This is a genomic window from Marinobacter sp. G11 (assembly GCF_021282325.1).
GTDB lineage: Bacteria > Pseudomonadota > Gammaproteobacteria > Pseudomonadales > Oleiphilaceae > Marinobacter > Marinobacter vinifirmus.
The window spans coordinates 57,672-115,156 of record NZ_JAJSPB010000007.1 but is presented as its reverse complement, the minus strand read 5'-3'; the positions used below and the strand labels follow the sequence as shown (position 1 = coordinate 115,156).

Annotated in this window: 49 protein-coding genes (2 of these 49 cut by a window edge); 24 read left to right on the top strand and 25 right to left on the bottom strand. The window is 59.3% G+C overall.

Translation table 11 applies throughout. The features are described from left to right. The 8 genes from LWH94_RS06735 to LWH94_RS06700 all read right to left on the bottom strand — a co-directional run. A protein-coding gene (locus LWH94_RS06735; RefSeq protein ID WP_232901636.1) for a fatty acid--CoA ligase crosses the window boundary here: on the bottom strand, window positions 1-1,620 show its 5' portion. Its footprint begins 27 nt before the window's first position; the window shows 1,620 of its 1,647 coding nt (coding positions 1-1,620); it begins with the start codon at window positions 1,618-1,620; its stop codon lies off the left edge, out of view. Window positions 1,621-1,668: 48 nt separating this feature from the next. Then, the gene (locus LWH94_RS06730) at window positions 1,669-2,001 is read right to left on the bottom strand and encodes a Na+/H+ antiporter subunit G (protein ID WP_022987969.1); all 333 of its coding nucleotides are present in this window, start codon (window positions 1,999-2,001) and stop codon (window positions 1,669-1,671) included. A 14-nt stretch (window positions 2,002-2,015) separates the two neighbouring features. Then, window positions 2,016-2,285: a K+/H+ antiporter subunit F gene (locus LWH94_RS06725; protein ID WP_022987970.1), complete on the bottom strand. Its 270-nt coding sequence runs from the start codon at window positions 2,283-2,285 to the stop codon at window positions 2,016-2,018. After that, the gene (locus tag LWH94_RS06720; protein ID WP_094623830.1) at window positions 2,282-2,770 is read right to left on the bottom strand and encodes a Na+/H+ antiporter subunit E; all 489 of its coding nucleotides are present in this window, start codon (window positions 2,768-2,770) and stop codon (window positions 2,282-2,284) included. The genes LWH94_RS06725 and LWH94_RS06720 overlap by 4 nt, the downstream gene beginning before the upstream one ends. Next, window positions 2,770-4,287, bottom strand: coding sequence for a monovalent cation/H+ antiporter subunit D (locus tag LWH94_RS06715; RefSeq protein WP_022987972.1), 1,518 nt, complete (start codon window positions 4,285-4,287; stop codon window positions 2,770-2,772). Before LWH94_RS06715 ends, LWH94_RS06720 begins: the two co-directional genes overlap by 1 nt. Continuing rightward, complete coding sequence (locus LWH94_RS06710; protein WP_022987973.1) at window positions 4,284-4,637, bottom strand: Na+/H+ antiporter subunit C; 354 nt, start codon at window positions 4,635-4,637, stop codon at window positions 4,284-4,286. Before LWH94_RS06710 ends, LWH94_RS06715 begins: the two co-directional genes overlap by 4 nt. Continuing rightward, window positions 4,637-7,438, bottom strand: a complete 2,802-nt coding sequence (locus LWH94_RS06705) for a monovalent cation/H+ antiporter subunit A (RefSeq protein WP_232901635.1) — start codon at window positions 7,436-7,438, stop codon at window positions 4,637-4,639. The genes LWH94_RS06710 and LWH94_RS06705 overlap by 1 nt, the downstream gene beginning before the upstream one ends. A 303-nt stretch (window positions 7,439-7,741) precedes the next feature. Further along, window positions 7,742-8,734, bottom strand: a complete 993-nt coding sequence (locus LWH94_RS06700; protein WP_232901634.1) for a GlxA family transcriptional regulator — start codon at window positions 8,732-8,734, stop codon at window positions 7,742-7,744. Window positions 8,735-9,020: 286 nt separating this feature from the next. Between LWH94_RS06700 and LWH94_RS06695 the strand changes: the two genes are divergently transcribed. Together LWH94_RS06695 and LWH94_RS06690 are read left to right on the top strand one after the other, a co-directional pair. Then, the gene (locus tag LWH94_RS06695; RefSeq protein ID WP_232901633.1) at window positions 9,021-10,823 is read left to right on the top strand and encodes an acyl-CoA dehydrogenase; all 1,803 of its coding nucleotides are present in this window, start codon (window positions 9,021-9,023) and stop codon (window positions 10,821-10,823) included. A 417-nt stretch (window positions 10,824-11,240) separates the two neighbouring features. Beyond that, window positions 11,241-12,020 (top strand): crotonase/enoyl-CoA hydratase family protein, encoded by a 780-nt coding sequence (locus LWH94_RS06690; RefSeq protein WP_232901632.1) that lies wholly within the window; start codon window positions 11,241-11,243, stop codon window positions 12,018-12,020. 226 nt (window positions 12,021-12,246) lie between these two features. Here the strand turns inward: LWH94_RS06690 and LWH94_RS06685 are convergent, their stop codons facing one another. Beyond that, entirely contained in the window at window positions 12,247-13,518 is a 1,272-nt protein-coding gene (locus LWH94_RS06685; protein WP_232901631.1) for an alkane 1-monooxygenase, read from the bottom strand. 179 nt (window positions 13,519-13,697) lie between these two features. On the opposite strand from LWH94_RS06685, the gene LWH94_RS06680 reads away from it, so the two are divergent. From LWH94_RS06680 to LWH94_RS06655, 6 genes are all read left to right on the top strand, one after another. Continuing rightward, window positions 13,698-13,949, top strand: a complete 252-nt coding sequence (locus LWH94_RS06680; protein ID WP_058341393.1) for a hypothetical protein — start codon at window positions 13,698-13,700, stop codon at window positions 13,947-13,949. 78 nt (window positions 13,950-14,027) lie between these two features. Beyond that, window positions 14,028-14,354, top strand: coding sequence for a hypothetical protein (locus tag LWH94_RS06675; protein ID WP_058341392.1), 327 nt, complete (start codon window positions 14,028-14,030; stop codon window positions 14,352-14,354). A gap of 205 nt (window positions 14,355-14,559) precedes the next feature. Continuing rightward, window positions 14,560-16,587 (top strand): PhoX family protein, encoded by a 2,028-nt coding sequence (locus tag LWH94_RS06670; protein WP_199457992.1) that lies wholly within the window; start codon window positions 14,560-14,562, stop codon window positions 16,585-16,587. Window positions 16,588-16,754: 167 nt separating this feature from the next. Further along, entirely contained in the window at window positions 16,755-17,117 is a 363-nt protein-coding gene (locus LWH94_RS06665; RefSeq protein WP_199457993.1) for a DUF4870 family protein, read from the top strand. Window positions 17,118-17,496: 379 nt separating this feature from the next. Further along, window positions 17,497-18,555: an OmpA family protein gene (locus tag LWH94_RS06660; protein ID WP_199457994.1), complete on the top strand. Its 1,059-nt coding sequence runs from the start codon at window positions 17,497-17,499 to the stop codon at window positions 18,553-18,555. Between the two features lie 20 nt (window positions 18,556-18,575). Beyond that, on the top strand, window positions 18,576-20,048 hold the full coding sequence (locus LWH94_RS06655) for a thrombospondin type 3 repeat-containing protein (protein WP_199457995.1): 1,473 nt from the start codon (window positions 18,576-18,578) through the stop codon (window positions 20,046-20,048). 70 nt (window positions 20,049-20,118) lie between these two features. On the opposite strand, the gene LWH94_RS06650 is transcribed toward LWH94_RS06655, so the two are convergent. Beyond that, the gene (locus LWH94_RS06650; protein ID WP_227508296.1) at window positions 20,119-21,432 is read right to left on the bottom strand and encodes an MFS transporter; all 1,314 of its coding nucleotides are present in this window, start codon (window positions 21,430-21,432) and stop codon (window positions 20,119-20,121) included. A gap of 124 nt (window positions 21,433-21,556) precedes the next feature. On the opposite strand from LWH94_RS06650, the gene LWH94_RS06645 reads away from it, so the two are divergent. The 3 genes from LWH94_RS06645 to LWH94_RS06635 are packed head-to-tail and all read left to right on the top strand — an operon-like array spanning window position 21,557 to window position 24,446. Next, window positions 21,557-22,396 (top strand): 23S rRNA (adenine(2030)-N(6))-methyltransferase RlmJ, encoded by an 840-nt coding sequence (locus LWH94_RS06645; protein WP_199457996.1) that lies wholly within the window; start codon window positions 21,557-21,559, stop codon window positions 22,394-22,396. Between the two features lie 19 nt (window positions 22,397-22,415). Beyond that, complete coding sequence (locus tag LWH94_RS06640) at window positions 22,416-23,636, top strand: MarR family transcriptional regulator (protein ID WP_232901630.1); 1,221 nt, start codon at window positions 22,416-22,418, stop codon at window positions 23,634-23,636. Between the two features lie 6 nt (window positions 23,637-23,642). Then, window positions 23,643-24,446, top strand: a complete 804-nt coding sequence (locus tag LWH94_RS06635; protein WP_232901629.1) for a mechanosensitive ion channel family protein — start codon at window positions 23,643-23,645, stop codon at window positions 24,444-24,446. 53 nt (window positions 24,447-24,499) lie between these two features. Here LWH94_RS06635 and LWH94_RS06630 read toward each other — a convergent pair whose 3' ends face one another. After that, on the bottom strand, window positions 24,500-24,901 hold the full coding sequence (locus LWH94_RS06630; RefSeq protein WP_232901628.1) for a DUF4168 domain-containing protein: 402 nt from the start codon (window positions 24,899-24,901) through the stop codon (window positions 24,500-24,502). Between the two features lie 232 nt (window positions 24,902-25,133). Between LWH94_RS06630 and LWH94_RS06625 the strand changes: the two genes are divergently transcribed. From LWH94_RS06625 to LWH94_RS06610, 4 genes are read left to right on the top strand one after another with little or no spacing between them, the layout of a single operon-like run. Beyond that, complete coding sequence (locus LWH94_RS06625; protein WP_232901627.1) at window positions 25,134-26,603, top strand: ATP-binding protein; 1,470 nt, start codon at window positions 25,134-25,136, stop codon at window positions 26,601-26,603. Further along, window positions 26,600-27,985, top strand: coding sequence for a sigma-54-dependent transcriptional regulator (locus LWH94_RS06620; protein WP_442914969.1), 1,386 nt, complete (start codon window positions 26,600-26,602; stop codon window positions 27,983-27,985). Before LWH94_RS06625 ends, LWH94_RS06620 begins: the two co-directional genes overlap by 4 nt. Further along, window positions 27,982-28,887, top strand: a complete 906-nt coding sequence (locus tag LWH94_RS06615; RefSeq protein WP_058341382.1) for a DMT family transporter — start codon at window positions 27,982-27,984, stop codon at window positions 28,885-28,887. Before LWH94_RS06620 ends, LWH94_RS06615 begins: the two co-directional genes overlap by 4 nt. Continuing rightward, window positions 28,880-29,158: a GIY-YIG nuclease family protein gene (locus LWH94_RS06610; protein ID WP_232901626.1), complete on the top strand. Its 279-nt coding sequence runs from the start codon at window positions 28,880-28,882 to the stop codon at window positions 29,156-29,158. The genes LWH94_RS06615 and LWH94_RS06610 overlap by 8 nt, the downstream gene beginning before the upstream one ends. Here the strand turns inward: LWH94_RS06610 and LWH94_RS06605 are convergent. Further along, the gene (locus LWH94_RS06605; RefSeq protein ID WP_232901625.1) at window positions 29,136-30,029 is read right to left on the bottom strand and encodes an alpha/beta hydrolase; all 894 of its coding nucleotides are present in this window, start codon (window positions 30,027-30,029) and stop codon (window positions 29,136-29,138) included. The genes LWH94_RS06610 and LWH94_RS06605 overlap by 23 nt on opposite strands. A gap of 70 nt (window positions 30,030-30,099) precedes the next feature. On the opposite strand from LWH94_RS06605, the gene LWH94_RS06600 reads away from it, so the two are divergent. Together LWH94_RS06600 and LWH94_RS06595 are read left to right on the top strand one after the other, a co-directional pair. Further along, the gene (locus tag LWH94_RS06600) at window positions 30,100-31,089 is read left to right on the top strand and encodes an alpha/beta hydrolase (RefSeq protein ID WP_199458003.1); all 990 of its coding nucleotides are present in this window, start codon (window positions 30,100-30,102) and stop codon (window positions 31,087-31,089) included. Between the two features lie 56 nt (window positions 31,090-31,145). Next, window positions 31,146-31,805 (top strand): OmpA family protein, encoded by a 660-nt coding sequence (locus tag LWH94_RS06595; RefSeq protein ID WP_036219953.1) that lies wholly within the window; start codon window positions 31,146-31,148, stop codon window positions 31,803-31,805. Between the two features lie 76 nt (window positions 31,806-31,881). On the opposite strand, the gene serA is transcribed toward LWH94_RS06595, so the two are convergent. Continuing rightward, the gene (gene serA / locus LWH94_RS06590; RefSeq protein ID WP_232901624.1) at window positions 31,882-33,111 is read right to left on the bottom strand and encodes a phosphoglycerate dehydrogenase; all 1,230 of its coding nucleotides are present in this window, start codon (window positions 33,109-33,111) and stop codon (window positions 31,882-31,884) included. 185 nt (window positions 33,112-33,296) lie between these two features. On the opposite strand from serA, the gene LWH94_RS06585 reads away from it, so the two are divergent. Continuing rightward, the gene (locus tag LWH94_RS06585) at window positions 33,297-34,700 is read left to right on the top strand and encodes an FAD-binding oxidoreductase (RefSeq protein WP_058341378.1); all 1,404 of its coding nucleotides are present in this window, start codon (window positions 33,297-33,299) and stop codon (window positions 34,698-34,700) included. Next, the gene (locus LWH94_RS06580) at window positions 34,700-35,377 is read left to right on the top strand and encodes an SIR2 family NAD-dependent protein deacylase (protein WP_232901623.1); all 678 of its coding nucleotides are present in this window, start codon (window positions 34,700-34,702) and stop codon (window positions 35,375-35,377) included. The genes LWH94_RS06585 and LWH94_RS06580 overlap by 1 nt, the downstream gene beginning before the upstream one ends. Before the next feature lie 160 nt (window positions 35,378-35,537). On the opposite strand, the gene LWH94_RS06575 is transcribed toward LWH94_RS06580, so the two are convergent. The 5 genes from LWH94_RS06575 to LWH94_RS06555 form a co-directional block, all read right to left on the bottom strand. Then, window positions 35,538-36,842 carry an ABC1 kinase family protein gene (locus LWH94_RS06575; RefSeq protein WP_232901622.1) on the bottom strand — a complete coding sequence of 435 codons (1,305 nt, stop codon included), beginning with the start codon at window positions 36,840-36,842 and terminating at the stop codon, window positions 35,538-35,540. Window positions 36,843-36,900: 58 nt separating this feature from the next. Beyond that, on the bottom strand, window positions 36,901-37,563 hold the full coding sequence (locus tag LWH94_RS06570; RefSeq protein ID WP_094623855.1) for a fumarylacetoacetate hydrolase family protein: 663 nt from the start codon (window positions 37,561-37,563) through the stop codon (window positions 36,901-36,903). A gap of 21 nt (window positions 37,564-37,584) precedes the next feature. Further along, window positions 37,585-38,127, bottom strand: coding sequence for an adenine phosphoribosyltransferase (locus LWH94_RS06565; protein ID WP_022989975.1), 543 nt, complete (start codon window positions 38,125-38,127; stop codon window positions 37,585-37,587). A gap of 22 nt (window positions 38,128-38,149) precedes the next feature. Continuing rightward, on the bottom strand, window positions 38,150-39,448 hold the full coding sequence (locus LWH94_RS06560) for an NCS2 family permease (RefSeq protein WP_058341373.1): 1,299 nt from the start codon (window positions 39,446-39,448) through the stop codon (window positions 38,150-38,152). 130 nt (window positions 39,449-39,578) lie between these two features. Further along, entirely contained in the window at window positions 39,579-40,196 is a 618-nt protein-coding gene (locus LWH94_RS06555; RefSeq protein ID WP_022989973.1) for a trimeric intracellular cation channel family protein, read from the bottom strand. Between the two features lie 267 nt (window positions 40,197-40,463). Between LWH94_RS06555 and LWH94_RS06550 the strand changes: the two genes are divergently transcribed. Then, window positions 40,464-41,444 carry an NADPH:quinone oxidoreductase family protein gene (locus tag LWH94_RS06550; RefSeq protein ID WP_232901621.1) on the top strand — a complete coding sequence of 327 codons (981 nt, stop codon included), beginning with the start codon at window positions 40,464-40,466 and terminating at the stop codon, window positions 41,442-41,444. A 405-nt stretch (window positions 41,445-41,849) separates the two neighbouring features. Here LWH94_RS06550 and LWH94_RS06545 read toward each other — a convergent pair whose 3' ends face one another. From LWH94_RS06545 to LWH94_RS06515, 7 genes are all read right to left on the bottom strand, one after another. Further along, entirely contained in the window at window positions 41,850-43,679 is a 1,830-nt protein-coding gene (locus LWH94_RS06545) for a long-chain-acyl-CoA synthetase (RefSeq protein ID WP_232901620.1), read from the bottom strand. A gap of 49 nt (window positions 43,680-43,728) precedes the next feature. Beyond that, window positions 43,729-45,693 carry an acetyl/propionyl/methylcrotonyl-CoA carboxylase subunit alpha gene (locus tag LWH94_RS06540; RefSeq protein ID WP_232901619.1) on the bottom strand — a complete coding sequence of 655 codons (1,965 nt, stop codon included), beginning with the start codon at window positions 45,691-45,693 and terminating at the stop codon, window positions 43,729-43,731. Window positions 45,694-45,920: 227 nt separating this feature from the next. Continuing rightward, window positions 45,921-46,736 (bottom strand): enoyl-CoA hydratase/isomerase family protein, encoded by an 816-nt coding sequence (locus LWH94_RS06535; protein ID WP_232901618.1) that lies wholly within the window; start codon window positions 46,734-46,736, stop codon window positions 45,921-45,923. A 159-nt stretch (window positions 46,737-46,895) separates the two neighbouring features. Further along, window positions 46,896-48,056 (bottom strand): acyl-CoA dehydrogenase family protein, encoded by a 1,161-nt coding sequence (locus LWH94_RS06530; protein ID WP_232901617.1) that lies wholly within the window; start codon window positions 48,054-48,056, stop codon window positions 46,896-46,898. Window positions 48,057-48,555: 499 nt separating this feature from the next. Further along, window positions 48,556-50,172: an acyl-CoA carboxylase subunit beta gene (locus tag LWH94_RS06525; RefSeq protein WP_232901616.1), complete on the bottom strand. Its 1,617-nt coding sequence runs from the start codon at window positions 50,170-50,172 to the stop codon at window positions 48,556-48,558. A 9-nt stretch (window positions 50,173-50,181) separates the two neighbouring features. Beyond that, complete coding sequence (locus LWH94_RS06520; protein WP_232901615.1) at window positions 50,182-51,048, bottom strand: SDR family oxidoreductase; 867 nt, start codon at window positions 51,046-51,048, stop codon at window positions 50,182-50,184. A gap of 226 nt (window positions 51,049-51,274) precedes the next feature. Further along, the gene (locus LWH94_RS06515; protein WP_232901614.1) at window positions 51,275-53,071 is read right to left on the bottom strand and encodes an acyclic terpene utilization AtuA family protein; all 1,797 of its coding nucleotides are present in this window, start codon (window positions 53,069-53,071) and stop codon (window positions 51,275-51,277) included. Window positions 53,072-53,203: 132 nt separating this feature from the next. On the opposite strand from LWH94_RS06515, the gene LWH94_RS06510 reads away from it, so the two are divergent. From LWH94_RS06510 to LWH94_RS06495, 4 genes are all read left to right on the top strand, one after another. Continuing rightward, window positions 53,204-53,824: a TetR/AcrR family transcriptional regulator gene (locus LWH94_RS06510; protein ID WP_232901613.1), complete on the top strand. Its 621-nt coding sequence runs from the start codon at window positions 53,204-53,206 to the stop codon at window positions 53,822-53,824. Window positions 53,825-54,041: 217 nt separating this feature from the next. After that, on the top strand, window positions 54,042-55,106 hold the full coding sequence (locus LWH94_RS06505) for a hypothetical protein (RefSeq protein ID WP_232901612.1): 1,065 nt from the start codon (window positions 54,042-54,044) through the stop codon (window positions 55,104-55,106). Window positions 55,107-55,164: 58 nt separating this feature from the next. Beyond that, complete coding sequence (locus LWH94_RS06500; protein ID WP_058341361.1) at window positions 55,165-56,175, top strand: putative solute-binding protein; 1,011 nt, start codon at window positions 55,165-55,167, stop codon at window positions 56,173-56,175. A 15-nt stretch (window positions 56,176-56,190) separates the two neighbouring features. Next, a protein-coding gene (locus tag LWH94_RS06495) for a TRAP transporter large permease subunit (RefSeq protein WP_232901611.1) crosses the window boundary here: on the top strand, window positions 56,191-57,485 show its 5' portion. The gene runs 757 nt beyond the window's last position; only the first 1,295 of its 2,052 coding nucleotides appear in the window; the start codon lies at window positions 56,191-56,193; the stop codon falls past the right edge of the window.

Here is a 57,485-nt window from a genome sequence, read left to right as displayed (position 1 = left end):
CTTCTTGTTGATTTTGCCAACGCTGGTTTTCGGAATGTCTTCCACGAAGTCGATCTGCCCGGGAATGGCCCACTTGTTGATGTCGCCACTGTCCACAAACTGCTGCAGGTGCTTCTGGATGTCTTCCAGCCCGATGTTCTCGCCGGGTTTCAGGGTAACCAGGGCATAGGGCCGTTCGCCCCATTTCTCATCCGGCACACCCACCACGGCGGCACCGGCAACGGCCGGATGCTGGCTGATCAGGTTTTCCAGGTCCAGGGAGGACAGCCACTCGCCACCCGTCTTGATCACATCCTTGATGCGGTCTTTGATGGTCAGGGTGTTATCCGGCTCCATGGACGCCACGTCGCCAGTGTGCAGCCAGCCACCTTGCCACAGCTCTTCACCCTTCTCAGGTTCCTTGAAGTAGCTCTGGGTGAGCCAGGGCGCACGGGTAACCACCTCGCCCTTGGCTTCGCCGTCGTGGGGTACCGGGTTGCCATCCGGATCAACAATTTCCAGTTCGACCATGGGCACGGCGATACCGGTTTTCACCCGGATGGCGGTTTGCTGTTCCAGCGGCAGGTCCAGGTCTTCCGGCTTCAGGTGCGTGGTGCTCAGCAGCGGGCAGGTTTCCGACATGCCGTAACCGGTGTACATGTGAATGCCGAGCCTCGCCGCCGCGTCGCACAGGCCTTTGGTCAGTGCGCTGCCACCAATGAGGACGTGCCAGTTGCTGAGGTCGGCAGTTTTGATGGACTCGGTGGCCATCATCATCTGCATGACGGTTGGCACGCAGTGCGACATGCTTACCCGGTGAGTCTTGATCAGGTCGACCAGCAGCTCCGGCTCGTAGCGGCCCGGATAAACCTGTTTGACCCCCAGCATGGTGGCAGCATAGGGCACACCCCAGGCGTGAACGTGGAACATGGGGGTAACCGGCATATACACGGAAGACGAGCGCAGCAGGGGCATTTCATCATAGGCGGAAATGCTGCCGGTCATGGCCAGGGTGTGGAGCACCAGCTGGCGGTGGCTGAAGTAAACGCCTTTGGGATTACCGGTGGTGCCGGTGGTGTAGAACGTAGTGGCTACGCTGTTTTCGTCAAAGTCAGGGAAGTCGAACTGGTTGTCGGCCTTTGCCAGCAGCTCTTCATATTCGCCCAGCGTGTCGATAGAGGTGGCCTTGGCGCTGGCTTCGTCGGTGACCTGAATCCAGGTTTTGACGGTTTTGATTTCATCTTTCACGCTTTCGATGATCGGCATGAAGTCATCATGCACCAGCACCACATCGTCTTCTGCGTGGTTCATGGTATACACGATCTGCTCCGGCGACAGCCGCACGTTTACCGTGTGCAGGATGGCACCGATCATCGGGATGGCAAAGAAGCATTCCAGGTAGCGTGGGGTATCCCAGTCCATGACCGCCACGGTGTCGCCCGGCTTCACGCCGGCATCGGTCAGGGCGTTGGCCAGCCGGTGAATGCGGTCAACCAAATCCTTGTAGGTGTACTTGCTGCGGTTGGCATAGACGATTTCCTGGTCCGGGTTGTAACGCGGGCCGGACATCAGCAACCGTTTGATCAGCAGCGGATACTGGTAGGCATTGTCGGCAGGTTTAAGAATCCGTGTCTGTGCCATCTATGAATACCTCTTGTCGTTGTAATGGGTGTTCGGGGTATTACGTTGTTATTGATCCCAGGGTTTACCCCGGGTGTTATCCATGGTTTTCACACCAATGTGCATGGCCGCCTTGGCCAGCATGTTGGCGCTGACCGGGGCGGTCAGGAACAGGAATACGGTGATCAGTATTTCAGAGATGCCGATGCCCTGGCCAGTACTCGAAAAGTAAACCACGGAACTGAGCATCACGGCGCCCACGCCCAGTGTGGTGGCCTTGGTAGGGCCGTGCAACCGGGTAAAGAAATCCGGTAACCGGGCCAGGCCGATGGCGCCGATCAGGGTGAAGGCCCCCCCGATGATCAGCAGCGCCGAGATGGTGTATTCAGCTAACGGGCTCATGGTTGTCCTCCGGGTTATTCAATCACGCTGCCGCGCTTGAGGTACTTGGCGGTGGCCACTGTGCTGACGAAGCCCATTACGGCGATCAGCAGGGCAGATTCCAGGTACATGCGGGTGCCGAGTGTAATGCCCAGCAGAATGATCAGGGCAATGGCGTTGATATACAGGGTATCCAGTGCCAGTACACGGTCCGGTGCATCCGGGCCCTGTATCAGGCGGTAGACGTTCAGCAGGGCAGCCAGGGTAACCATGGCAATGCTGGCGTACAGCGCGATGGTGATCATTTGAACATCTCCATCAGGGGTTTCTCGTAACGCGTGTGGATGGCATCGATCACTTCGTCGTCGCTTCGGGCGTCCAGCGCGTGGATCAGCAACATCTTTTCATCATCGCTGATATCGGCACTGACGGTGCCCGGGGTCAGTGAAATGGTGCTGGCCAGAATGGAAATAGCCAGCGGATGCTCCAGTTGCAGCGGGTAGCAAACGAACACCGGTTCTGGTTTGCGTGGGCTCAGGATCAGCTTGGCGACCGAGAAGCTGGCAATCACGATGTCCCAGAGCACGACCAGCAGGTAAGCCGGCATGCGCCAGGATTTCATGAAGGCAGGCCGCTCTGGCCAGAAGCCCTGGGTCAGCTGGGGGATACCCCAGGCCAGTACCAGGCCCAGCACCAGGCTGCCGCCGGAAATGCCATCACTCAGGAATTGCCAGGTCAGAAACAGAATCAGGCTGAGCCACGGCTGCGGAAAGCTAAGTCTGTCCAGCATCAGTCATCCTCCCCGACCATGGGGGTCTGCAGTATGTCGATATAGGCCGATGTATCCAGGATCTGGGCGGCAGTGTCTTCGGTGTACCGGTTGATCGGGCCTGCCATGGCCACAATCACCACCGTGAGCGCAATCATGGCGCCCGCCGCTACGGCGGTGGTGCCTTTGAGCGGGCGGGCGGTTTCAACGTGGCCGTCAACTGTACGCCAGAACACGATACTGCCGGCACGGCTGTAGGCCACCAGCGTCAGGAACCCGCCTACCAGGATGGTGCCCCAGAGCCACGCCATCTGGGGGCCGGGCTCAACCGACATCAGGATCAGCAACTTGCCGAAGAAGCCGCTGAATGGCGGAAGTCCAGCCGCGGCAACGGCGCCGATCATGAACAGAACACTCAGGAAGGTGCGATGACGCATCATCGGCGCGGTAATAATCCGGTCTCCGGCGCTGCCGCGCTGGGAGGCCACCAGGTCTGCCACCAGGAACAGGCCGGCAACAATCCAGGTGGTGCTGAGCATATAGAACAAGGCGGCAGACAGGCTTTCCGCTGAGCCCAGGGCAATCGGTGCCAGCAAGGTGCCCACCGAAATAATAACCTGCCAGGCGGTCAGGGATTTCAGGTTGTCAGCACCCAGTGCACCCATCACACCCATGGCGAGGGTAATCAGCGCCAGCGGGAACAGCCAGTCCATGCCGAGGTTGGCCAGTTCGCCGGCATCGTCGCCGAAAACGAGGAAATACACCCGGATAATCGCGTAAATGCCAACCTTGGTCATGATCGCGAACAGCGCGGCGACCGGAGCCGTAGCGCTGGCGTAGGCTTTCGGCAGCCAGAAGCACAGGGGCAACACCGCCGCTTTCAGGGCAAACACCACCAGCAGCATCATGCCACCGGCTTTTACCAGCAGGGCATTTTCACCGGTCACCTGCGGCACTTTCACGGCCAGGTCGGCCATGTTCAGTGTGCCGGTTACGCTGTAGATCATGCCTACGCTGATCAGGAACAGCGATGAGCCCACCAGGTTGAGCACCACGTAATGCAGGCCCGGAACCGTGCGAACCGTGCCGCCACCGTGCATCAGCAGTCCGTAGGAGGCAATCAGCAGCACCTCGAAGGCCACGAACAGGTTGAACAGGTCGCCGGTCAGGAAGGCAATGTTCAGCCCCATCAACTGGAACAGGAACAGGGTGTGGAACTGCCGGTTGCCTTCGTCAGCACCACCCAGCGAGAAAATATGGGCCAGAAGGGCGAGCACTGAAGTCATCACCAGCATGAAAGCTGCCAGTCGGTCCAGCACCAGCACAATGCCGAAGGGTGGCTGCCAGTTGCCGAACGCGTAGGCCCGGTAGCTGCCATCGTCGGCCATGGTCAGGAGCACCAGGCTGGTGGCCACCAGCAGAACGGTGGTGGCCAGTGCCAGGGTGCGGCGCAGCGCAATCGGGGCGTAGCCCATAAACGTCTGCAGTATGCCGCCCAGCAGCGGAATCAGGACGGGTGCGGTCAGCCAATGGTTCATTGCTTGGCCTCCTCGCTGTCTTCATCCTGCTTGCGGTTGCCATCCACGTGGTCGTCCTGGTTGTCGGCCAGGTTTCTCAGTGACAACACCACCACAAAGGCGGTCATGGCAAAGCCGATAACAATGGCCGTCAGCACCAGGGCCTGGGGCAGGGGGTCGGCATAACTGGCCGAACTGCCCAGAATCGGCTGCTGGCCCGTGGCCAGCCGGCCGGAGGCGAACAGGAACAGGTTAACCCCGTAAGACAGGAGCGTAAGCCCCACAACCACCGGGAAAGTTCGTGCCCGAAGCAAAAGGTAAACGCCAGACGCCGTCAGGGCGCCTATAACCAGTGCAAAAACAAGCTCCATTACACATTCTCCCGGGGGCTTCTGATCGCAGAGTGGGGGGACAACCGGCCGATGCTGACCAGGGCCAGCAGGGTCGCGCCAATCACGGCCAGATACACGCCGAGGTCAAACACCAGGGCAGAGGCTACCTCGAACTTGCCCACCACCGGCCAGGTGATGTAGTCAAAGGTTGTAGTGAGGAACGGGTGGCCATACACAAAGCTGCCGGCGCCGGCGATGGTGGCAAACATCAGGCCGAGGCCAATCACGTTGTGATACTTGATGCCGATGCGATCCTGGGTCCAGACCATGCCGCTGGCAATGTACTGGAGGATCAGGGCAACCGAGGTGATTAGGCCGGCAATAAAGCCACCGCCCGGCAGGTTATGCCCGCGCAGGAAGATGTAGGCCGAAATCATCAGCGCCAGCGGCAGCATGGGCCGGGCAATTTGCTTGAGCATCAGCGGGTAGGCGTCACGGGTCCAGGTATGGCCTTCACCATCACCCGGTGGCGGTGTGAGGGCCGTGTCCTTGAGCATGGCATAGATGCCAAGGGCGGCAATGGCCAATACCGTGATTTCACCCAGGGTATCGAAGCCCCGGAAGTCCACCAGGATCACGTTCACCACGTTGGTACCGCCACCACCGGTCTTGCTGTTTTCCAGGAAGAACTCGCTGATGGAGGTGAACGGCTGGGTCAACATGGCCAGCGTCACCAGTGTCATGCCGCCACCTGCCAGCAGGGCCAGCACAATGTCCCGTGCACGGTGAGTGCCGGAGGTTTCCAGCGGCGTCCACGAAGGCATGTAGAACAGGGCCAGCATCAGCAGCACCATGGTCACTACTTCGACCGACAGCTGGGTCATGGCCAGGTCCGGTGCCGAGAAGCGGGCAAAGGCCAGCGCCACCAGCAGTCCCACCACGCTCAGGAACATCAGGGAGGTAAAGCGTCCCCGGTGAAGGAATGCCGAGGCCAGGGCGCAGAGGATCAGAACCGCAGCGGCAATGGCAGTGGGCCAGTCCACCGGCGACAGCCCGTTCTCGCCCACGAAGATGCCCATAGTGGCGAGCGGGACCATCGCCACCACAATCGCACTGGCAACCAGCAGCATGGCATAGCGCTGCAAGGAGCCGTTTTCGATGCGTGCAGTGAAGCGGTTCGCCAGTTCCACAAAGCGGGAGACCACGGCTTCAAAGACCGCTTTCTCATCCACTTCCTTGAACCGGGCGTGGAAATCGAAAAACTTCTGGCGCTGTGAGTACATGATCAGGCCACCGATAAAGGCAGCAAAGCTCATCATCAGGGGCAGGTTGAAGCCGTGCATGACAGCCAGGCGGTAGTCCGGAACCTCGCCACCCAGTGTGGCGGCCGAGGCGGAGTAAAGCAGCGGACCTACCGAGTAGGCCGGGAATACGCCCACCATCACACAGGCAAACACCAGGATCTCCACCGGAATCTTCATGTACCGGGGTGGTTCGTGGGGTGGGTAGATCGGCAGGTTGACCGGTTTGCCGTTAAAGAACACGTCGTGCACGAAACGGGCGGAATAGGCCACTGCAAAAATACCGGCCAGCGTGGCCACAATCGGCGGAATCCAGGCCCAGATACCAGGCAGGTTCAGCTGCAGGGACTCCGCAAAGAACATTTCCTTACTCAGGAAGCCATTCAGCAGTGGCACCCCGGCCATGGACGACGCCGCCACCATCGCCAGGGTTGCGGTATGGGGCATGTAGCGCCAGAGACCGTTGATTCGTCGCATGTCGCGGGTGCCGGTTTCGTGGTCAATAATGCCGGCCGCCATAAACAGGGAGGCTTTGAAGGTGGCGTGGTTGATCACGTGGAACACCGCAGCAACTGCTGCCAGCTCGGTACCCATGCCGAACAGCAGCGTGATCAGGCCCAGGTGACTGACGGTGGAATGAGCCAGCAGGCCTTTCAGGTCGTGCTTGAACATGGCCACATAGGCGCCAACCAACAGCGTAGCCATGCCGGTGAAACTCACCATGTAGAACCATTGCTCGGTGCCGGCCAGGGCCGGGTACAGGCGCGCCATCAGGAATACCCCGGCCTTCACCATGGTGGCCGAGTGCAGGTACGCAGATACCGGCGTGGGTGCCTGCATGGCGTGGGGCAGCCAGAAGTGGAACGGGAACTGGGCAGACTTGGTGAACGCGCCCAACAGAATCAGGGTGAGTGCCACCGGGTACATGGCGTGGTTCTTGATCAGGTCGCCAGCGGCCAGCACGGCATCCAGCTCGAAACTTCCCACGATGTTACCGATGATCAGAATGCCGGCCAGCAGCGCCAGGCCACCACCGCCGGTAACCGCCAGTGCCATCCGGGCACCCCGGCGTGCGTCCTGTTTATGGGTCCAGAAACTGATCAGCAGGAACGAGGTCAGACTGGTCAGTTCCCAGAAAATCATCATCAGTAACAGGTTGCCGGACAGCACAATGCCCAGCATGGAGCCCTTGAAGCACAGAAGCAGGGCGTAGAACTTTCCGATGTTCTCGCCTTTTTTCAGGTAATAGCGGGCATACAGGATAATCAGAAGGCCGATGATCAGGATCAGCAACGCAAACAGCAGCGCCAGCCCGTCGAGCCGGAAACTAAACGAAATGCCCAGCGCCGGCAGCCATTCCCAGGAGTTATGGACTACACCGCCGCCAGCCAGCGTTTCCCAGTGAGGGAACAGCGCTGCCAGGCCAATGATAGCCGGTATGGAAGAGACTATGGCAATCGCCGTTCGCCCGCCCTGGGCAAACAGTGGCGCAGCAATAGCCACCAGAAAGGGCAGAAATACAACCAGGGGTAGCGACATCGCAACCTCGTTATCGGTTTTCTTTTTACATGGGAAAGAAGTACGAAGCAGTCTGAGTGTAGCGTTCAGAAAGCCTGCGTGCACACGAAAGCGGCCCGTTTAAGGCTCACTTGCTGATCAGGCAGAAAAGGGGGGATCCGGAAAATAGGGAAGGCGGCCCCGCTGCAGAACGATGTCAGCGGTCAGGGGCAATCCTGGAATGTTTGTGCAGCCTCTGGACCTTACGGTCATGGTTGCTCCGTCTGTGAAACTTGACGGTTGATAATACGTGCCGGGGCGGTCAGGTCAAGTCAACCAAAGGATTTAACGGCCAAATTTCGAACGATAGGCCCCCGGAGAAAGCCCGGTTTGCTTACGGAATAACCGGCTGAAAGAGCTCACATCCTCATAACCCACAGCCCGGGTAATCGCGTCCAGGCCATCCTGGGAACTCTCCAGCAAGCGCCGGGCTTCTTCGATTCTCAGCAATTGAAGATAGGTAGTTGGTGTGTCTCCGGTCGCTTGCCGAAACCGCCTCAGCAACGACCGCTCCGACAACTTGGCCCTCGTGGCAAGATCCGCCACAGACACCGCCTCCCGGAAATGCCCCTCCAGCCAATCCTGAAGCCCCAGCACCACCAAATCCGAATGATACCGGCGAGCCTGCAAAGCACTGTAGGGCGCCTGACTGGTCCGCCCCGCATCAATCACAAACGCCTTCGCCAACTCCCGCGCCACCTGCGCCCCCGCAAGCCGCTCCACCAGATACACCCCCAAATCCCACCAGGCCATGCCACCCCCGGCACAAGCCACCGGTCCGTCAACCGTCACCAGCTTCTCCGGCCGCAAATCCACCGCTGGAAACCGCTCCCGGAACTGATTGCTGAAGCCCCAGTGTGTCGTCGCCTCCCGCCCGTCCAGCAACCCGGCGGCAGCCAGTAAAAATGCCCCGGTGCAGTTACTTGCTACGCGGACATCGCCGGGAGTTGCGTCCTGAAACTGTGAAAGCCACTGGATCAAAGGGTTGTTTGTCTTCAGAATTTCATCAATGGGCGCGCCAATGGTGGGAATAATCAACACCTCATCCGCACCCAGATCATCAACATCCTGCCAGGAACCATCGGCCAGAATTGTCACACCATTGATGCACTGACAGGGCTCACCGTTCTCGGTCAGCAGGCGGGTTTTGAACTGTGCAGAAGGCTGCTCCCCGTGAATCCGTGCCCAGGTCACCCCGGCTAGGCGAAACAGGTCGATCATTCCTGTGATAGCGCTGGCCAGGGCTCCGTTAAAGCCAATGATGGTGACGGTTTTCAAAAGCTGGCTCCTGTACGGCTTGTTGTAGTGCCCGAAATGGCGCGACGGCCATCACCCAATCAGGCTGCTGGCGTGGGTACCGCCTTCCGGGAGTGTGCGCAGCAGGGAAGCTGCGCTCAAGCCCCCACGGAAGGGTTCACGGCGTCTCCCGGAAGGCGGTACCCACGACAGTGGCCGTCTTGTCAGAACAAAGGTTGGCGGATTCAGCCAAGAATAAGTCAAAAATGACAATTCCAACAACTACAGAGGATGTGAGAGGCTAGACGCAATAAACAGGAGACCCAGAATGACCGACACCCTGATCGACCGCCGCGACCTCGCCTTTCAGCTTTACGAAGTCATGGACACCGAAGCCCTCACCCAGCGCGAGCGCTTCAGCGAACACAGCAAAGACACCTTCGACGCCGTCATCGAAACCGCTGACAAAATGGCGAAAGAAAAATTCGCCAACCACAACAGCGCGGCAGACAAAGACGAACCCAAATTCGTCAACGGCCAGGTAGAAATGCTCCCTGAGGTCAAACAGGCTTTTGACGCCTACGCCGAAGCCGGTTTCCTCGCCGGCCGCTACGATTACGACCTCGGCGGCATGCAACTCCCGGAATCTGTCATGGCCGCCTGCAACGGCTTCTTCACCGCCGCCAACCCCGGCACCGCAGGCTATCCGTTCCTGACCACAGCCGCCGCCAACCTCATCCGCGTGTTCGGCAACGAAGAACAGAAAACCAAATTCCTGCCCAACATGCTCAGCGGTCGCTATAGCGGAACCATGGCCCTGACCGAGCCCCACGCCGGCTCCAGCCTGGCGGACATCCGCACCTCCGCCACGCCCACCGACGATGGCCACTACCTGATCAAAGGCGCCAAAATCTACATCTCCGGTGGCGAGCAGAGCATCACCGAAAACATCGTTCACATGGTGTTGGCCAAGATCAAAGGCGCTCCGGCCGGTGTGAAAGGCATTTCCCTGTTCATCGTCCCGAAATTCCACGTGGACGAGAAAGGCAACCCGGGCGAACGTAACGGCGTCAGCCTCGCCGGTCTGATCCACAAACTCGGCTATCGCGGCACCACCAGCACCGCCCTCAGCTTCGGCGACGACGCACCCTGCCACGGTTACCTGGTGGGCCAACCCCATCAGGGTCTGAAATACATGTTCCAGATGATGAACGAAGCCCGCATCGGCGTCGGTTTCGGCGCGGCGGTGATCGGCTACCGCGGCTACATGCACAGCCTGGAATACGCCAAAGACCGCCTGCAGGGCCGCAAAGCCAGCGAAAAGAACCCCGAAAGCCCGCAAGTGCCCATCATCGACCACGCCGACGTGCGCCGTATGCTGCTGGCCCAGAAAGCCTACAGCGAAGGCGGCCTGGCCCTGTGCCTGTATGGCGCCCGCCTGATGGACGACCAGCACACCCACCCGGATGAACAAAAGCGAATGGAAGCCGGCAAACTGCTGGACCTGCTCACCCCGGTGATCAAAGCCTGGCCTTCCGAGTTTGGCCCAAAAGCCAACGACCTGGCGATCCAGGTTTATGGTGGCGCTGGCTACACCCGCGAATACCCGGTGGAACAGTGCTGGCGGGACAACCGCCTGAACCCCATCCACGAAGGCACTAACGGCATCCAGGCTCTGGACCTGCTGGGCCGCAAGATCTGGCAAGACCAGAGCCACGGGCTGCAGCTGTTGATGCAGGAAATGCAGGTCGACCTGCAAGCGGCCACCACCGACCGCTGCCAGCAGTGGGCGTTGTCTCTGAGTGAAACACTGCAGCAGGCCGTGAAAGTCACCCAGAGCCTGGGCAAATCCCTGATGGGTGGCGAGGTAGACAAAACCCTGGCCAACGCCAGCTGCTACCTGCACCTGTTCGGGCACATCATCGTAGCCTGGATGTGGCTGCGCCAGGCTAATGCGGCTGCCAATGCACTGGCGTCTGCCAATAGCGACAGCGAGCGCAACTTCTATCAGGGCAAACTGCAGGCTGCCCAGTACTTCTTCCACTGGGAGCTGCCAACCGTGGCTCAGGACCTGGTGTTACTGCGGAATCAGGATGATACGTGCCTGAATATGAAGGCCGATTGGTTCTAGTTTTGGTGCTCTTTGTATCACTAGCCTGCGAGTGTTGGGGATAGTGCGATCGGCTGGGCGCCCTTTCAGGGACACGCTACGAGCACGTCCATGTGCGCTCGACTGTGGCCATCCATGGCCACAGACGGTCCCTGAAAGGGCGCCCAGCCGCTCACACCCAAGCAACGGTGGGGGCGCAGGCTAGAGATGCAAGTTTCAGCAAAACCTGAGTTCTATTTCTGAATCTGTGGCCTGGTATATCGCAGAAGTATGACGCGCGGGCGACGGGGAGGGCTTTTCAGGACCGTTGAGGGCCATGGACGGCCCGAAACGAGCCTACAGGGACGTACTCGTGGGCGTGTCCTGAAAAGCCCTCCCCGTTGACCGCGCAGCCACCAAAACACCCAGGCTAGGTACCCAAAGTCGAGGAAAACGCCAATGTCACTCGTAAACATAGAAAAACAAGGCCACATCCTGATAATAGGCCTGAACCGTCCGGAAAAAATGAACGCCATGAACCGGGCCATGTACCACGAAATTGCTGCCACCTATTTTCAGCTCCAGAACGACCCGGAACTGCGTGTGGCCGTGATGTACGCCGAAGGTGACCACTTCACCAGCGGCCTGCAACTGGACGACTGGGCCGGCGTGTTCGCTAACGGCAAAGGCATCGAGCCGGGCGAAGGCGAACTCGATCCGTTCCATATTACTGGAGAAGGGCTCACCAAGCCGGTGGTCTTTGCCGCCCAGGGCATCTGCTTCACCTGTGGCGTTGAAATGATGCTCAACACCGACATCCGCGTAGCCGCCAAAGGCACCCGCTTCGCTCAGCTGGAAGTCAAACGCGGCATCTTCGCCTGCGGCGGCGCCACCATCCGCCTGCAAAGGGAAATCGGCTGGGGCAATGCCCAGCGCTACCTGCTCACCGGCGACGAATGGACGGCCGAACAGGCTTACCAGTGGGGCCTGATCCAGGAGCTGGTGGAGCCCGGGGAGCAGTTCAATAAAGCCATGGAAATCGCTGAAAAGATCGCCAAAGCGGCTCCGTTAGGTGTTCAGGGCAGCCTGAAGTCGTCCAAGATTGCCGTGTCCGAAGGCCAGGAAGTGGCCAAGGAACGCCTGTTCCCGGAGCTGCGTCCGGTCATGGCCAGTGAGGATGTAAAAGAAGGTATCCAGTCGTTCCTGGAAAGGCGGGAAGCAGTGTTCAAAGGCAAGTAGCGGGATTGTCCGCTCCTCAAAACCTCTTCCGTAGCGAATCGTCAAATCAACGACTATCCCACGGAAGCGTAAGCGGCGGGTTGGGGCCACCCTTCCGGGAGTGTGCGCAGCAGGGATGCTGCGCTCAAGCCCCCATGGATGGGTTCACGGCGTCTCCCGGAAGGGTGGCCCCAACCCGACGCCGGCTCCCAACCAACAGGCTAGGGCCGGCAATCAAACCACGAACTCAGGCAGCCTCAGACTCAGAAGAAGCGCCAGCCCGCCGAGCCGCAGCCTCAGCCGCCACCTTCGCAGCGTAGTCAGCATACCGGGCCATCAACTCCTCCTTACGATCCGGATCCCAGTTGATCTTCGACAGATCGCCCTCGTAGTGATCAATCACCCGCTTATCCATCGTCTCGTACCACCACTGTGGCAGGTAAGCCGGCAACAACATCGACGCATAACCACCCGGCAACTGCGGCGCCTTCTCGAAATGCCTCAGGGCCTGATAACTCCGGGTTGGATGGGCGTGATGGTCAGAGTGCCGCTGTAACTGATACAGGAACAGATTGGTCACCACATGGTTGCTGTTCCAGCTGTGCTCCGGTTGCGTACGTTCATACTTGCCGTTCTTGTCCTTCTGGCGCAGCAGGCCATAGTGCTCAATGTAATTCACGCTTTCCAACAAGCTTGCCCCATAAACTGCCTGCGCCGCCAGGAACGGCACCGCCCTGGGGCCGCAGACCAGCGTAGTCGCACCAAAGAGCCCGGCACTCATGGCCCAGCCCTGCAGCAACTCATTGTCCAAGCTCCAGAAACTCTTGCCCTTGCGCTCAAGCCGCGCCTTCTCGATTTTCACTGCGGACTTCATGCCACCAAACACCGTGCGCGGCAGGAACTTCCAGAAACTCTCGCCCATCCGGCTGCTGGCCGGGTCTTCCGGTGTGGCAACCCGCTTGTGATGACCAAAATTGTGCTCAACCACGAAGTGGGTGTAACCGGTCGGCGCCAGTGCCGCCATGGCCATCAACTTGTTCAGTTTGTTGGATTTGTGCCCCAGCTCGTGGGCGGTGTTGATGCCCACACCGTTGATTGCGCCCACCGTCAGGGTCAGGCCGATCTTGTCTTCGATCGGGGTTTTCTTGCGACTGGCCAGCCAGGCACCCATAACCGTCATGGCGTACTGGGTAGGAATAAAGGCTTTTACAATCCGGTCGTAGTATTTGTCCTGCTCCAGGGACCGCACGGCGGATTCCGGCGGGTTGCTCTTGTCTTCCCCGATCGCCCGGTCCAGCGCCGGGATAATGCCATGTACCAGTGCCGGCCCGGTCCACGCCAGCGCCTTCAGCTTCCTGGGCGCCAGCGCGTATCCGGTCAAAGCGGCCAGGCCGATACCAGGCAGGGCAGGGCCCAGCAGCCACAGGTAACGCTTGGGATCTTTCCAGTCTTTTTCACCGGAGGCGGGAGTGGAATTGGCCGGTTGTTGCCCGACTGCTTGATTGGCCTTGGCGTTCATATCAGGGATCTCCGTTTTGTTCTTGGTTGTCCTCAATTTATGTCGGACAGTCGAGCAATACAACAATTTTGACGAATGTCATCGGAAGGTGGCCTGACATGACAATTCGGCCCCGGTTGGCGGATTCGGGATTTGTGGTCCAGACTTCTGCAAAACAAAAACAACAGGGACGATGGAACATGAGTGCTGCAACCCCCTCACCAGAGACTGTGTCTTTGCCGGTTCGGGAAATGCTTGTGGAGTATGTCCAGGGGCGACGGCTGGCCGAGATTATCTACCAGGATACCAACGGGCAGGTTTGTCTGGTTCATGAAAACATCCGGGACGTTCTGAGCCGGGCCGGCCATGATTTTCTGGTACTGGGCTCCGGCAAGGTGCTTGGTGTTGAGCATGTGATCATGATCGACGGCCAGCGGCTAACGAAAGGGTAATCGCCCGGTAATTGCCTGTGCAGGTGAACCGCTCTAGGCTGTTTGCGTTGTAAATACTTACCAACAGAGGGATATGGTATGAACAAGCTCACGTTGAGCGCACTGGCTCTACTGATGACACTTGGCCTGGCTGCCTGCAGTTCGGAAAGCGATGAAGGTGCCGATTTCGAGCAGGCCGGGGAGAACGCCGGTGAAATGATGGATGACGCCGCCGACTCCGTCGAGGAATCCTATGAAGAAGCCACAGGGCAGGACGAAGGTGCCTGGGGCGAAATCAAGGAAGGCGCACAGAACGCGGCGGATGAAGTCAGCGATGGTGCACAGAGCGCTGCGGACAGTGTCGGTGAAGCCGCTGATGAAGCGGGTGATGCCATGGAAGAAGGTTATGATGAGATGACTCAGTGATCACTGGCTGAGAGTTGTTTTTTCCGGAAAAGGGGCGCAGGTTGGCGCCCCTTTTTTGGTTTTTACGACAAAGTTTGGCTGGTGTGGTTAGCTGTAAAATAACTTTAACCAGAATCACGCGGAACGTTTGTTGTTCTGTCATCTTTCAGGTTGAAACTTGCCTCTCGTTAAAGCCCTTTCCTTCCGATTTCGAGAGAGACAGAACATGGCCAAGCACGACATTGATCCGAATTATCTGGACCCTAACTACGAGCCGGTGGTTAACCATTCCGAGAACCTGCCTTTTCACCAGGTGCTGTCTGCGCGCATGCAGCGCCGGGCGGTGATGAAAGGGACCGTCGGAGCAGCTTTGGCGAGTGTTATGGGCCTCGGACTCGTAGCCTGCGGGAGTGACAGCGACAGTGACGACGAGACAGCGTCAGGAAACACTCAAACGCCAGGTACAACCGAAAGAGCGCTGGGTTTCCAGGCCGTTCCGGTGTCAATGGATAACCAGGTAGTTGTTCCGGAAGGCTATTCATCAAAGACATTCTTGCCCTGGGGCACACCGATTACCGGGTCGTACCCGGATTATCGCGCTGATGGCACCAATTCCGGCGCAGACCAGGAAGAGCAAGTGGGTATGCACCATGACGGCATGCACTTCTTCCCGATTGACCAGAAGAGTGGCGGCAACAGCTCCACTGAAGGTCTCCTGGTTATGAACCATGAGTACATCAATCAGGAGGCCATCCATGCGGAGGGCGCAACCTATAATGCTGATGGCTCCCGCCCGGCAGATGAAGTTCGTAAAGAAATCGCAGCCCACGGCGTTTCCGTGGTTCATATTAAGCAGGATGCTAACGGTGAGTGGGATGTGGTGTTTGGCAGCCCACTCAACCGCCGGGTAACCGGTGGTACTGAAATGGAAATCCGCGGCCCGGTTCGTGGCTATGACAAACTCTTCACTAAATTCAGTCCCAATGGTACCCGCACCCGCGGAACCCTCAATAACTGCTCCATGGGGCCGACGCCCTGGGGAACCTACCTGACAGCGGAAGAAAACTGGCACGGTTACTTTGCCAACAGTGATGCTACCCAGCCTCGCGAGCAAACCCGCCACGGCGTGGGTAGTGAAAGCCGCTACGATTGGGAACTGGCAGATAACAAGGCCGATCAATACGTGCGTTTTAACGTCAGCGCGCTCGGCGGTTCTGCCTCAGAGGATTACCGCAACGAAGCCAACACCTTCGGCTTTATGGTGGAAATCGACCCATTCAACCCGGAGAGCATGCCCCAGAAGCGCACAGCCCTCGGTCGTTTCGGCCATGAAGGTGTAATTTTCGCACCGGCCAAAGAAGGTGAGCCGGTTGTCTGTTACTCCGGTGACGACTCCCGCTTCGAGTACATCTACAAGTTCGTGTCTTCCAAACCGTACTATGCAGCCACCGCTGGTGGTTACCTGCTGGATGAAGGCACGCTGTATGTAGCGCGATTCAACGAAGACGGCAGTGGTGAATGGCTGGCCCTGGATCTCGACAACCCGGCTTTTGCCTCCAAGGTTAATGCTGCCAAGGGTACGACCGTTGGTGATGTGGCATTTGATGGCTTCGAGAACCAGGCCGACGTGCTGTTGAACACCCGTCTGGCCGCTGACATTGCCGGTGCCACACCAATGGACCGTCCGGAGTGGGGTGCGGTTGATCCGAATACCGGCGAGGTTTACTTCACTCTCACCAATAATACCAAGCGCACAGAAGACCAGGTGAATGCAGCCAACCCGGTAGCCCAGAACAAGAACGGCCACATCATTCGCTGGCAGGAAGCCGGTAACGATTACACTGCCGGTTTCTTCGAATGGGATATCTTTGTCTTCGCCGGTGAGCAGGGCACAGAGACCGTGGTTGATGGCGACGCCGTTGTTACGCTGAATGACGACAACATCTTCAACAGTCCGGATGGCCTGTGGTTCGATTACAACGGCCGTCTGTGGATCCAGACTGACGGATACAGCGACGAAACCTTCGGTAACCAGATGATGCTGGCTGCGAATCCGGAAACCCGTGAGATCAAGCGTTTCTTCGTGGGCCCCCAGGGCTGTGAGGTCACCGGCGTGGTCACCACTCCGGACAGCAAAACCATGTTCGTGAATATCCAGCACCCGAAAGCCAACTGGCCGGATGCTAACGACCCTCGTCCCCGCGATGCCTGCGTCATCGTAACCCGCAACGACGGCGGCGTAATCGGCGCCTGATCATAGCGGTTAGCCACAAGGCAGCACCAAAGCCGGCCCCGGTTTTACCTGGGCCGGTTTTTGTTTTTGCAGAGGGTCATATTGTGGAAAGGTCCGCAAAAACCCCGAGGCCGGCTGCGAAAGGGCTGTGGTAGACTGCGGAAAAGTCCTGATCCGGAGTTATCACCTTGGCTGAACCCGAATTTATTCCCGCAAACCCCAACGGCAATGAACGTCAGCCGGAGCCTGGCCGCAACTTGGCGGTCGTGGTTTACATCCTTCAGGCCCTGTCCTTTTTTCTCGGCGGCATCACCGGCCTGGTTGGCGTCATCGTCAATTACGTGAAGCTGGATGATGTACGTGGCAGCTGGATCGAAAGCCATTTCCGCTGGCAAATCCGCACCTTCTGGATTGGGCTGTTGTGGACGGTGATTGGTATTATCACCACCCCATTGATCATCGGTTGGTTTATTCTGCTCGGTATCTCGATCTGGGTGATCTATCGCATCGTAAAGGGTGCCCTGGCCCTGAACGACGGCAAGACTATTTAATCCATTCCCTTCCTTTCCCTGAAAGCTTTGCGCCTTTTGTCCAGACGCCCTTCGGGGCGCAAGGCAGTCTTTTGCACCTCTCTTTGGGCTCCTTGCTCGGCCAAAATGTAAAAAATTGCAAAATCTCCCTCCGGTCCATCGGCCTGTAAGCACGGCGACCTCAGGCCTGAATTTCAGCTAAACCATTGGCTTTCAACATAAATAAGTCCATACGATAAAGTGGATCACTGTTAGTTCAGTATATGGTTGGCAAAAATGACAACAATATGTGAATAAAATGCCAAGTTAATACGCCAGTAGCTGGCCCAAACTGCCAAGAAACAGAGGCAGTTTGTTTCTTTTGTGTAACTGGCAGGGCTAAAGGAAAAGGAGTGTTCACATGGCAAGAAAGCAACTTCTGGCGGTATCGGTTGCAGGGCTGTGCGCCGCGATGGCAGCGACGGCAGTGCAAGCGAATGCGGTCAAGCACGAAAGTGAAGTGTCAGTGCTGGGGGCTTACATTGAGCCCGACAGTGACAGGACTGATGAGTACGGCAGCGGTTTGCGGGGCATTTACAGTCACCGTTTCGGTAAGCACTGGTGGCTTGAGCCTCAATTGTTCTCCGGAATTATCGAGACGGGTGTTACCGGCGCAACGGATTACTACCAGCAAACCCTGGGAGCGGACCTGAGCTACCGGTTTTTCGACAGCGAATCCTTCACGCCGTATGTATCCGTTGGTGGTGGCCTGTCCCGTAACGATGTAGCTGACAACCCGGCCAGCGAATTTGCCGGCTATGCCAATGCCGCCCTCGGCCTCATCACCTCCCCTTTTACCGAGTCTGGCCTGCGTGTGCGGGGCGACGTCCGTTACCTGTGGGATTCCTACGACGACGGATTATCTGACATTCACCTGAGTGTCGGCCTGACCATTCCAATCGGCGCTACTCGCACCCGTATCGTGGAAAAAACGACCGTTGTTGAAAAGCCGGTGGTGGTAGAGCAACAGCTCGCGGATTCCGACAAAGACGGCGTTGTGGATGGGGTAGACCAGTGCCCCAACACCCTGGAAGGCCTGGAAGTGAACGCCGTTGGCTGCGTTGAAACCGACAAGGCCCAGTCTGTGGTATTGCAGGGGGTGACTTTCGAGTTCAACTCCAACCGGCTGACCGCCAACGCACGCGACATCCTCATTCCCGCCGCCGAGGCCCTGAAAGGACAGCCAGACCTTAAGGTAGAGCTGGCCGGCCATACCGACAGCGTGGGGGCTGAAAGCTACAACCAGCAACTCTCACAGCAGCGGGCAGACGCCGTGCGCAACTACCTGCTTGACCTGGGTGTGGCTCCGGAACAGCTGAGTGCCGAAGGCTATGGCGAAGCCCGCCCGATCCGCAGTAACGATACCGAGGAAGGCCGCGAGCGCAATCGCCGAGTCGAATTCAACGTGGTTTCTAAGTGATAGCAAGAAGGAATTTGGAAATGAGACTGAACAATCTGAACTGGCCTTTGATTTTGATGGTTACGGCGTTTCTGGCCGTAGCCGGGTGTAAGTCCGACAGTGGTAGCCGTGTGTCGTTTGAGGATGGCTCGGGGCAGCAAACCGGGGAGCAGGGCGATGGCGGCACCGGTGGAGCGGTGGATGCTGATGGGGATGGCATCCCTGATAACGAGGATTCCTGCCCGAATACCCGAAATTCCGGGGTTGATGCCGATGCCGATGGTATCGACGATGCGTGCGATGCCCGCATTGCGTCGTCAACGGATATCGATGGCGATGGTGTGCCGAATGGTGAAGATAACTGCCCGACCATTCCCAACCCGGACCAGGAAAATGCTGATCGTGACCTGTATGGCGACGCCTGTGACACAGATGCTGATGGTGATGGCGTTAAAGACAAGGTCCGGAATGACGATGGCAGCTTTGCAGTAATAGCGGCATCGGACGAGGGTGACAACTGCCCGCTGGTGCCAAATCCGGATCAGGCGGACCTGGACGGTGATGGCGTAGGTGATGCCTGTGATGACGATATCGATGGCGACGGCTTTCTCAATGACGAGGATGCCTGCCCGTATGTGGAAGGCAATGATGAGGCCATGTGCAGCGAGGCGGTCGATACCGACGGCGATGGCATTCCGAACCTGAGGGCTGATGGCAGCACGCCCTGGGACAACTGCGCGGATGTCGTCAATCCCTCCCAGTCGGATCTGGACGGCGATGGCATTGGCGATGCCTGTGATGAAGACACCGATGGTGACGGAATTAACGATACCAACCTGATCGGCCTGCCCGAGGATAACTGCCCGCTGGTTGCCAATCCGGACCAGGCTGATACGGACGGCGACGGCATCGGTGATGTCTGTGACCTGGTGAATGACGTTGAGTTTTCGTGTGGTGTTGGTGAGCAGTTCTCGCCCATGCTGGCCAGTGATGAGGATATCCAGGCTCAGGCATCCAAGGATGTTTCAGATTGTCTTTTGTTGACCGGTGGTCTGCTTTGCGACGTGGTTGGGGAGAACAACGTAGTTGATGATGATCTGAACAACTTCGCTACCATTTCAAATACTAACCTGTTGGGACTTTCTAACGTCAGTCTGCGAGTCGCTGCAACGTCAGGATTTGCCTACCCGGGACAAAACGTTATTGGTGTTTCGCTGGCTGAAGCGGCACAAGTGCTTCAGCTAGACTTGTTGTCGAACGGAGGCCTGCAGGTTCGGACTTTGCTAGACGGTGAGATTCAGGAACAGACCAATGGTGAAGTAGGCGCTGATCTCGATTTGCTGGGGCTTTCCGGTTTACTGGGCGGGAACGAAGTCGGTTTCCTGGTATTTCAGACATCGAAACGGTTTGATGCGGTTGAAATCGTGAGCGGCGAGTTTGAACTGCTTACGGCCCTGGATGAATACAATACCTATGGCGTCTGTGCCTCTAAAGAGGAGGTGGCCCAGCCTTAAGTCAGTGAGTGACTATCAACTCAAAGGGCCGGCACCCGCCGGCCCTTTCCATTTCACCGAAGAAAAACAGTCACTCCTCCGTCACTTCCTCCAGCCGTAAGGCACTGAACATCCCCGCCAGCCCCATCAGCCCGAGCACAATAATCACCGCCACATCGGAAATCATCGAGATAGCTGCGGTGAAGGCACCCGTAACGAGTAACAGCAGCCCGATTACGGTATTGCTTACCGAGGTATAGTCGGTGCGTTTGTTGCCACCGGCCATGTCCACCAGGTAGGTTTTCCGGCCAAGGCGCACGCCGGCGTGGGCAATGCTCAACACGAAGAAGGCAATCGGGTAGAACCAGGCGCCGCCGAAGCCGGGGCCGAAGATCAGGGCGAGCACACCCACCACCAGGCAAATACCGCTGGCCATGGCCGCGCCGCGGATCATCACTCGTCGGCTGGATACATCGGCCGCCCAGCCCCAGAAGCTGGCACTGAGTGAGCTGGCCAGGCTGCTGGCCAGCAGGAAGACGCCCAGCATCCAGCCGATGTCGGATTCTTTCTGGGCCAGCACCACGAAGTAGGGAGAGGCCAGGGCGGAGCACAACAGCAGGGCCCGGGTGATGACAAAGTTACGGAACGGAGCGTCGTCCCGCAGCAGGGACAAGCTGCGGAATGCCTCCGGCAGGGCATTGGCGCCACCGGAAGTTTCGCCCGGATACTCTTCAACTCCGGCAAACAGAAAGCCGGCGATAATCCACAGTGCTGCGGCCAGCATCAGCAGCATGGCGTAGAAGCCAATGGTGGGGTCGCCCCGGTCCCAGAACAGCAGCCCGGTCAGGATAACGGTGGCGGTACCGCCAATAGTGCTGGCCAGGCCGGACAGCCGGCCCCGGCGGGTTTTCGGAATGCATTTGCCCTGAACGTCTTTCATGGAAACCGAGCAGAAGCCCCGGGCCAGGGAGAACACAACCAGCGCCGCAACAATGCCACCGCCGGCCGCGTAGCCTTCCAGAAACCACACACTGGCCGCCATGGCCATTACGCTGACCGCCTGGCCAAAGCTGCCCAGGGTCCAGAACCACTTGCGCACGGCTTTGCGGCGAACCCAGGCGCCAATCACCATCTGCGGCACCATAGAGCCGGACTCCCGGATGGGTACCAGCCAGGCCACCAGGGCCGGCGCGCCAACGGCGCTCATCAGCCAGGCCAGCACGGTTTTCGGGCTGATCAGCAAGTCGCCGAGCTTGGTCAGTACGTTACTGAAAAGAATCAGGAAGAAGTTACGGGGCACTTCCCTGCAGGCATCCTCCGGAATGTCTTTGCAGACCCGTGCGTCTTCTTCGTTGGCGATCAGGCTGTAAAGCTGGTCAACCGTTGCTTTGTTCTGGCTGGACAATGTTTTTCCTCCCGTGGTCAGGCCCGCAAGCATAGCAGGACATTCGGCGTGGCTTAACCGTCTGCCGGAGTTGCCTGTGGCTTGCCGCTGGTGCTTAATGGGCACCTGAAAGCAGGAGCCCGATATGCTGAGTTACCTTCACGCCTTCCACGCTGGCAACTTTGCGGATGTACAGAAACATGCCGCATTAACCCTGGCGCTGGCCATGATGCAGGCCAAGAAAACGCCCATTGCCTGTTTTGATACCCATGCCGGCAGTGCGGTTTACGACCTGACCGGTGAGCGCGCCCGAAAAACCGCCGAGGCGGACACCGGTGTACAGCGCCTGTGGCGGTTACGGAACAGCCTGTCATCGCCGGACTGGCAGCCCATGCTGGAGGTTCTGGCCAGCGAAAATCCTGGCAACAGTGAGCTGGAAACGTATCCCGGCTCGCCGGCCTGGCTGGCGGGCTTTGCCCGTGATGCCGATACGGTCACCGCCTTTGAACTGCACCCTACCGAGGGCCAGCAACTGGCTGGCTGGGCCCGGGATGCGGGAGTTCGTGTGGTGCAGCAGGACGGCCTGAAAGGTTTGCTGCAGAAACTGCCGCCGCCCCAGCCCCGGCTGCTGACGCTGATTGATCCCTCCTACGAAATCAAAAGTGATTACACCTCAGTGGCCGAAACCCTCACCAAGGCATGGAAAAAGTGCCGCCATGGGGTCTATCTTGTCTGGTATCCGATACTGACCAGTGGCTTGCAGGAGCAGCTGGTTTCTGCCCTGAAAGGCGGTGAAGTGCGTAAGGTTCTGCGCAGCGAAGTGATGCTGGATACGCCGCCGGAGCGGGGCATGGTTGGCTCAGGTATGCTGGTGGTGAATCCGCCCTGGGGCTTTGAGCAACGCTTTGCGGCCATGATGGACGAACTGCAGGGCGAAAACGGGTTGGGGTGGTCGTCTTCGATCACCTGGCTGGTTCCCGAATAATCTGGCTGGAGTAGCATCTTTGACGTCCGAGACCGCTCAGGAAAACCCCTGCCTGCCCGGCGGGTTGATTGCGCTGGACCAATGGAAAACCCCGGAAACCTCTGTGCAAAAGACCTTACGCAGTGGCTTGCGGGATATCCTTCAGCAATTGCGCGCCGAGATGACGCCGGAGGACCAGGCCTTCGAGAGCCTGGACGACCTGCCGGCACTGTCCCATGCAAAGCTTGGCCGGTACGCACCGCAGCCGGAGGCCGGAGAGCTGGCCGGGGCGATCAATGAATGCCTGGCATCACTGCGGCAAGGGGGCACCCACAACCGGCAGGTGAGTTTTCTGGTTGCGCCGCCGTTTTCCGGTATTCAGGGGGCTTTGCGCGCCAGCGGACTGCGGGTGATCTCGCCCCCGGATAACCTGCTGATGGCGGAGAAAGACATCTCCGGCTGGTGGGATGAGCAGCTGGCGGGCGATGACTGGGTGGTACCGGAGCTTGCGGATTTCTGGCTCAGGCATCGGTCTGGCATGGGCTTGCTGAAAGAGTTCTTTGCCCGGGTGGCAATGGAGGGTGCCGGCAAGGGCATGGTGGGATGTTCCAGCTGGTGCTGGCAGTTCTGGGTGCAGTACCTGCCAGAATTGCATGTGGCGCCGCTGACGGTCGCGCCCCTGACGGATGACCGGCTTACCCGGTGGCTGGCTTTCCTTGCGTCGGGTAAGGCGGGTGGGCCACTCACCGCTCGCATGACCAACGATGGCCTGTATGTGTTGCCGGCTCCGGAGGAGGATTGCGAGCGCAAGTACAGCGACTTCGCCCGGGACCTGGCCACCATGGCCCGGGGCAACCGCGGGGTTGCCCATGCTGTCTGGCAAAGAACCCTCAGGGCCAGGGCCGAGGAAGACACCGAGAACGGCGATAAAGAAGAGAAGAAAGATATTCCTGCCAACGGCCCGAGCTGCTGGGTAGCGCCGCTGGAGCAGTTGAGCCTGCCGGCGGTGCCCCAGAGCAACGGCCGGCAACCGGGGCATATACTGCATGCCTTGTTGCTGCACAACGGGCTGACCTCCGAACAGTTACAACTGGTGACCGGCTTGCCGGGGCAGGAGATCAGCTTGTCGCTGGCGCGGTTCCAGCGTGCCGACCTGGTCACGAAGGGCGACACCGCAGGCGCGTTCAGGGTTACTCCGCTGGGCTATCCCGCCGTGCGAAAATATCTGCAGTCCCGGGGTTACCCGGTCGACGGTTTCTAGGAGGCTATGATGGGCGATCTTGATATCAAGGGTGCACTGTCATCCATAACCTCTGAAGCCTTGCTGGAAGCGGCTATCCTGGTGGTGGTAGCGTCGCTGCTGATTCTGATGGTGCAGAAGCTGGTGCCGGCAGTGGCCGGCAAGCTGTCCGGCAAGCCCCGGCTGTATCTGCTGGCGTCTGTGCCGCTGCTGCGGCTGCTGATTATCATCCTCACCATCACCATGGTGGTGCCGGTTCTGGTTGAGCCTTCATTTGAAAACATGGTGGCCATCTTCGGTGCCCTGGGCCTGGCCCTGGGCTTTGCCTTCAAAGACTACGCCAACAGCCTGATTGCCGGCATCGTCACCCTGTACGAAATGCCTTACCGGCCCGGCGACTGGATTGAAGTGAACGGCCAGTATGGCGAGGTGCGCTCCATCGGCACCCGGGCAGCAGAGATTGTCACCCTGGATGACACGGTCATCGTGATTCCTCACGGCCTGTTGTGGAACACCCTCTTGGCCAATAGCAATGACGGAACCGATAACCTGATGTGTGTGGCTGAGGTTTATCTGGACCCGAACCACGATGTGGCGCGCATGCAATCGCTTTTTCGCGACACCATCTATGCCTGTCCGCTAACCAAGACCCATCAGCCGGTGGTAGTGGCTGTGTCCGCCGGCGACACCGGTATGAAGTACCGCCTGAAGGCTTATCCGCTGGAGCCGCGGGACCAGACCCGGTTTATTTCTGACCTGACGGCCCGTGCGGCGGAGATCTGTGCGGCTGAGGGGGTCAGAATGATCTCTCGGCCTTTGATGCTGCACTGAAACGAAAAAGCCCCGCAAAGGCGGGGCAACTGACGAACCGGATGCGGGTTTGCTTACATCAGGGCGTCAACACGGTTGCGAACTTTCGGCTCGCTGCTGTAGGCGGTTGCGATGGAGTTGTAGGTGGGGATGTCGATACCTACGTCTTCAATCACGGAAACCATTTTGTCGTTGGCTTCCCTCTGCAGTTCCTGGGCTTTCTGCTGGGAATCCGCCGCTTCGATCTTCTGGATATACTCTTCGCGCACTTCCATGACACCTTCCTGGGCTTCGATGAAGTCTTTCAGTTGGGCATCGCTGAAGTTGGTGTCCTGGGTGCCCGCCGCGGCCGGGTCAGAATAGCCGGAACTCTGGGTCTGCTGGGCTGCCGGCTCTTGCTGGTTCTGCTGTGCCATCGCGGGTGCTGCGGCCAGAAGTGCCAGGGATGCGGTTACAGATACGAGTAGCTTGTTCATAGGTCAGGCTCCTTTCGCTTTAACGGGTCGGGGGAAGAATTTGGTATTCCCCGATTTCAGTGAATGACGGTCAGTGTTTTGCAGTCGCCGTGCCAACTTTTTCAAATCTAATAATGTTCTTTTAAATCAGTTGCTTATTGTTTTTTCTGCCATTACAAGTGAGTAACTTGGGTTGTGGCAAAATGCCACATGTGTCAAAAATGGTGTGACACTTCTTGCGAAGGACAGGTTTATGGTTTCCCTTGGCCGGCGCTTCCGGGATTTATTCCGCTCCCTGCAGCTGACTCTGGTACTGAGTATCGTTGTGCCCCTGCTGTTATTCAGTGGCATCGCCATCTACATCGGATTGGGGGCGGTGGAGCGGGCCCTGAATGACCGGCTCAGGGAAGACCTTGAACTGGTTGCCCGCGCCGTCACCGGGCCGGTTGCCAATGCCCTGTCCCAGGGTGACGAGCTGGTCTTGGGGGAGTCCCTGAAATCCATTTTCCAGATCGGCCGCATTTCCGGGGCCTCGGTGTTTGATGATGCCGGTAACCGGGTAGCCAGCCTGGGGGTAGCGGATTCGGATGTCACCAACAGCGCCAGTGCGGAGAAGGTGATCACCAGCGGTGAGCTGGGGGGAGCCTTCCGCCGGGTCGACGGCGAATCGGTGTTTTCCCAATTCACCCCGCTGGTGGGCGAGGACGGCCGTATACAGGGGCTGCTCCAGGTTACCCGCCAGCGCAGCGATTTCCATGACCTGGTCGCCTCATCCCGATGGTGGGCAGTGAGTATCTGGTCGGCCTTGTCGGCCATCATCATCCTTGTGGTTGTACTCGGCCATTACCGGACCGTTGGCCGGCATGTGAACCGTTTACTGGAAAACATGGCAGGCCTTGCGCCCGGCCAATGGGTATTGGCGGTGCCTCCGTCCGGCCCCCGGGAAATCCGGCAGATACACAAAGGTATTCTCGAGCTGGGCCGCCGGATGGCGGGCGCCGAATCGGAAATCGAGGGTCGTATTGCCCGGGAGCGGGCGCTGGCGGAGCAGCTGGAGTATCAGGAAAAAGTTGCCATGATCGGCCGGGTTGCCGGCGGGGTGGCCCACGAACTGGGGGCGCCATTGAATGTGATTCAGGGCCGGGCCCGAATCCTTGCCCGCTCGGGCTTGCCGGAGGACCAGCAACGCCACCTGACCGATATTGAGCACCAGGTCAGCCGTATGACCGCCATTATCCAGCAATTGCTGGATTGTTTCCGGCATGTGCCCGATTCCCGCAGGCCACTGGATTTGTCTTCGGTGCTGGCGGATGTAATGCAGAGGGTGGCGGACGATAACCGCTGCGCAGCCAGAACCCTGGAAACCGAAGGCCTTGATGCGGCTATGCCGGTACGGGCGGAGCCTTTGCGGGTGGGGCTGGCTTGCCTGAATGTGATTCGCAACGCCTGTCAGTCTGCACAGTCACGGTTACGGGTGTCTGCCCACGATGCCGGCGACTGCTGGGAAGTGCGGGTGGAAGACGATGGCCCCGGCATTCCGGAGCCGCAACGGGCACAGGTTTTCGAACCTTTCTACAGCACCCGGGCTGCCGGTGAAGGCACGGGGCTCGGGCTGGCAGTGGTCAGCAGTGTGCTGAAAGAACATGGAGGCCGGGTGGATGTAGGCAGCTGTGATCTGGGTGGCTGCCGCATGAGCCTGTATTTCCCCAAGGAGTCCGAATGATGTCTGCAACAGCTGCCACCATTATGCTGGTGGAAGATGATCCCAGCCTGGGTCAGCTCCTGGCCGAGGAGCTGGAAATGGATGGCTATGCCGTCGACCGTGCCGCCACTGTGCAAGAGGCCCGGGGGCTGTTGCAGCAACAGCGGCCGGCCCTGATCGTGTCGGATCTGCGGCTGCCCGATGGCGACGGTATGCAGGTGCTGGCCTTTCAGCAGGCCGAGCACCCCGGCATCCCCTTTATTGTGATCACCGCCTTTGGCACCGTAGACCAGGCGGTTGAGGCCTTGAAGGCGGGAGCGGATGACTTTCTCACCAAGCCGTTGTCGACCGACCATTTGCGGCTGAAAATCAAACGATTGCTGGCACAGGCCGATGTGAACCGGCAACTGGCAGAAATCCAGTCCCGCCAGCAGGGTGAAAAGAATATGGGGCTGGTGGGTGACAGCCCGGCCATGGAACGCCTGCGGGGTGAAATTCGCCAGGTGGCCCGCAGCCAGGCGGCGGTGCTTATTAACGGTGAGAGCGGCACCGGTAAAGAACTGGTAGCCCGTGCCATTCACAATCAGAGTGGCCGGGCGGACAGGGCGTTCCTGGCGGTGAACTGCGCCGGCATTCCGCCAGACCTGATGGAAAGCGAGTTTTTCGGCCACGAAGCGGGCGCCTTTACCGGCGCCCGCCAGGCCCGCAAAGGCCTGTTCGCCGAAGCCAGTGGTGGTACCTTGCTGCTGGACGAGATCGGTGAGATGCCGCTGTCACTGCAAGCCAAGCTGCTGCGGGTGCTGCAGGAAGGCGCCATCAAGCCGGTCGGGGCGGATCACGAAGAAACCGTGGATGTACGCATTCTGGCGGCTACCCATGTAAACCTGATGAAGGCCGTTGAAGACGGGCTGTTCCGGGAAGATTTGTACTACCGCCTGGAAACCCTCGCGCTGCAGGTGCCGCCACTGCGGGACCGGGATGAAGATGTGGAAATGCTGGCCATGCACTTCCTGAAAGAAGCCTGCCGGCGGCATAACCGGGGGTTCATCAAGTTCAGCGATGTCACTCTGCGGGTGCTCCGGGACTATCCGTTCCCGGGAAATGTCCGGGAGTTGTCCAGTGCCATTGAACGGGCGGTGACCTTCTGTGATGGCGACACCATCCAACCGGAGCATCTGCCAGAGCGGATTCGCAAGCGGCAAAGTTCGCTTCAGGCGCCCCCGGCCGACCCTGTGGCCGATAACATCCCGGAATGGCCTACACTGGAAGCCCTGCAGCAGGACTATGTGCGCAAGGTGATGGCGGCGGTTGATGGCAACAAGCGCCGTGCTGCACAGATCCTCGGTATTAACCGGCGGACACTCTATCGCTGGCTCGAAACCAATCCGGAGCAGAATTCATGAAAAACCAGAAGCAGGCCATGTTGTTTGGTCTGGGTACTGTATTGCTTTGGTCTACCGTGGCTACGGCCTTCAAGTTGGCCCTGGCGGACCTGGCGCCGGTGCAGATGCTGCTGGTGGCCTGTGCCGCCTCCATTGTGGTGATGGGCGGAGCGTTGGTGATCATGGGGCGCTGGCAGGAGGTGTTCCAGCTTTCCCGCCGCCAGTACCTTCAGTCTATCGGCATGGGGCTGATCAATCCCTGCTTGTATTATTTCCTGTTGTTCGGCGCCTTTGACCGGTTGCCGGCCCAGGAGGCCCAGCCCCTGAACTACACCTGGGCGCTGGTGCTGGCGTATCTGTCTGTGCCGTTCCTGGGCCAGAAGCTGCGCCGTATCGATATCCTGGCCGGGCTGGTGTGCTATGCCGGGGTAGTGGTGATTGCCACTCGCGGGGCGGTTACCTCTCTGAGTTTTTCAGACCCTCTGGGGGTCTCCCTGGCACTGGGCAGTACGGTGGTCTGGGCGTCTTACTGGATTATTGCCACCCGGGACACCCGTGATCCTGTAGTTGGCCTGTTCCTGAATTTCCTGTTTGGCCTGCCGGTGATCGCCCTGGTGTGCTGGTATACCGTCGGGCTGGAATTTCCTTTGGGTGGCTCGCTGGCAGCGGCCCTGTACGTGGGGGTGTTCGAGATGGGAATTGCCTTTGTGCTCTGGTCCCAAGCCATGAAAAAGGCGGAAAATACCTCGAAAGTGAGCAATCTGATCTTCATCTCCCCGTTTTTGTCACTGGTATTTATCTACTTCATTCTGGGCGAGGTGATTCTGCCATCCACCTACGTGGGGCTGGTGCTGATTATTGCCGGGCTCTGGCTGCAGCAGAAAAAAGTGAAACAACGGGAGCAGGCGCTGGAACATGGCTGAGGGCTGGTTTCTGTACCTGGTGCGTACCGCCTCCGGTGCGCTGTACACCGGAATTACCACCGACGTTGAGCGGCGCTTCGCAGAGCACCAGGCCGGTGCGCCCAAGGGGGCCCGCAGCCTGCGTGGTAAAGGCCCGTTGACCCTGGAGTTCCAGGCCCCGGCCGGAGATCGCAGCCGGGCCTCGAAACTGGAATGGCAGGTAAAACGCTGGCCCCGGGTTCGAAAAGAAGCGCTCCTGAAGGGGGAAATCAGCCTGCCAGATGACGCCTGATATGGTCGGCGGCAACGGCCACGGCTTCGGTGGCCCGGTTCAGCTGGCCGCTGTGTACCTGGAACACATGCCACAGGCTGTTGTAGATCTCCAGCGTAGTGTCCACGCCGTCGCGCTTGGCCACTGCCGCCAGCCGGGTGGCATCATTCAGTAGTATTTCCTGGCTGCCTGCCTGAATGAGCAACGGTGGCAGGCCTGTCAGATCACCGAACACAGGTGAAATCATCGGATTGGTTAAGGGTGTCTGGCCGCCATACAGGCGGGCCGCATTTTTGGTCCAGCTGGCGTGCAAGACCGGTTCGCATTCCGGCTGGTAAAGCTGTTGCTGGGTCAGGTCGGTCCACGGGGAAAAACAGGTGATGGAAGACGGCAACGGCTTGTTCTGGTCCCGCAGGCGCATGGCGAGGGCTAGCGACAGCCCGCCTCCGGCCGAATCGCCCGCCAGCGCCACCGAGCTTGCCGGAATGCCCTGGCTCAGCAGTGCCCGGTAAACCGACTCTGCGTCATCCGGTGCGGCCGGGTAGGGGTGTTCCGGTGCCAGCCGGTAATCCGGAACGATCACTTCACAACCGCTCAGCTTCGCCAGCTGCCCGGCAATGCCTTTGTGGGTGGCGGCCGAGCCGATGATATAGCCACCTCCGTGCAGGTACAGGATGGTGCCGATTGCCGGTTGCGCCGGCGTAGCCCTCAGTACCGGCACATTACCAAGGTCGTCTTTGCGGAAGCGGACATCACGGGGAGGAACCGAGCTGCGATAGGCCTGGCGAACCAGCCGGCGTTGCAGTGACAGCGGTACAGCATTCGAGAGCATGGGGCGCACCAGGCGGTGCATGGTCTGGCGTAACCCTGCCTCAAGAAGCGGCTGGAACATCTGTGTTCTCCCTCGTGAATGGGTTAGGATGACGGTCAATTATTGATTCATGACAGGCGTTTAACTCTACGTGTACTGGAAAACAGATACCATAGAAATACCGAATTGGGACAGACATTCCCTGCTGGAGCGTCTGGAGCCTTTCGACCCGGCCGAGCGCCGGGACCTCAGTGTTGAGATGGAAGCCTATTGCCGTTTTTACGGCCTGGATCTCTGGGTGGAGCACCCGGAGGTGGCTTACCATCAGGGCTACGTAAAGGCAGACCGGCACGAAGTCATGGTGCATTACTTCCGGCTGCCGGAGGCGGCAGGGAGCAAGGGCACGGTGTTCATCCTGCATGGTTACTTTGACCACGTGGGGCTGTATACCCAGCTGATTGACCGTTGCCTGGGCGCCGGCTTTGATGTGCTGACCTACGACCAGCCCGGGCACGGGCTGTCCAGCGGTACACCGGCAGCCATTGGCAGTTTCCTGGAATACCAGGCGGTGTTGTCTGAGGTCATGGCTGAGGTGAAAGACATGGTGCGCGGGCCCTGGTTTGCTGTGGGCCAGAGTACCGGTGGGGCGATCCTGATTGACTACCTGCTGTCCAACCACCACGACCAGGACACCTCCGCATTCCGGAGAGTGGTCCTGCTGGCGCCCCTCGTTCGGCCCATGGGCTGGTTAGGTGCCAGGGTGCTGCACAGCGTGGTCAAACCGTTTCTGACCCGATGGAAGCGAGCCTTTAACGAAAACAGCGGGAATACGCGGTTTCTGCAGTTTTTGCGTGAGCATGACCCGCTCCAGGCCCGTGCGGTGCACGTTGATTGGGTAACGGCCCTGAAAAAATGGGTGCCGCACATCGAGTCGGCCAGGCCGGTGGATTTTCCGGTTACCGTGGTGCAGGGCGAGAAAGACACCACCGTAGACTGGCAGCACAACCTGCGCATTATCCGTAATAAATTTTCCTCTGTGAGGGAACGAAGAATCCCGGATGGTCGTCATCATCTGGTAAACGAAGCCCAGGATTTGCAGGCTACGGTGTTTAACACCATTATTGAAACATTCTCGGAATGAAATGGCCGGCGCCGGATCTGGCAGGGCCGCAAGAAAAACCGACGCAGGAGAAAACCATGAAGAAGACAATCCTTGCTTTCGCAGTTGCCACCGTTGGTATGAGTGGCTGTATGACGTACGACCCGTACACCGGCGAAGAGAAAACCTCTAACGCCACCAAGGGCAGCATTATCGGTGCCCTGGGCGGTGCTGCCGTGGGTGCGGCTACATCCAGCAGCAGTGATCGCGGCAAGGGTGCCCTGATCGGCGCTGCCAGTGGTGCGGCTGTCGGTGGTGGTATCGGTTACTACATGGACCGCCAGGAAGCGCAGCTGCGTCAGAAGCTGGAAGGCACCGGTGTTCGCGTCGTCCGTAATGGCGACCAGATCGAGCTGGTTATGCCGGGCAACATCACCTTTGACACAGACCAGTCCAGCATCCGTTCCGGCTTTACCGGCACCCTGGAGTCTGTAGCCCTGGTACTGAAAGAGTTCGACAAGACCATCATCCAGATTGAAGGCCACACCGACAGCACCGGTTCCGACAGCTACAACCAGCTGCTGAGTGAGCGCCGTGCCTCTTCAGTGCGGGACTTCCTGCTGAACCAGGGCATCGAGCCGCGCCGTACCCGTGCGACTGGTTATGGCGAGCGCTACCCGGTTGCTTCTAACGATACCTCAGCCGGCCGTGAGCAGAACCGTCGCGTTGAGCTGACGCTGGTGCCGATGGAGCAGTAATTCTCCGCTCCCAGCGCAAAAGAAAACCCCGGAGGCGAAAGCCTGCGGGGTTTTTTTACGGCTGGTGAAAACCGGGTCAGAACAGAACGCGGCAGCGAATTGTGCCTTTCACCTGACGCAGTTTTTCCAGGGCCAGTTCGCCGTAGGCCTTGTCGACATCCACGACTACGTAGCCGATATCTTCCTTGGTCTGCAGGTACTGGCCGCACACGTTGATGCTGTTCTCGGAGAACACCTGGTTGATCTCGGACATCACGCCCGGCACGTTCTCGTGAATGTGCAGCAGGCGGTGCTGGTTCGGGTGCGAAGGCAGGGCGACTTCCGGGAAGTTCACGGAAGACACAGAGGTGCCGTTGTCGCTGTACATGGCCAGCTTCTCAGCCACTTCACGGCCGATGTTTTCCTGGGCTTCGATGGTGGAGCCACCTACGTGCGGAGTCAGGATGCAGTTGTCGAATTCGCGCAGCGGAGACACAAACTCTTCATCGTTGGACTTCGGCTCAACCGGGAATACGTCGATTGCTGCACCCAGCAGTTTGCCGGAACTCAGCGCATCGGCCAGGGCGTCGATATCCACCACGGTACCGCGGGAAGCGTTCATCAGGATGCTACCCGGCTTCATCTGTGCAAACTGCTCGGCCTTGAACATGTATTTGGTCGCCGGAGTTTCCGGTACGTGCAGGGAAACCACATCGGAAATGTTCAGCAACTCCTGCAGCGTGCCCACTTGCGTGGCGTTACCGATCGGCAGCTTGGAAACCACGTCGTAGAAATACACGTCCATGCCCAGGCTCTCGGCCAGGACACTGAACTGGGTGCCGATGTTGCCGTATCCGATGATGCCCAGCTTCTTGCCACGGATTTCGTAGCTGTTCTTGGCGGACTTGATCCACTCACCCCGATGCGCCTTGGCGCTCTTCTCGGGCACGCCACGCAGCAGCAGGATGGCCTGGGCCAGAACCAGCTCGGCTACGGAACGGGTGTTGGAGAAAGGTGCGTTGAAAACGGCAACACCACGGCGGGTTGCAGCCTGCAGGTCTACCTGGTTGGTGCCAATGCAGAAACAGCCCACAGCCACCAGCTTCTTGGCAGCTTCAAATACTTTCTCGGTCAGCTGGGTGCGAGACCGGATACCGACGAAGTGCGCATCGGCAATCTTCTCGATCAGGTCTTCCTCGCCCAGTGAATGGGTCAGGTACTCGATGTTGGTGTAACCCGCAGCGTTCAGGGTATCAATGGCAGATTGATGCACGCCTTCCAGCAGCAGGATCCGGATTTTGCTCTTTTCGAGAGACGTATTTGACATGGGCTAGCTTCCGAACCTTTCGTCACGTGAAATGACCGCGGCCGGGGATCGTCAACCCGGCTCACAGAACAGGGGCGGTATGATACCATAAACGGAGATTTTCACAGCGCGCCGGTTTGCCTGAATCAATTCTTTGTGAACGCCTTCTGACCACGCGCGGCCCAACCTGAGAGACAGACACACCCATGAATTCCGAACAGATCATTGCTTCCCTTAAAGAGCTGGTGGCTACCGGCGACGCTCCGGGCAAGGTTCTGACCGATCCGGCCGACCTGGACTCCTATGGCAAGGACTGGACCAAAATCCATCCGCCCAAGCCCCTGGCGATCGTGCTGCCGAAGACCACCGAGCAGGTGCAGGCTGTGGTGAAGTTTGCCAACGAGCACAAGGTGGCCCTGGTGCCTTCCGGCGGACGTACCGGCCTGAGCGCCGGCGCCGTTGCCGCCAACGGCGAGGTGGTAGTGGCGTTCGATAACATGAACCAGATCCTGGAATTCAATGCCAGCGACCGCACGGTACGTTGTCAGTCGGGCGTGGTGACCGAACAGCTGCAGAACTTCGCCGAGGAAAACGGCCTGTACTACCCGGTGGACTTCGCCTCTGCCGGTTCCAGCCAGCTGGGCGGCAACCTGTCTACCAACGCCGGCGGCATCAAGGTGATCCGCTACGGCATGAGCCGCGACTGGGTAGCCGGCCTGAAAGTGGTCACCGGCAAGGGCGATATCCTGGACCTGAACAAGGACCTGGAAAAGAACAACACCGGCTACGACTTGCGCCACCTGTTTATCGGCGCCGAGGGCACCCTGGGCTTCATTACCGAAGCCACCATGAAGCTTACCCGCCAGCCGGATAACCTCACGGTACTGGTGCTGGGCCTGGGCGACCTGACCAACACCATGGACGTGCTGCAGAAGTTCCAGAGCAAGCTGGACCTGACCGCCTACGAATTTTTCTCCCACCAGGCCATGAACCACGTACTGGCCCACGGCCAGGTACAGGCCCCGTTCGAGACCGAAGCGCCTTACTACGCGCTGCTGGAATTCGAGGCGGTTTCCGATCAGGTGATGGACGATGCCATGTCCCTGTTCGAACACTGCGTCGAGGAAGGCTGGGTGCTGGACGGCGTAATCAGCCAGAGCGAAACCCAGGCCCAGAACCTGTGGCAGCTGCGGGAGCGGATTTCCGAGTCCATCGCCCCGAGGATTCCCTACAAGAACGACGTTTCTGTGGTGGTCTCGAAGGTGCCGGGCTTCCTGCAGGAAATCGACGACGTCGTCACCGAACATTACCCGGACTTCGAAATCATCTGGTTCGGCCACATCGGCGACGGCAACCTGCACCTGAACATCCTCAAGCCGGAAGACATGGCCAAGGAAGACTTCTTTGAGAAGTGCCAGCAGGTGAACAAGTGGGTGTTCGAGATTGTCGAACGCTACCAGGGCAGTGTTTCCGCTGAACATGGCGTAGGCATGACCAAAAAGCCCTACCTGCACTACACCCGCAGCGAGGCGGAAATCGCCTATCTTAAGGGTATCAAGCAGGTGTTCGACCCTAACGGTATCATCAACCCGGGCAAGATCTTCGACTGATGCAAGAGCACATCGTAGTACTCACCGGCGCTGGCATCAGCGCCGAAAGCGGCCTCTCCACCTTCCGTGACAACGGCGGGTTGTGGGAGCAGCACAGTGTGTACGACGTAGCCACCCCGGAGGCGTTCGAGCGTAACCGTGAGCTGGTATTGCGGTTCTACAACGAACGCCGCCGCCAGCTGCTGTCGGTTCAGCCGAACCCTGCCCACCGCTTGCTGGCGGAACTGGAAAGCCGTTTCCGGGTGACCGTGGTTACCCAGAATGTCGACGACCTGCACGAGCGCGGCGGCTCCAGCAATGTGCTGCACCTGCACGGTGAACTCACCAAGGCCCGCAGTTCCGCATACCCGGACCTTATTTACGACATCGGTTACAACGACATCAATCCCGGGGATACCTGCGATCGTGGTGCCCAGCTTCGGCCCCACATTGTCTGGTTCGGCGAAGAAGTGCCGATGCTGGATGCGGCGGCTGAGGTGGTGCGCACGGCAGACCAGTTACTGATTGTGGGAACGTCACTACAAGTATATCCAGCTGCCGGGCTGGTCTACGAAGTGGACATCGATGTGCCCATCACCGTGATTGATCCGGGAGAACCAGCCTCGGTTTCACGTGCCAGAGTGATCCGGAAAGGCGCCAGCGATGGCTTGAATGAATGGGTTCGCTCTCTGGGCTAGCTCCCAAGTTTGGAGCGCTGTTGCGGGATAGACCTTCCAAAACTGTGCGGAGCCATGGATGGCGGAGCCCAAGCGTCACATGGATGTGCCGCAAGGAGCGTGTTTTGGAAGGTCTATCCCGCAACAGGGCTGTGCTGGGGGCCGGGGCCCATCACAAGGCTCAACCTCGGAGGTATTTCTCCAGTTCATTTCTGAACGCGGCCTGTACGCCCAGCCTTTTCAACATCCAGTAATGCCCCGCAATCATCCGGTCTATGAAGATGCTCTCTACCGGTGGTTTGAAGTAATCCAGATACTTGAACACCGTACTGGTTTTCGCCGCGACGTGCTTGTGGATGTCTGCCTCGGCAAAGTCATAGGGTTCATCATTCAGGAACGGGATGATCAGAATGTCCCGCCACATGGCGTAATAAGCCTCATCGACCGCCGGCTGGTTGTCCACGCGGGCGCCCAAATCAATCAGGTACTCGTCGAGTGCCTGGTAGTCCTCATCCAGAGCCGCGATCAGAGCCTTACGGTACGCCTCCACAATCTCCGGCTTCAGTTTCTTCACGCAGCCAAAGTCATACATGATGATGGTGCCATCCGGCCGGTAGGCGAAGTTCCCAGCGTGGGGATCGCCGTGGATGCACTGGAAGCGGAACAGCTGGTCGGCCATGATGGTGAAGATGCGGTGGCCGATGTCGTTCAGGGTTTCCTGGCTGTAGCGTTCGGGGGTGACCTTGCTTACGTGGTCGCCTTCCACCAGTTCCAGGGTCAGTACCCGGCGGGTGGAGTGGCTGTCGATCACTTCCGGAATCAGTACCCACGGCTGGTCTTTGTGGAAGTCGTGGAAGAGTTTCAGGTTGCGGGCTTCGTTTTCGTAATCCAGTTCTTCTTTCAGGCGCAGGCGGATTTCGCCGAACAGCTGGTCCACCGTCTCCTTCGGCATTTTCAAAAGGCCGCCCAGTTTCAGGGCCAGGCGCAGCTGTTTCAGGTCTGAGTCGCAGGATTCGTCCACGCCGGGGTACTGAACCTTTACGATCACGTCAGTGCCGTCGTGCAGGCGGGCGCGGTGTACCTGGCCGATGGAGGCGGAGGCGTAGGGTGTTTCCTGAAGGTATTCGAACAGCTCGCCCACCGGTTTGCCCAGTTCGCTTTCCACCTGTTCCAGAATGACCTCGAAGGGCATGGGTGGGGCTTCTTTCTGGAGTTTTTCCAGCGCCTGGGAGAACTCCTTGGGCAGGAAGTCCTGGGTCTGGGAGGCAATCTGGCCCACTTTCATGACGGCGCCCTTGAGCTCACCCAGGGTATCGGCAATCTCGTCGGCCATGCGGGTGTAGCTTTCGCTGCGGGCGCTTTCGTCATCGACGGTGCGGAACATGCGCCGTGCCCTTTGGCCGGCGTACTGGCCGGCCACCGAGGCAGTCATGCCGGCCAGTTTGAAGAATCGACCTGTGCGTGAGGTTACCGGTTTCTTCGCCATGGTGCTGGGTATTCCCTGAAACTGATGATGTGCCTGAATATGCGTTCAGGCAGGCACTTCAGACCACTGTGGTTTCCACAAACAGCAGATCTTCCAGTTCCAGCGACAGGGTCTGGCCGGATTCCAGCGGGCCAACGCCTTTCGGGGTTCCGGTCAGTACCACGTCCCCCGGTTGCAGGGTGAACTGGCTGCTCATGTGGGCAATCAGCGGTACGATGGGGTTCAGCATATCACGGGTGTCGCCGGTCTGTTGGCGCTGGCCGTTAATGTCCAGGGTGAAGTGAATGTTGTCCTTCGGAAGTTTGTCGGCGGGCACGAAAGGCGAGAGCGGGCAGGCGCCGTCAAAGGCCTTGGCCCGTTCCCAGGGCTGGCCCTTTTCCTTGAGCTTGCTTTGGATATCCCGAAGGGTCAGGTCCAGCGCCAGGCCGTATCCCAGAATGGCAGCTTCAGCTTCGCTCTCGGAGGCATGGGTGAGTGGGCGGCCGATGAGTACCGCCAGTTCGGTTTCAAAGTGCACCGCGCCCTGATTGCGAGGGAAATCCAGCGGGCGGGTAATATGAACCGCTGCTGTAGAGGGTTTGATAAACAGCAGCGGCTCGTCCGGCACCGGGTTATTCAGTTCCCGGGCGTGTTCGGCGTAGTTGCGACCAATGCACACGATCTTGCCAAGGGGCAGGTGAACGGGGGTACCGTCTTTCCAGTGGTGCTGATAATCGGGCATGGTCGCCTCCTGTAACTGTGGTTATTCTCCGTCGAATGAACACACAGTATAAACCTGCAGGCCTTCTTCCTGCAGCTTGCGGGAGCCGCCCAGATCCGGCAGGTCGATCATCGCGGCCACTTCCACAATTTCCGCACCAATGCGGCGGATCAGCCGGGTGGCGGCCAGCATGGTGCCGCCGGTAGCGATCAGGTCGTCCACCAGCACCACTTTGTCGCCGGGCTTGAAGGCATCTTTGTGCAGTTCGACAGACGCCGTGCCATATTCCAACTCGTAGTCTTCCACCATGGTGTCGAACGGCAGCTTGCCTTTCTTGCGCACGAGTACCAGCGAGGCGTTCAGCTCATAGGCCAGGGCCGAGCCGATGATAAAACCGCGGGCGTCAACGGCGGCCACGGCATCAATATGCTGGCCGTGGTAGCGGTGTACAAAGGCGTCAATCAGCTTTCGAAAAGCTGTTTTGTCCTGCAGCACCGTAGTGATGTCGCGGAATGACACACCCGGCTTGGGCCAGTCCGGTACGGTGCGGATGGCCTTTTTAATGCTTTCGGAAAAATAATCCATAACTCACCTGTGCGGGCCCGGCTTACGCCAGGTCCAGGAACATGAATTTCAGAACGAAGACGACGGCAATCACGGTGACGCTCCAGTTCAGGTCAGACCAGCGGCCGGCGAGGGCTTTTACCGCCACGTAGGTGATAAAGCCAAGGGCAATGCCGTGGGCGATGGAGAACGTCAGCGGCATCATCAGGGCGGTCACGATAGCCGGTGCGGTGTCGGTGATGTCGTCCCAGTCGATCAGTTTCAGCCCGCTGGCCATCAGGCAGGCTACATACAGCAGGGCCGGAGCCGTGGCGTAGGGCGGGATCACACTGGCAATGGGTGAGAACAGCAGGCAAGCCAGGAACAGCAGGGCGACCACAACTGCGGTCAGGCCGGTGCGGCCGCCGGCCGCGATACCGGCAGTGGATTCCACGTAACTGGTGGTGGTGGATGTACCCAGTGCGGCGCCAGACATGGTGGCAACAGAGTCAGACATCAGGGCCCGGCCCAGGCGCGGCAGTTTGCCGTCTTTGTCCAGCAAACCGCCTTTCTGGGCCGCGCCCACCAGGGTGCCGGAGGTGTCGAACAGGTCTACAAACAGGAAGGCAAAGACCACGCTGATCATGCCAACGTTCAGGGCGCCGGCCAGGTCAAGTTGCATAAAGGTGGGGGCGATGCTCGGCGGTGCAGACACAATACCCTGATACTCCACCATGCCCAGCATCATGGCGGCGGCGGTTATAGCAATAATGCCGATCATCACAGAACCGGTAATCTGGCGGAAAGAGAGCGCACAGATCAGTACAAAGCCGGCAAAGAACAGCAGGGCCTCCGGCACTTTCACGTCACCCAGGCTGACCAGCGTGGCAGGATGATCCACCACAATGCCGGCGTTCTTCAGGGCGATCAGGGCCAGGAAGAATCCGATACCTGCGGAAATACCGAATCGCAGGGACAGGGGGATGGAATTGATGATCCATTCCCGCACCTTGAAAATGCTCAGCAGGAAGAACAGCAAGCCGGACAGGAACACTGCCCCCAGCGCCACCTGCCAGCTGTAACCCATGCTGCCGACCACGGTGAACGAGAAAAACGCGTTCAGGCCCATGCCCGGGGCAAGTGCGATGGGGTAGTTGGCCCACAGGCCCATGATCAGTGTGCCGATGACCGCCGCCAGGCAGGTCGCCACGAACACGGCGCCGAAATCCATGCCGGTGGAAGAAAGTAGGCTGGGGTTGACCACGATAATGTAAGCCATGGTCAGGAAGGTGGTAATGCCCGCTACCACTTCTTTACGAACAGTAGTGCCGTGGGCCTGGAGTTGGAACAGTCGTTCAAGCATGACGGGGGTCTGCCTCTCAGGATGCCTGGGTTGGAGTTTAAAATCTTTTGACGTGCGGAAATCGTGAACTGGGTGAAAAAACGGCAATGTTACCGGCTCACGGGCCTCAGGCCAAGGGATGATTGACAGTTCAGTGAGCCGCGTTATCTCTCTGTAGACGGATATCAAAACGCACGGCGGCCATCCGCACAATGACAATAAACAGCAGGCCGATGGTCAGGGCCAGGGACTCGCTTTCCAGGAACCACTGGCAGACGAAATAGAGCCAGCAGCCGGCAAACGCGATGGAGGCGTAGATCTGGTCTTTACGGAAGATAAACGGCACTTCGTTACACAGGGTGTCGCGCAGGGCGCCGCCGAAGCATCCGGTCATCACTCCCAGCATGGACGCAATAAACCACGAATGCCCAAGATCCAGCGCCAGCTGGGCGCCGAGGATGGAGAAAATGCCCAGCCCGATGGCATCCGGAAACACAATGCGGGACTCTTTCAGACTGTGGGCCCGGCTCCAGTAGCTGAACACAATAGCCATGGCCAGGATCAGGATCGGCTGTTCTTCGTGCTTGATCCAGTAAAGCGGGTGGTTGTCCATGATCAGGTCGCGCAGCGTGCCGCCACCCAGAGCGGTAATGAAACCGATGGCAAAGACCCCCACCGGATCCATGTTTTTCGAGCGCGCGACAATCATGCCGGAAATGGCAAACGCCACAATGCCGATCATTTCAAGGGTGTAGATAATGTCGAACATGGCCGGCTCTGGGGCTGAGAATGGATGAAAAATGCATTCAGAACGGGAGCGCGAAGCATAGCCGAAAATTCCCTGTGATTCATCCGGTCGATAACGCAAGGTGCTTGAAGTGGGAGGGCTCACGCGTTGTTATTAGCACGGCTAATAAAGTCCGATAAGCTAACTTTATTTGCTTCATACCGGAACTCTGTTTAGCTTGATCTCCCTCAATAAAATACCGAACAACAACGGTGCCCCCTGTGTGCGGCGGCGCCATCAGGAGAGATCATGAAAGCCATTCTGTGCAAAGAGTACGGCCCCGCCGGAACACTGGTCATCGAAGACGTACCCAGCCCGAAAATGGGCGACCGGGGCGTAAAAATCCGCGTGAAAGCCGCCGGCCTGAACTTTCCCGATACCCTGATCATTGAAGGCAAGTACCAGCTGCAGCCCCCCATGCCATTTTCCCCGGGCGGCGAGCTGGCGGGTGAAGTCATTGAAGTGGGCGACAAGGTTACCCGCTTCAAGCCCGGCGACCGGGTAGCCGCCCTGACCGGTTTCGGCGCCTTCGCCGAGGAAGTTGTTGCCCCGGAATCCAACCTGCTGCCCGTGCCGGACAACATGCCGGATGAAAAAGCCGCCGGCTTTATGATGGTCTACGGCACCTCCTACTACGCCCTGAAACAGCGCGCTAACCTCCAGCCCGGCGAAACCCTTCTGGTGCTCGGCGCCAGCGGCGGCGTTGGCCTGGCCGCGGTAGAGCTGGGCAAGGCCATGGGAGCCAAAGTGATTGCCGCCGCCAGCAGCTCCGAGAAACTCCGCATCGCCAAGGATGCCGGTGCCGACGAGCTGATCAACTACACCGACGAGCCCCTGAAAGACGCGGTGAAGAAACTCACCAAGGGCAAAGGCGTGGACGTGATCTACGACCCCGTCGGCGGCGACTTCACCGAACAGGCCCTGCGCACCATGGCCTGGAACGGCCGCCACCTGATCATCGGCTTCGCCGCCGGCGACATCCCGAAAGTGCCGGCCAACCTGACGTTGCTGAAGGGTTGCTCGGTGGTCGGCGTGTTCTGGGGTGCCTTTACCCGCAACGAGCCGGAGGTGAGTGCACAGAACATGATGGAGCTGCTGCAGATGTACTCTGAGGGCAAAATCGACCCGAAGGTCAGCGAGGTGTTCGATTTCGAGCAATACGCGGAAGCCCTGGGCGCCCTGGCAGGTCGTCGGGCTACCGGCAAGGTCGTCCTTCGTGTCGGGGCTTGAGTGGGTGCTTAACTTGGGCTCCTAGCCTGTTTGTTTCGGGGGTGTGCCCGGGTTGGGGCGCGCTTCCAAAAAACCGCTACAAGCACGTCCCTGTGCGCTTCTCTCCGGCCATCCATGGCCTCCGAAATTTTTTGGAAGCGCGCCCCAACCCGGACTTTCAGCCTACGAGTAATAGTCAGTAAGCTGATTGCGGCAAAGGTGAGTTTTTTTGGCTATTACTGCGAAGTTGGACTGGCGTCTGTGGGGCATGCCTCCCAAAAATTTGCGGAGCCATGGATGGCGGAGCAGAAGCGCCACAGGGATGTGCCGTAAGGAGCGGTTTTTGGGAGGCATGCCCCACAGACGCCGCCCCCCAAAAGACCAACAGGCTAGGGCCAAAAACAGGCCCCAACTCAGGGCTGAAGGCTAAAACCGAACCCCACCAGAGTCGATGTCAGAAACCAGCTTGGGCGTCAGTCGGGTATAACCGGACGTACCGGGAAGCCAGGCATAGACTTCCTCGTGGGGCCGGTCCAGGGAATAGCCGAGCTTCTGGATATCCACCTTCCGGTACTTGAAGGTTCCCGTTTTCTCGATGGCGTGGGTTACCCGCACAAACACCGGAATGGCATAGGCTGGCAGGTTGTCGCTCAGGTAAGCGAACAGCCTGTCCACGTCAACATCTGCCTCCGGATTCTGGGGCACCAGGGTTACCATCCCCGCTTTGCCGTTGGTGTTCGGGATTTCCACGCCGTACACGATGGCTTCCTGCACCATGCCGGAGCCGTCGATGATGTTTTCCACTTCGGTGGTGGAGACGTTTTCGCCCTTCCAGCGGAAGGTGTCACCCATTCGATCGACGAACTGCAGGTGCCGGCAGCCGATTTCTTTCAGCACGTCGCCGGTGTTGAACCAGGCGTCGCCATTTTTGAAGGCGTCTCGCAGGATAGATTTTTCGGTGGCTTCTTTCTGGGTGTAACCCTCAAATGCCCACTTCTTGGTGATTTCGCCAATCAGTAAGCCCGGTTCGCCTTTTTCCACTTCTTCCAGCCGGCCTTTCTCGGTGCGGATCGGGTCCCGGGTGCCTTCGTGGTATTTCACCAGTTTGTAGGGCGCGGTGGAGAAGCCGACGGTGTTGTCCATGTTGAAGAAGTTGCTGAAGCCGATGTTGCCCTCTGAAGAGGCGTACAGCTCCGCCACGGTTTCAATGCCGAAGCGGTCCTTGAATTCCTTCCAGATGGAGGGGCGCAGGCCGTTGCCGATCATCTTGGTCAGGCTGTGGTTGCGGTCCTGGTCGCTGGGGGGCTGGTTCAGCAGGTAGCGGCAGAGTTCGCCCACGTAGCCGAAGGTGGTGGCTTTGTAGCGGCGGACATCGTCCCAGAAGGCGCTGGCAGAGAATTTCCGGCGCAGGGCGATGGCTGAGCCGCCGGCCAGTACCGAGCCCCAGCAGACCAGCAGCGCAGTGCCGTGGTACAGAGGCAGGGTGCAGTAGAGAACGTCTTCCGGTTCCATGGCCAGGGACAGCATGCCGAAGCCGCCGTAGGCGCGGATGAATTTGCGGTGTGAACCCGGGGCTGCCTTGGGCAGGCCGGTGGTGCCGGAGGTGTACAGGTACACCACGGTGTCGCCCATTACCACCGGGTTACTCAGGGTTGGCCGGGCCGAGGGGCAACGGCTGACTTCCTGTGCCAGGTTGACGTAGCCCTCCGGCGCGTCGCCGTAGATGTTCAGGGTGTTGGTGTCGGCCAGGTAAAGGAACGGGTTGCTGTGTTTAAGATCGATTTCTTTGCGAATGCCTTCGGCGTGCTCCAGCAGTTCGTCCCCGACCACCAGCATTTTCGGTTCAATCAGGTTGATGCTGTGGGTCAGCACCTTGCCTTTCTGAGAGGTGTTGAGCATGGCACAGGCCACGCCTACTTTGCCGGCGCCGGCCACCAGGGCCAGCAGCTCCGGGCGGTTGTCGAGCAGCACGGCAATGGCGTCGCCTTTTACCAGGCCCTGGTCTTTCAGGTAGTGGGCGATCCGGTTGCTCCAGGCATCGAATTCCTGCCAGGTGATGGTCTGGTCGTCGCACAGTATCGCGGGCCGGTTCGGGTATTTACTGGCATTGCGCTCCACCAGCTTGCCCAGTGTCAGTTCCTTTTTGTCATCTTTAACGGCGTAGTAATAAAGCCCCCTGGCGATGAATGGGAACCGGCGCAATACGCCCGGCAGGCTGCGCATCAGGTCTCTGGCGGTTACGTTGTCTTGGCTCATGGCGCGTCCGTTCCGTTGCTGACAGGGCAGGGGTGCTGCCCTGCGCCTGTTATTGTGTTTGTTCTTCGGTTTCGTTGGCGGCCAGCTCTACCAGTAACTGGCTGCGCCGTACCTGGTCTCCGCTGCTGGTGTGCACCGCGGCAACGGTGCCATCCCTGTCCGCTTTCACCGGATGCTCCATTTTCATGGCTTCCAGGATCACCAGCGTCTGGCCTTGTTGTACGGTGTCGCCGGCGGCAACCAGCACATCGATAATCGCCCCGTCCATACTGGCCTGGATACGGCCACTGCCGGCGCCCTGGGCACCTGTGGCAGGCTGGTGGGTGATGTCGGTTACCGACCACGACCGGCCGAGTGCCTGCAAATATAGGGAATCACCGGCCCGGGAGTATTGGCACCGCTGACGAATCCCGTTGTCGATAATGCACAGCTGGCCTTGTTCGTGGCTCTGGATCAGCAGTTCACATTGGTCATCGCCATGGGAGACCAGCAGTTTGTGGCCGCTGTGACGCACCAGCAGTTCGACGGTTTTTTCCTGGATCTCCAGCTTCATGGGAATCACTGTGGCTGGTGCGTTGCTCCAGCCTTCCTGCCCGGTACTGTTGAGGCTCAGGGCGCAGGCGCTGAGGGCCAGTTCGCGGATGCTCAGTGCTTGCGGTGCCAGCGATGGGTCATCTTTGAACGCCTGCTGCAGGAACGCCGTGGTGGCTTCACCGGCACCGAAGGTGTCATCCGCGATGATGCGGCTGAGGAAGTGGCGGTTGGTGGTTACGCCGAACACCGTGGTGTCTTCCAGCGCCCGGATTAGCCGGCGGCGGGCTTCGTCCCGGTTCTGGCCCCAGGCGATGACTTTCGCCAGCATGGGGTCGTAGTGGGCGCTGACTACATCGCCGGAGCGCACGCCGGTGTCGAACCGCAGGCCTTCTCCCTCGGCCGGAGTGAACTCGTGCAAAGTGCCGGTTTGCGGGGTAAAGCCGTTGGCCGGGTCTTCGGCGTACAGGCGCACTTCGATGGCGTGGCCATTGAGTTCGATCTCCTCCTGGGCCAGCGGCAGTGGCCGGCCTTCAGCCACCATCAGTTGCCAGGCCACCAGATCCTGCCCGGTGATCAGTTCGGTGACCGGGTGTTCCACCTGCAGGCGGGTGTTCATTTCCAGGAAGTAGAAGTTGCGGTCTTTGTCGACCAGGAATTCCACGGTGCCGGCGCCTTCGTAGCCGCAGGCAAGGGCGGCTTTGACGGCCGCTTCGCCCATGGCTTTCCGCAGTTCCGGAGTAACGAAGGGCGAGGGCGCTTCTTCGACCACTTTCTGGTGCCGGCGCTGCACGGAGCAGTCCCGCTCGCCCAGATACACGGCATTGCCGTGGCGGTCGGCGAAGACCTGGATTTCCACGTGCCGGGGCTCGATGACGGCTTTTTCGATAATCAGCTCGTCGTCGCCGAAGGCCTGTTTGGCTTCGGAGCGGGCCCGTTTGATGTTGTCGGCCAGCTCGCTTTCGCTCTCGACCAGGCGCATGCCCCGGCCACCGCCACCTGCGGAGGCTTTGAGCATGAGGGGGTAGCCGATGTCTTTGGCGGCGGCGATGAGTTCGTCGTCGGTTGCGTTGTTGCCTTCGTAACCGGGGACGACCGGTACGCCGGCTTCCTGCATGGCGATTTTTGAGCGGCGTTTGCTGCCCATGAGTTCGATGGCGTTTTCGGGCGGGCCTACGAAGGTGAGGCCGGCTTGTTTGATGGCTTTGGCGAAGCCGGAGTTTTCGGAGAGGAAGCCGTAGCCGGGGTGGATGCAGTCGGCGCCGGTTTTGGCGGCGGCATCGAGGATGGCGTCGGCGTTCAGGTAGGATGCGGCGACTTGTGCCGGGCCAATGCAGACGGCTTCGTCGGCTTGTTCAACGTGCAGGGCGTTGGCGTCGGCTTCGGAGTAGACGGCAACGGTTCGGTAGCCCAGCGCCTTGGCTGTGCGGATGACCCGGACGGCGATTTCGCCTCGGTTAGCGATGAGTAGTTTTTTTAGCATTTGTATGTCACCTGCCTTGATGCGCGCCTGCGCATTTGGGTGCTCGTGCGCACCGCTGGCGGGGAGGGCCTCCGGAAAAACGCTACGAGCACATCCGTGTGCGCTTCGCTCCGGCCATCCATGGCCTCCGAGATTTTCCGGAGGCCCTCCCCGCCAGCGGCGCTTCCGCTGACTTTGTTCGTGCCTGCTCAACAGCTAGTGAACAGTGTGTGTTTGTTGTCGTTTTTTTAGCTCTCAGCCCACTTAGGCTCTCGTTTTTGCATGAACGCCATGGTGCCCTCAGTGCCTTCCGGGCCACGGATCGCAGCGGCGAACTTCCCGGCGGCAGCATCCAGTAAACCGGCCATGCTTTCATTGCCAACCCGATGCAACAGCGCCTTGGTTTCTGCCGTGGCATTCGGGGCACACAGCCGAACCCGTTCAAGGGCTTGGTTCAGCATGTCGTTCAGCTGTTCTTCGGATTCCGCAACCTGGTGAACGATACCCAGTGTGCAGGCTTCTGCTGCGTCGATTCTCAAACCCAGAAGTGCCAGCCGGCGGGCCTGGGTCAGGCCGATTCGTTCGACCACGAACGGAGCGATCTGGGCCGGGATGACGCCGAGGGTGGTTTCCGGCATGCCGAATTTCGCGGTGGGCCCGGCGATGGCGAGGTCGGAGACGCAGGCCAGGCCGAAGCCGCCGCCCATGACGGCGCCTTCGGTGATGGCGATGACGACTTTGGAGGATTCGTTGACCTGCTGGATCATCTGGCCGAAGGCGCGGTTGAGTTTGTAGAACGGGTCGTCCTTGCCTTCGCCTTTCTGGCCCCGGGCGCCGGCCATGTCCTTGATGTCACCTCCGGCGCAGAAGTGGCCGCCGGCACCGCGGATGACGACGGCGCGGATGCTGTTGTCGTTTTCAACTTCGGTGAACAGGGCGGCCAACTCCGCGACCATCTGCAGGCTCATGGCGTTGCGGACGTCCGGACGGTTGATGGTGAGAAACAGGGACGGGCCTTGTTTCTCGAGAATCAGTGTTTCGCAATGTGGTAGTTGGTATTCCATAAAAGGACTCCACGTAAAATGTTCGGGGCCGTGAGGCGGGTTGCCCTTTCCGGGACCGTTGAGGGCCATGGACGGCCCGAAACGAGCCTACAGGGACGTACTCGTAGGCGTGTCCCGGAAAGGGCAACCCGCCTCATGGCCTTCTGTCAAACTCGTTAATCAGTCGCGATTTTTGCCAGGCAAAGTGCCCATTAGCTTGCAGATGATGCCCAGCATGATTTCGTCGGCGCCGCCGCCGATGGACACCAGACGCACGTCGCGGTAGGCACGGGCCAGGGGGTTTTCCCACATGTAGCCGTTGCCGCCCCAGTACTGCAGGCAGGTGTCGGTGACTTCACGGCCCAGACGGCCGGCTTTGAGCTTGGCCATGGACGCCAGTTTGGTCACGTCTTTACCAGCGATGTGCAGTTCACAGGCCTGGTAGGTGAGGGCGCGCAGGGCTTCCACTTCCGTCTGCAGTTCGGCCAGGCGGAAGTGGATGTACTGGTTGTTGATCAGCGGCTGTCCGAAGGTCTTGCGTTCGCGGCAGTATTCGATGGTCTGGTCGATGCAGTTCTCCAGCGCCTTGATCACATTCGCCGCACCCCACATGCGTTCTTCCTGGAACTGGATCATCTGGCACATGAAACCGGTGCCTTCCGCGCCGATGCGATTGCGCTGGGGAACGCGCACGTCGTCGAAGAACACCTGGGCGGTTTCCGATGAGCGCATGCCCAGTTTGTTCAGGTGCGGGCTGAAGGAAATGCCGGGGGTGTTCATCGGCACGATGATCAGGGTTTTGTTCTTGTGGGGCTTGTCATCACTGGTGTTGGCCAGCAGGCAGATGAAGTCGGCTTTCGGGGAGTTGGTGATCCACATCTTGGAGCCGTTGATGATGTAGTCATCGCCGTCTTTCTTCGCCGTGGTTTTCAAGCCAGCTACGTCGGAACCTGCACCCACTTCACTGACGCCAATGCAGCCCACCATGTCACCGGCGATGGCAGGGGCCAGGAAGTCCCGTTTCAGCTCGTCTGAACCAAAGCGGGCAATGGCCGGGGTGCACATGTCGGTCTGCACACCGATCGCCAGTGGCACACCACCGCATTTGGCCATGCCCAGTTCCTCGGCGGCCACCAGGTTGTAGCTGTAATCGAGGCCCATACCGCCGTACTCTTCCGGCTTCTGGATGCCGAGCAGGCCCAGGTTGCCAAGTTTTTTGAACAGGTCGTGAATCGGAAACTCGCCGGCCTCTTCCCATTCATCGCAGTGCGGATTGATTTCCTTTTCGACGAAATCGCGGACGGTCTTTCTGAGGGCTTCGTGTTCGGCTGTGAATTTCATTATTGTTCTCTCCTACTTTTTTAAAGACGGTCAGTTCTTGTGTTCTTTGTTTGGTGCTTGCCCGGTAGCTTGGGGCGCGGGTGTGTGGGCCAGCCTTCAGAAAAACGCTCCTTCGGCACGTCCATGTGACGCTTGGGCTCCGCCATCCATGGCTCCGCACATTTTCTGAAGGCTGGCCCACGCACCCGCTTTACTGTCAGGTTTCGGTGCATCCTGCTGGCAATCTTATGGTGTGACGCATTTGATGCAGGGCTGTGACACACCTCGGTTGAGTTTGATAAGCCATCTCGAAAAAGATGTTCCCGTGACGTCGAGTAGAACCATGTGGGATGAGCTGTCCAAAAATCTTCGCAGGCCATGGATGGCCGGAGAGAAGCGCACATGGATGTGCTTGTAGCGGTTTTTGGACAGCTCATCCCACATGGTTCCAACTACTGAACAACAATCCACGAGGCGGGCTCCACCCAAAATAAAACACCAGGTGAAGCCAGCTCCCCACTTAAAACCGAGCCACGCCGTAAGAGTTGGGCCGTAGCTGCCGTTGCTCGGCCTCGCGGCAGACAGACAAAACCAGGGCCAGAACTCGTCGGGTATCCCGCGGGTCGATCAGGCCGTCATCCCACAGCCGTGCGGTGCCGAACAGGGCGGTGGAGCCGTCTTCGAGTTTCTTGGCGGTGGCCTGCTCCAGGAACGCCAGGGTTTTCTCGTCGGGTTCTATGCCGCTTTTGCGCTGTTTGTCTTCCGCCACAATACGCATAACCTTGCCGGCCTGGGCCGGGCCCATGACGGCGGTGCGGCTGTTGGGCCAGGCGAAGATGAATCTCGGGTCCAGGCCCCGGCCGCACATGGCGTAGTTGCCAGCGCCGTAGGAGCCGCCGACCACCACGGCGATTTTCGGCACCCGGCAGTTGGCGACGGCCTGCAGCATCTTGGAGCCGTGTTTGATGATGCCGTTCTGCTCCGAGTGGGTGCCCACCATGAAGCCGGTGGTGTTGTGCAGGAACAGGATGGGTGTGCCGGCCTGGTCGCAGAGCTGGATAAACTGCGCCGCCTTGGTGGAACCGGCCGGGGTGATCGGGCCGTTGTTGCCGATGATGCCTAAACTGTGGCCCTGAATGCGGATGGTGCCGCACACGGTCTGGCTGTCGTAGTCGTTCTTGAAATCCAGGAACCGGGAGCCGTCGGCGATGCGGGCGAGGATTTCGCGCACGTCGTAGGGCTTCTTGGCGTCGGAAGGAATTACGCCCAGCAGCTCTTCAGCCGGATACAGCGGCTCATCCCACTGCGGTTCCTGGCGCAGCGGCAGGTTTTCGTTCCAGGGCAGGGCGCCGAGAATCTCCCGGGCCTGGCGGATGCCATCGGCGTCGTCCTCGGCCAGGTATTCGGCGGTGCCGGCCACGGTGGCGTGCATTTCTGCACCGCCCAGTTCTTCGTCGGTGGCGATTTCACCGGTGGCCGCTTTCAGCAGCGGCGGGCCTGCCAGGAACATCTTGGCCTGCTCGCGCACGGTGATCACGTAATCGGACAGGCCCGGCTGATAGGCGCCACCGGCAGTGGCGTTGCCGTGGACTACCGTCACTTGCGGAATGCCCGCTGCGGACATGCGGGCTTGGTTGGCAAAGCCCCGGGCGCCGAGCACGAAGATGTCGGTAGCGTAGTTCAGGTTGGCACCGCCCGATTCCGACATCGATACGACTGGAAGCTTGTTCTCCATGGCGATCTGCTGCAGACGCAGGGTCTTGTCCAGACCGGCGGGGGTAATGGTTCCGCCCTTGATGGCGCTGTTGCTGGCCACCACCAGGCAGCGCACACCGGCTACCCGGCCAATGCCGGCAATAATCCCGCCACCGGCCATGGAGCCGTCTTTGTCATCGTGCATCTTGTAGCCGGCCAGGGAACATAGCTCCAGGAACTCACTGCCCCGGTCCAGCAGCCGGTTGATACGATCCCGGGGCAGTAATTTACCCCGTTTGGTGAACTTCTCCCGGGCCGATTCCGCCAGATCCAGTACTTTCTGCTCCACATCCCGGAAGGTGGTGATGTGCGCTTCCATAGCCTCAACATTAGCCCGGAACTCGTCAGACTGGGGGGTTATTGTTGTTTCCAGTACCTGCATGGGGAATCCTCAGACGTCACTCAAAACTTTCGGCGTTACCGCCCGATGAAAACCGTTGTACGGTTCGTTGTTCTTCGCCTTCGGCATCGGCCAGACACGCCCGCCCTGAGAAGCCGCCCCGTCAATCCGCAGGCAGTCACCACTGATAAAAGCCGCACCCGGGCTGAGCAGAAAACAAATCGCCGAACTCACCTCCGACTCCGTCCCCATCCGCTTGATCGGCACCGCATCCGCCAGGCTCCGAATCCACGACTTCATATGAGCCGGGTAATTATCCATCCCGCTGGAAGCAATCCACCCCGGCGCCACCGCATTCACCCGAACCCCGGAAGGCGCCCACTCAACCGCCGCCGTTTGGGTAAAATTCACCATCCCCGCCCGTGCGGCCCCTGAGTGGCCCATGCCCGGCATACCACCCCACATATCCGCCACAATGTTCACAATCGAACCACCGGTTTTACTTAACGCCTGGGTATAGGCCTCCCGGGAAATCAGAAAACCGCCGGTCAGATTGGTGCGCACCACCGTTTCCCAACCTTTCTGGTTAATCCCCGTCAACGGCGAGGCAAACTGCCCGCCGGCGTTATTCACCAACCCGTCCAGCCGGCCGTGTTCCGCAATAATGGCTTTCACCGTGGCCTTAACCGACTCTTCCTCACGAATGTCACAGGAATGGGCGCTGGCGATACCGCCATCGGCTTCTATTTCGGCCTTAACCGAATCCACCTTCTCCTGCTTACGACCCACCAGCGCAACCCGGGCACCGAGGGCGGCCAGTTCGTGGGCCGTGCAGCGGCCAATTCCAGAGCCGCCGCCGGTCACAATAAACACCTGGCCTTCAAACAGCCCCGGCCGAAGAACAGACTGATAACTCATAAAAAAACCTTATCCGAATAGACTGAATCCACGTAAAAAGTCGGAGCGCCCTGGTGGGGGAACGCCCTACAAAAATCTCGTAGGCCATGGATGGCCGGAGCGAAGCGCCACATGGATGTGCCGAAGGAGCGTTTTTTGTAGGGCGTTCCCCCACCAGGGCACCGGCACTCAAGTTGTGGGTTTGAGCCCCAAGCAAGAAGCTTGCGCCGGAGAGCGATTAGAATGTTCATTGCGCCACCAGATTCGAAGGCACAGGCACCGGAAACTCCAGCAGCTGCTGTGCAAAAGCCTTACCCTGCGGATCAATCCGAAGGGAGGCTACACCACCGCCACCCAGACTGTGCTCCAGCAAGAAATTGAACGCATGCAACCCCGGCATCGCCCAGCGCGTCACCTTGCTAGACTCCGGATTCAGCGTATGACTCATCCACTGGGCCACCGCCTGCTCCGTCAACGCCGCCTCAATAAACGGCAAAAACTCCGGATCCCGCGCAATCACCCCGATATTGCTGTGATCACCCTTATCACCAGACCGCGCCCAGGCCAGCTTGATCAGCGGCACCGTAGTGTCTGTTGAAACCTCCATCCGGGATTCTGGCTCAGGGGCCAGAGTGCTGCCATTGAAGCCGCCTTCACAAGCCACTTCAACGGCCGATTTCTGGCCCGCCAACTCCACTGCAACCGACACCTCAGACTTCGGCACCAGGCAGGAGAACAAACGAATCTTCGGCCACACCGTCGGCCGGCCACCGACAATGCCGGTAATGCCCGGCGCCATGCCCGTGGCCGCCTGGGCAATTTCCCTTGAGAACATCACCAGCGCCTTTTTGTTCGGGTGGGCCGTGGCAATCTTCACCACCACTTCCCGGCACTGGTCGCCCCGGCCGTGGGCACCGTAGGTGGTTTCGGTGCCCAAAAGCTCGATGCTGGTTTCGGAATAGTCCGGCAGGCCACGCTCGGCAAACATCGCGGATGTCTTCGCCAGAATGGCTTCGGCCACTTTCTGCGCCTTCGCCTTGGCATCGATGCCGCCCAGCAGGAAGGTGACCGTGCATTTGAAGCCATCCGGCCAGGTGCCGGACACCTTGTAGCTGTCGGTGGGCGGCAGGCCCTTCGCACCAATAACCCGAACCCGATCCTTGCCGGTTTCCTCCAGAGTCACCTGAGTGAAATCACAGGTAACATCCGGCAACAGATAGGCCCGTGGGTCACCAATCTCGTACACCAGCTGTTCGCTCACGGTGCCCAGGCTGACCAGGCCACCGGTACCTTCTGGCTTGGTGATCACAAAGTCGCCGGAAGCGCTGACCTCGGCTATCGGAAACCCCATATTGGCGTAGCCGTCGGCCACCTGGTCCCAGTCGGTAAAGTTGCCGCCGGTAGACTGGGCGCCGCATTCCAGCAAATGCCCCGCCAGGCTGCCTTGGGCAAGCCTGTCGTAATCGTTCCAGCTCCAGCCGAATTCATGCATCAGCGGCGCCAGCACCAGGGCGCTGTCCGCCACCCGGCCGGTAATAATGATGTCGGCGCCCTGTTCCAGCGCGGCCACCAGGCCCGGCGCGCCCAGATAGGCGTTCAGGCTGACCATCATGCCGGGGAAGGGCTGGCCGGTGGTCATCTCGGTGATGCCGGCATCGGCCAGCTTCTTTTTCTTCATCAGAAGGTCATCGCCCAGTACCACGGCGATTTTCAGGTCCACGCCCGCTTGCTCGCACAGGGCCTGCAAGGCATCGCGGCAGGCAACCGGGTTCACGCCGCCGGCGTTGGTCAGTACCCGGACGCCTTGCGCCTTGATGTCGCCCAGCAGCGGAGCCATGACGGTTTCCACGAAATCCCGGGCATAGCCCTGAGAAGGGTCTTTCATCTTCTGGCCTGCCATGATTGACATGGTGATCTCGGCCAGGTAATCGGCTACCAGGTAATCAATGTTGCCCTGTCGTACCAGCTGGGCGGCAGCGGTTTCCGTGTCGCCCCAGAAAGCGGCGGAGCAGCCGATGCGGATAGGTTTGTCGGGTTGTGCCATGTTGTTTGCCTTGTTCTTTGCGCCCGGCGATTGCGGACTGGTGCAACGATGCCATCGACAATACCAAGCAAGCGCTTGGTTTGTAAACAGGCAAATCTCGGGTAGAATAAAAAGTCCCAGCAAGACAACCGGATGGCCTTTGTGAACCAGAACGAGATTCTTCAGTCCCTCATCGCCGAACAGCTTGTTTCCGACCCCGCCAGTGCTCGCGGGCGCTTGTTGAAAGAGGCGGCCAGGTTATTCCGGGACAAAGGCTACGAGCGCACCACAGTGCGCGACCTGGCGGCGGCGGTGGGTATCCAGTCTGGGAGCCTGTTTCATCACTTCCGAACCAAGGAAGAAATCCTGAAAGCGGTGATGGTGGAGACTATTCGCCTCAATACCGCCTTGATGTACGCGGCCATGGAGCAGGCGGGCACCCTGCGGGAGAAGCTCCGGGCGCTGGTGCGGGCCGAGCTGGAGTCCATCAACGGCCAGACTGGTGAGGCCATGGCGGTGCTGGTGTATGAGTGGCGGAGCTTGTCTGAGGAGTCGCAGGCGGAAGTACTGGCCCTGCGGGATCACTATGAAGGCCTGTGGCTATCGGTGCTGGAGCAACTGCGCACGGAGGGCAGTATCGATGCGGAGCCGTTCATTGTGCGTCGGATGCTGACCGGGGCCCTGAGCTGGACGGTGACCTGGTATCGCCCGGAGCGGGGCGGATTGACGCTCGATGGGTTGACTGATCAGGTGCTCGCTATTATGAAGTTGTAAAATATTCATTCACATACTTAAAAAATTTTCTGTGTCCCCTGATTTTTGGCTGATTCAAAACCTATTGTTTTATATCAATAAATTTCTCTTTTCTTGATTTCCATTCAGGCCATTGGCCTGATCGGCATATCCATTTCGGCAATCGAGCCATTTCTGTCTGACAGCAATCGCCGCATTCTTGCACCCACAACAACAAAGCAAGAAAGGTCGTCGAACTATGATCTCCTCAATGTTTTCTTACATGCGTGCTTGCCCGTCTCGCCTTCGCCAGACAGCGACCGCGGGGGCCGTGCTGTTGCTGGCCGGCTGTTCTGCAAACCCGATCTACACCACCACCGGCGTAGTGCTTTCCAATTACTCGGAGTCTGAAGCAACACCCTACGTGATGCAGATGTCGGATCCGAAGATGGCCTGCGCCCTGGGCGAAGGTGTCGACCCCCTCATGTATTCATTCTCCCGGGTAACCTCTGCACCGGATACCACCGGTTCCCTGCTGATGCTGCTGGCGGCCAACTGCATGGAATACCGCACCTGGGAAGCCGAGCTTGATTACCTGCGGGCCGATTTCAGCGGTGACGTTCCTGCCGCCAAGGATGCCCGTGAAAAGGCCAAGCGACTGCACGCCCAGACCGCGAAGCGCCGTTACCAGGCGTTCCAGCGTGCGATGGCGGCCTACGATTTTGATCCTTCAGCAGAACCCCTGGAATGTCCGTTCCTGTTCAGCGAACAGGACGAGCTGACCTTCCTGCTTGGCTTGCTGACCGGTATGCAGGCGATCGTGAACGATTCCAACTCCGGTGCCATGGCTGGTGTGCCCCGCAACATTGCGCCCCAGGCCGAGCGGGCAGCCCAGTGTGTAGACAACGAAAAGTGGGGCGGCCTGCCCAATGCCGTTCGTGCACTGGTGTGGCTGCTGCTGCCGGATACCCGCCCGGAACTGGCCCCCGACCCCTGGCAGGTGCTGGAGAACAGCGCCGAGCTGGGTGTGCAAACCGGTATGCGCGCTTCCCACGCCTTGCAGGCTGTAGCGGCTGAGACCTTCGGTCGCCCGCAGGTACTGGCCGATGCCATCGCCAGCTTCGCAGAGGCGGACGGTCGTATCGAGGTGTGGGACGAGTACCGACTGGTTGATGAGGTGGCCCGGGGCGTTGTGACCTTCTCGTCTGACAAGCACTGGACCGCCAATTACGGGCACCGCACACCGAAGAGCTACTTCGGCAAGATGAGCCCGGAACGCAGCACCGAAAACGTTGAAACCATGGACCTGGACGGCATGCTGTAGCAGCGCCGTCCGGCACGAAAACCTTATCCACAAACACAAGAATGACCCGGAGGTCGTCATGATCCGCAAATCCCTTGCCGCTTTGTCCCTTGCTGTGGCCGCACCGCTGGCTTCAGCCCAGCCTGTCTCCATGTGCGTGTTCGATGTCATCGGCGCCAACGGTGACGTTTACAACCTGGTGAAAGACTACGCACTGGAAATGAAAGCCCACGGTGTGGACTTCGAGCTCAAGCCTTACACCGATGAAGGCGTGGCCGTAGGCGACTTCAATGCCGGCCAGTGTGATGCGGTAGCGGCGACCGATATCCGTATCCGTCCGTTCAACAAGTTCACCGGCAGCATCAGTGCCGTGGGTGCCATCCCCACCTACGACGACCTGAAAACCCTGCTGGCCACCCTGGCCCAGGCCAAGGCGGCACCGCTGATGAAAGACGGCGGCTATGAAGTTCTGGGTATTGTGCCGGCCGGTGCCGGTTACCTGTTCGTGAACGACCGCAGCATCGACACCGCCGGTGAACTGGCCGGTAAGCGCATGGCGACCCTGGACTACCAGAAAGACGCCATCCACATGGTGAACTACGTGAAGGCCACCGTGGTGCCCTCCGATATCACCAACTTTGCCGGTAAGTTTAACAACGGCTCGGTTGATGCAGCCTACGCCCCGGCCTTCGCCTACGAGGCGCTGGAGCTGTACAAGGGGATTGGCGACAAGGGCGGCATTGTGGATTACCCGCTGGCCCAGCTGACCATCCAGATTGTTGCCCGTGATGAAGTGCTGGACGACGACACCGCCCAGAAAGCCCGTGATGTTGCCTGGGGTATGTACCCGCAGGCCATGAACCTGATCCAGGGCCAGGAAGAGGGTATTCCGGACGAGCAGTGGATTCGTATTCCCGAGAAAGACATCACCGGCTACCAGGAAATGTTCCGCGAGAACCGCCTGGAGATGCGTGACGGTGTGAACAACGCACCGAGTGTCTATCACCCGAAAATGATGAGCCTGCTGAGCAAGATCCGTTGTGCCAGCAATCCGGGTGCTTCCGAGTGCACCGCGGCTAACCGGGAATAATCGGAGACACTGACGATGAACTGGCGAGCGATGACCGCTACCGGCGCAAGGACGCTCTACCCCGTGCACAGGCTGCACGGGGTAATCCTGCTGCTGTTACTTCTGGCGACCCTGGCGCTGGGAATGGGCAACTCGCTCCATTCCAGGCTTTTGTGGATAGGCGAGCAGGTATGGCCCAACTATTACCTGCTTAACCCGGATGCAACCGAGCCTACCTGCAACCTGTCTGTTGATATCGACACGGAAGTGGAACGCCGGGTAGCCGCCTACAAGCCGGACCCGGACGATCTGTTCAGCTCTCCGCCTAACCCCGAGGCCATACGTAAGTCCCTGCAAAGCAACCTGGCCCTGTGTGAGCAGCGTCACCTGCAGTTCGCTGAAAACCAGAAGCATGCCACCTGGGCGTTGGGTGTGTTCAAGGATATCGAGCAGGGGCTGGCAGACTTTCTGCTCAAGAACATCGACCTGACAAAGTTCCTGTTCATTGGCATGTTTGCCATGGCTGCGGCCATCTCGGCGCTGGATGCGGACCACATTGCCTTGCGCTTGCCGAGAAACCGGGCGGAATGGCGCCTGAGCCAGGGTTCCCAGTTTGTGGTGAACGGGCTGATGCTGCTGTCGCTCAGTGCCTACGTCGGGCGACTGCAGGCATCCCCGGGGGCCGGTGACACCATAATTCTGCAATATGCCTGGTCGCTGGTGTTCGGGCTGTTCATGGTGATCAACGCCATCCGGTTCCTGTTTGTGCCGGAGCGCATGAAAGCAGGCTCCCTTGCCATGTCCTCGGGGCTGGTGGTGCCGCTGTACTGCACCATGGGCCTGATCGCCATGAGCTACTTCTTCTTTGTCGACGGCTACAGCTCAGGCCTGGCGATTTACTTCGGCATGATGTCGAACCTGTCGTCCATGTTCATCAACATCGGCCTGTATGTGCTGGTGGGCATGATGCTCAAGCAGACCCGGGTGCCGGAGCTGTTGCTGAATGTGCTCAAGCCGTTCAACCTGCCTGCACCCATGCTGGCCTCGGTGATTATCTTCGCCACCGCTTTCCCGACGGCCTTCACCGGCGCCTCCGGTATCTTCATCCTGGCTGTTGGCGGGGTAGTGTACGACGAGCTGCGTCGCGCCGGTGCAGGCCGGCAGCTGTCGCTGGCGACCACGGCGATGTCCGGCAGCCTGGGTGTGGTGCTGAATCCTTGCTTGCTGATCGTGGTGGTAGCGGCCCTGAACAAGGAAGTCACCACCACCGAGATGTATGGCTGGGGCTTCTGGGTGTTCATTATGTCGGCTTCCCTGTTCTCCTTCATCGT

Bases quoted from the DNA above. Each gene is read 5' to 3' on its own strand.
- LWH94_RS06730 (WP_022987969.1), bottom strand. From the start codon at position 2,001: ATGAGCCCGTTAGCTGAATACACCATCTCGGCGCTGCTGATCATCGGG.
- LWH94_RS06725 (WP_022987970.1), bottom strand. From the start codon at position 2,285: ATGATCACCATCGCGCTGTACGCCAGCATTGCCATGGTTACCCTGGCT.
- LWH94_RS06720 (WP_094623830.1), bottom strand. From the start codon at position 2,770: ATGCTGGACAGACTTAGCTTTCCGCAGCCGTGGCTCAGCCTGATTCTG.
- LWH94_RS06715 (WP_022987972.1), bottom strand. From the start codon at position 4,287: ATGAACCATTGGCTGACCGCACCCGTCCTGATTCCGCTGCTGGGCGGC.
- LWH94_RS06710 (WP_022987973.1), bottom strand. From the start codon at position 4,637: ATGGAGCTTGTTTTTGCACTGGTTATAGGCGCCCTGACGGCGTCTGGC.
- LWH94_RS06705 (WP_232901635.1), bottom strand. From the start codon at position 7,438: ATGTCGCTACCCCTGGTTGTATTTCTGCCCTTTCTGGTGGCTATTGCT.
- LWH94_RS06695 (WP_232901633.1), top strand. From the start codon at position 9,021: ATGACCGACACCCTGATCGACCGCCGCGACCTCGCCTTTCAGCTTTAC.
- LWH94_RS06690 (WP_232901632.1), top strand. From the start codon at position 11,241: ATGTCACTCGTAAACATAGAAAAACAAGGCCACATCCTGATAATAGGC.
- LWH94_RS06685 (WP_232901631.1), bottom strand. From the start codon at position 13,518: ATGAACGCCAAGGCCAATCAAGCAGTCGGGCAACAACCGGCCAATTCC.
- LWH94_RS06680 (WP_058341393.1), top strand. From the start codon at position 13,698: ATGAGTGCTGCAACCCCCTCACCAGAGACTGTGTCTTTGCCGGTTCGG.
- LWH94_RS06675 (WP_058341392.1), top strand. From the start codon at position 14,028: ATGAACAAGCTCACGTTGAGCGCACTGGCTCTACTGATGACACTTGGC.
- LWH94_RS06670 (WP_199457992.1), top strand. From the start codon at position 14,560: ATGGCCAAGCACGACATTGATCCGAATTATCTGGACCCTAACTACGAG.
- LWH94_RS06660 (WP_199457994.1), top strand. From the start codon at position 17,497: ATGGCAAGAAAGCAACTTCTGGCGGTATCGGTTGCAGGGCTGTGCGCC.
- LWH94_RS06655 (WP_199457995.1), top strand. From the start codon at position 18,576: ATGAGACTGAACAATCTGAACTGGCCTTTGATTTTGATGGTTACGGCG.
- LWH94_RS06645 (WP_199457996.1), top strand. From the start codon at position 21,557: ATGCTGAGTTACCTTCACGCCTTCCACGCTGGCAACTTTGCGGATGTA.
- LWH94_RS06635 (WP_232901629.1), top strand. From the start codon at position 23,643: ATGATGGGCGATCTTGATATCAAGGGTGCACTGTCATCCATAACCTCT.
- LWH94_RS06630 (WP_232901628.1), bottom strand. From the start codon at position 24,901: ATGAACAAGCTACTCGTATCTGTAACCGCATCCCTGGCACTTCTGGCC.
- LWH94_RS06625 (WP_232901627.1), top strand. From the start codon at position 25,134: ATGGTTTCCCTTGGCCGGCGCTTCCGGGATTTATTCCGCTCCCTGCAG.
- LWH94_RS06620 (WP_442914969.1), top strand. From the start codon at position 26,600: ATGATGTCTGCAACAGCTGCCACCATTATGCTGGTGGAAGATGATCCC.
- LWH94_RS06615 (WP_058341382.1), top strand. From the start codon at position 27,982: ATGAAAAACCAGAAGCAGGCCATGTTGTTTGGTCTGGGTACTGTATTG.
- LWH94_RS06610 (WP_232901626.1), top strand. From the start codon at position 28,880: ATGGCTGAGGGCTGGTTTCTGTACCTGGTGCGTACCGCCTCCGGTGCG.
- LWH94_RS06605 (WP_232901625.1), bottom strand. From the start codon at position 30,029: ATGTTCCAGCCGCTTCTTGAGGCAGGGTTACGCCAGACCATGCACCGC.
- LWH94_RS06595 (WP_036219953.1), top strand. From the start codon at position 31,146: ATGAAGAAGACAATCCTTGCTTTCGCAGTTGCCACCGTTGGTATGAGT.
- serA (WP_232901624.1), bottom strand. From the start codon at position 33,111: ATGTCAAATACGTCTCTCGAAAAGAGCAAAATCCGGATCCTGCTGCTG.
- LWH94_RS06585 (WP_058341378.1), top strand. From the start codon at position 33,297: ATGAATTCCGAACAGATCATTGCTTCCCTTAAAGAGCTGGTGGCTACC.
- LWH94_RS06580 (WP_232901623.1), top strand. From the start codon at position 34,700: ATGCAAGAGCACATCGTAGTACTCACCGGCGCTGGCATCAGCGCCGAA.
- LWH94_RS06575 (WP_232901622.1), bottom strand. From the start codon at position 36,842: ATGGCGAAGAAACCGGTAACCTCACGCACAGGTCGATTCTTCAAACTG.
- LWH94_RS06570 (WP_094623855.1), bottom strand. From the start codon at position 37,563: ATGCCCGATTATCAGCACCACTGGAAAGACGGTACCCCCGTTCACCTG.
- LWH94_RS06565 (WP_022989975.1), bottom strand. From the start codon at position 38,127: ATGGATTATTTTTCCGAAAGCATTAAAAAGGCCATCCGCACCGTACCG.
- LWH94_RS06560 (WP_058341373.1), bottom strand. From the start codon at position 39,448: ATGCTTGAACGACTGTTCCAACTCCAGGCCCACGGCACTACTGTTCGT.
- LWH94_RS06555 (WP_022989973.1), bottom strand. From the start codon at position 40,196: ATGTTCGACATTATCTACACCCTTGAAATGATCGGCATTGTGGCGTTT.
- LWH94_RS06550 (WP_232901621.1), top strand. From the start codon at position 40,464: ATGAAAGCCATTCTGTGCAAAGAGTACGGCCCCGCCGGAACACTGGTC.
- LWH94_RS06545 (WP_232901620.1), bottom strand. From the start codon at position 43,679: ATGAGCCAAGACAACGTAACCGCCAGAGACCTGATGCGCAGCCTGCCG.
- LWH94_RS06540 (WP_232901619.1), bottom strand. From the start codon at position 45,693: ATGCTAAAAAAACTACTCATCGCTAACCGAGGCGAAATCGCCGTCCGG.
- LWH94_RS06535 (WP_232901618.1), bottom strand. From the start codon at position 46,736: ATGGAATACCAACTACCACATTGCGAAACACTGATTCTCGAGAAACAA.
- LWH94_RS06530 (WP_232901617.1), bottom strand. From the start codon at position 48,056: ATGAAATTCACAGCCGAACACGAAGCCCTCAGAAAGACCGTCCGCGAT.
- LWH94_RS06525 (WP_232901616.1), bottom strand. From the start codon at position 50,172: ATGCAGGTACTGGAAACAACAATAACCCCCCAGTCTGACGAGTTCCGG.
- LWH94_RS06520 (WP_232901615.1), bottom strand. From the start codon at position 51,048: ATGAGTTATCAGTCTGTTCTTCGGCCGGGGCTGTTTGAAGGCCAGGTG.
- LWH94_RS06515 (WP_232901614.1), bottom strand. From the start codon at position 53,071: ATGGCACAACCCGACAAACCTATCCGCATCGGCTGCTCCGCCGCTTTC.
- LWH94_RS06510 (WP_232901613.1), top strand. From the start codon at position 53,204: ATGGCCTTTGTGAACCAGAACGAGATTCTTCAGTCCCTCATCGCCGAA.
- LWH94_RS06505 (WP_232901612.1), top strand. From the start codon at position 54,042: ATGATCTCCTCAATGTTTTCTTACATGCGTGCTTGCCCGTCTCGCCTT.
- LWH94_RS06500 (WP_058341361.1), top strand. From the start codon at position 55,165: ATGATCCGCAAATCCCTTGCCGCTTTGTCCCTTGCTGTGGCCGCACCG.